The 57671-nt window shown below is 70.2% G+C and carries 53 protein-coding genes (2 of these 53 running past the window's edge); 34 read left to right on the top strand and 19 right to left on the bottom strand.

Annotation, left to right across the window (positions count from 1 at the left end; all coding sequences use genetic code 11):
• A protein-coding gene (locus ACWEOW_RS12635; protein WP_452269554.1) for a DUF3068 domain-containing protein crosses the window boundary here: on the top strand, window positions 1-910 show its 3' portion. It extends 131 nt beyond the left edge of the window; 910 of the gene's 1041 nt are visible here — the last part of the coding sequence; the start codon falls outside the window, past its left edge; it ends in the stop codon at window positions 908-910.
• Between the two features lie 43 nt (window positions 911-953).
• Here the strand turns inward: ACWEOW_RS12635 and ACWEOW_RS12630 are convergent, their stop codons facing one another.
• Complete coding sequence (locus ACWEOW_RS12630; protein WP_452269553.1) at window positions 954-1760, bottom strand: class I SAM-dependent methyltransferase; 807 nt, start codon at window positions 1758-1760, stop codon at window positions 954-956.
• A gap of 183 nt (window positions 1761-1943) precedes the next feature.
• Here ACWEOW_RS12630 and rpsA point away from each other — a divergent pair, with 183 nt between their 5' ends.
• The 8 genes from rpsA (at window position 1944) to ACWEOW_RS12590 (ending at window position 11714) form a co-directional block, all read left to right on the top strand.
• Window positions 1944-3437 (top strand): 30S ribosomal protein S1, encoded by a 1494-nt coding sequence (gene rpsA, locus ACWEOW_RS12625; protein ID WP_452269552.1) that lies wholly within the window; start codon window positions 1944-1946, stop codon window positions 3435-3437.
• Window positions 3438-3502: 65 nt separating this feature from the next.
• Window positions 3503-4414 carry a glycerophosphodiester phosphodiesterase family protein gene (locus ACWEOW_RS12620; protein WP_452269551.1) on the top strand — a complete coding sequence of 304 codons (912 nt, stop codon included), beginning with the start codon at window positions 3503-3505 and terminating at the stop codon, window positions 4412-4414.
• A 274-nt stretch (window positions 4415-4688) separates the two neighbouring features.
• A complete protein-coding gene (locus tag ACWEOW_RS12615) occupies window positions 4689-5351 on the top strand; it encodes a TetR/AcrR family transcriptional regulator (RefSeq protein WP_452269550.1) in 663 nt (220 codons plus the stop codon).
• A 10-nt stretch (window positions 5352-5361) separates the two neighbouring features.
• On the top strand, window positions 5362-6567 hold the full coding sequence (coaE, locus tag ACWEOW_RS12610; protein ID WP_452269549.1) for a dephospho-CoA kinase: 1206 nt from the start codon (window positions 5362-5364) through the stop codon (window positions 6565-6567).
• Window positions 6568-6684: 117 nt separating this feature from the next.
• Window positions 6685-7734: a lipoate--protein ligase family protein gene (locus tag ACWEOW_RS12605; RefSeq protein ID WP_452269548.1), complete on the top strand. Its 1050-nt coding sequence runs from the start codon at window positions 6685-6687 to the stop codon at window positions 7732-7734.
• A gap of 162 nt (window positions 7735-7896) precedes the next feature.
• Window positions 7897-8304 carry a YciI family protein gene (locus ACWEOW_RS12600; RefSeq protein ID WP_452269547.1) on the top strand — a complete coding sequence of 136 codons (408 nt, stop codon included), beginning with the start codon at window positions 7897-7899 and terminating at the stop codon, window positions 8302-8304.
• A gap of 40 nt (window positions 8305-8344) precedes the next feature.
• On the top strand, window positions 8345-10459 hold the full coding sequence (uvrB, locus tag ACWEOW_RS12595; protein WP_452269546.1) for an excinuclease ABC subunit UvrB: 2115 nt from the start codon (window positions 8345-8347) through the stop codon (window positions 10457-10459).
• A gap of 235 nt (window positions 10460-10694) precedes the next feature.
• Window positions 10695-11714 carry a TerC family protein gene (locus tag ACWEOW_RS12590; RefSeq protein ID WP_452269545.1) on the top strand — a complete coding sequence of 340 codons (1020 nt, stop codon included), beginning with the start codon at window positions 10695-10697 and terminating at the stop codon, window positions 11712-11714.
• A gap of 98 nt (window positions 11715-11812) precedes the next feature.
• Here the strand turns inward: ACWEOW_RS12590 and ACWEOW_RS12585 are convergent, their stop codons facing one another.
• Genes ACWEOW_RS12585 through ACWEOW_RS12575 form a run of 3 tightly spaced genes read right to left on the bottom strand, consistent with a single transcriptional unit; the run spans window position 11813 to window position 14925 of the window.
• Window positions 11813-13204, bottom strand: coding sequence for an MFS transporter (locus tag ACWEOW_RS12585; RefSeq protein ID WP_452269544.1), 1392 nt, complete (start codon window positions 13202-13204; stop codon window positions 11813-11815).
• Window positions 13205-13249: 45 nt separating this feature from the next.
• Window positions 13250-14125, bottom strand: coding sequence for an EamA family transporter (locus ACWEOW_RS12580; protein WP_452269543.1), 876 nt, complete (start codon window positions 14123-14125; stop codon window positions 13250-13252).
• Window positions 14122-14925 carry an NlpC/P60 family protein gene (locus ACWEOW_RS12575; RefSeq protein ID WP_452269542.1) on the bottom strand — a complete coding sequence of 268 codons (804 nt, stop codon included), beginning with the start codon at window positions 14923-14925 and terminating at the stop codon, window positions 14122-14124. Before ACWEOW_RS12575 ends, ACWEOW_RS12580 begins: the two co-directional genes overlap by 4 nt.
• Before the next feature lie 178 nt (window positions 14926-15103).
• Here ACWEOW_RS12575 and ACWEOW_RS12570 point away from each other — a divergent pair, with 178 nt between their 5' ends.
• The 3 genes from ACWEOW_RS12570 to ACWEOW_RS12560 all read left to right on the top strand — a co-directional run bounded on the left by ACWEOW_RS12570 (window position 15104) and on the right by ACWEOW_RS12560 (window position 18655).
• Window positions 15104-15421, top strand: a complete 318-nt coding sequence (locus ACWEOW_RS12570; RefSeq protein ID WP_452269541.1) for a hypothetical protein — start codon at window positions 15104-15106, stop codon at window positions 15419-15421.
• Between the two features lie 110 nt (window positions 15422-15531).
• A complete protein-coding gene (locus ACWEOW_RS12565; protein ID WP_452269540.1) occupies window positions 15532-17190 on the top strand; it encodes an FAD-dependent oxidoreductase in 1659 nt (552 codons plus the stop codon).
• A 55-nt stretch (window positions 17191-17245) separates the two neighbouring features.
• On the top strand, window positions 17246-18655 hold the full coding sequence (locus ACWEOW_RS12560; protein WP_452269539.1) for a sensor histidine kinase: 1410 nt from the start codon (window positions 17246-17248) through the stop codon (window positions 18653-18655).
• 46 nt (window positions 18656-18701) lie between these two features.
• Here ACWEOW_RS12560 and ACWEOW_RS12555 read toward each other — a convergent pair whose 3' ends face one another.
• Both ACWEOW_RS12555 and ACWEOW_RS12550 read right to left on the bottom strand, forming a co-directional pair.
• Window positions 18702-19364 (bottom strand): MBL fold metallo-hydrolase, encoded by a 663-nt coding sequence (locus ACWEOW_RS12555; RefSeq protein ID WP_452269538.1) that lies wholly within the window; start codon window positions 19362-19364, stop codon window positions 18702-18704.
• Between the two features lie 3 nt (window positions 19365-19367).
• Window positions 19368-20072 (bottom strand): maleylpyruvate isomerase family mycothiol-dependent enzyme, encoded by a 705-nt coding sequence (locus ACWEOW_RS12550; RefSeq protein ID WP_452269537.1) that lies wholly within the window; start codon window positions 20070-20072, stop codon window positions 19368-19370.
• A gap of 87 nt (window positions 20073-20159) precedes the next feature.
• Here ACWEOW_RS12550 and uvrA point away from each other — a divergent pair, with 87 nt between their 5' ends.
• The 11 genes from uvrA (at window position 20160) to ACWEOW_RS12495 (ending at window position 32776) form a co-directional block, all read left to right on the top strand.
• Window positions 20160-23252 (top strand): excinuclease ABC subunit UvrA, encoded by a 3093-nt coding sequence (uvrA, locus tag ACWEOW_RS12545; protein WP_452269536.1) that lies wholly within the window; start codon window positions 20160-20162, stop codon window positions 23250-23252.
• A complete protein-coding gene (locus ACWEOW_RS12540) occupies window positions 23249-23815 on the top strand; it encodes a Rieske (2Fe-2S) protein (RefSeq protein WP_452269535.1) in 567 nt (188 codons plus the stop codon). The genes uvrA and ACWEOW_RS12540 overlap by 4 nt, the downstream gene beginning before the upstream one ends.
• A gap of 110 nt (window positions 23816-23925) precedes the next feature.
• Window positions 23926-25983, top strand: coding sequence for an excinuclease ABC subunit UvrC (uvrC, locus tag ACWEOW_RS12535; RefSeq protein ID WP_452269534.1), 2058 nt, complete (start codon window positions 23926-23928; stop codon window positions 25981-25983).
• Window positions 25980-26897 carry an RNase adapter RapZ gene (rapZ, locus tag ACWEOW_RS12530; protein WP_452269533.1) on the top strand — a complete coding sequence of 306 codons (918 nt, stop codon included), beginning with the start codon at window positions 25980-25982 and terminating at the stop codon, window positions 26895-26897. The genes uvrC and rapZ overlap by 4 nt, the downstream gene beginning before the upstream one ends.
• Window positions 26894-27862, top strand: a complete 969-nt coding sequence (locus tag ACWEOW_RS12525) for a gluconeogenesis factor YvcK family protein (RefSeq protein ID WP_452269532.1) — start codon at window positions 26894-26896, stop codon at window positions 27860-27862. The genes rapZ and ACWEOW_RS12525 overlap by 4 nt, the downstream gene beginning before the upstream one ends.
• A gap of 40 nt (window positions 27863-27902) precedes the next feature.
• Complete coding sequence (gene whiA, locus ACWEOW_RS12520; protein ID WP_452269531.1) at window positions 27903-28883, top strand: DNA-binding protein WhiA; 981 nt, start codon at window positions 27903-27905, stop codon at window positions 28881-28883.
• 153 nt (window positions 28884-29036) lie between these two features.
• Window positions 29037-30041 (top strand): type I glyceraldehyde-3-phosphate dehydrogenase, encoded by a 1005-nt coding sequence (gene gap / locus ACWEOW_RS12515; protein WP_452269530.1) that lies wholly within the window; start codon window positions 29037-29039, stop codon window positions 30039-30041.
• 8 nt (window positions 30042-30049) lie between these two features.
• Window positions 30050-31258: a phosphoglycerate kinase gene (locus ACWEOW_RS12510; RefSeq protein ID WP_452269529.1), complete on the top strand. Its 1209-nt coding sequence runs from the start codon at window positions 30050-30052 to the stop codon at window positions 31256-31258.
• Complete coding sequence (tpiA, locus tag ACWEOW_RS12505) at window positions 31258-32070, top strand: triose-phosphate isomerase (RefSeq protein ID WP_452269528.1); 813 nt, start codon at window positions 31258-31260, stop codon at window positions 32068-32070. The genes ACWEOW_RS12510 and tpiA overlap by 1 nt, the downstream gene beginning before the upstream one ends.
• A 97-nt stretch (window positions 32071-32167) precedes the next feature.
• Window positions 32168-32413 (top strand): preprotein translocase subunit SecG, encoded by a 246-nt coding sequence (gene secG / locus ACWEOW_RS12500; protein WP_452269527.1) that lies wholly within the window; start codon window positions 32168-32170, stop codon window positions 32411-32413.
• A gap of 12 nt (window positions 32414-32425) precedes the next feature.
• Entirely contained in the window at window positions 32426-32776 is a 351-nt protein-coding gene (locus tag ACWEOW_RS12495; RefSeq protein ID WP_452269526.1) for an RNA polymerase-binding protein RbpA, read from the top strand.
• Between the two features lie 80 nt (window positions 32777-32856).
• On the opposite strand, the gene pgl is transcribed toward ACWEOW_RS12495, so the two are convergent.
• The 6 genes from pgl to tkt all read right to left on the bottom strand — a co-directional run bounded on the left by pgl (window position 32857) and on the right by tkt (window position 41674).
• Window positions 32857-33606 carry a 6-phosphogluconolactonase gene (pgl, locus tag ACWEOW_RS12490; protein ID WP_452269525.1) on the bottom strand — a complete coding sequence of 250 codons (750 nt, stop codon included), beginning with the start codon at window positions 33604-33606 and terminating at the stop codon, window positions 32857-32859.
• Window positions 33603-34883: a glucose-6-phosphate dehydrogenase assembly protein OpcA gene (locus ACWEOW_RS12485; RefSeq protein ID WP_452269524.1), complete on the bottom strand. Its 1281-nt coding sequence runs from the start codon at window positions 34881-34883 to the stop codon at window positions 33603-33605. Before ACWEOW_RS12485 ends, pgl begins: the two co-directional genes overlap by 4 nt.
• A complete protein-coding gene (gene zwf, locus ACWEOW_RS12480) occupies window positions 34880-36421 on the bottom strand; it encodes a glucose-6-phosphate dehydrogenase (RefSeq protein WP_452269523.1) in 1542 nt (513 codons plus the stop codon). The genes ACWEOW_RS12485 and zwf overlap by 4 nt, the downstream gene beginning before the upstream one ends.
• Window positions 36418-38064 carry a glucose-6-phosphate isomerase gene (locus tag ACWEOW_RS12475; RefSeq protein ID WP_452269522.1) on the bottom strand — a complete coding sequence of 549 codons (1647 nt, stop codon included), beginning with the start codon at window positions 38062-38064 and terminating at the stop codon, window positions 36418-36420. The genes zwf and ACWEOW_RS12475 overlap by 4 nt, the downstream gene beginning before the upstream one ends.
• A gap of 142 nt (window positions 38065-38206) precedes the next feature.
• The gene (gene tal, locus ACWEOW_RS12470) at window positions 38207-39319 is read right to left on the bottom strand and encodes a transaldolase (RefSeq protein ID WP_452269521.1); all 1113 of its coding nucleotides are present in this window, start codon (window positions 39317-39319) and stop codon (window positions 38207-38209) included.
• A gap of 24 nt (window positions 39320-39343) precedes the next feature.
• A complete protein-coding gene (gene tkt / locus ACWEOW_RS12465; protein ID WP_452269520.1) occupies window positions 39344-41674 on the bottom strand; it encodes a transketolase in 2331 nt (776 codons plus the stop codon).
• 176 nt (window positions 41675-41850) lie between these two features.
• Between tkt and ACWEOW_RS12460 the strand changes: the two genes are divergently transcribed.
• Window positions 41851-42825 (top strand): heme o synthase, encoded by a 975-nt coding sequence (locus ACWEOW_RS12460; RefSeq protein ID WP_452269519.1) that lies wholly within the window; start codon window positions 41851-41853, stop codon window positions 42823-42825.
• A gap of 119 nt (window positions 42826-42944) precedes the next feature.
• On the opposite strand, the gene ACWEOW_RS12455 is transcribed toward ACWEOW_RS12460, so the two are convergent.
• From ACWEOW_RS12455 to ACWEOW_RS12435, 5 genes are all read right to left on the bottom strand, one after another.
• A complete protein-coding gene (locus ACWEOW_RS12455) occupies window positions 42945-43958 on the bottom strand; it encodes an NUDIX hydrolase (protein ID WP_452269518.1) in 1014 nt (337 codons plus the stop codon).
• A 35-nt stretch (window positions 43959-43993) separates the two neighbouring features.
• Window positions 43994-44914, bottom strand: a complete 921-nt coding sequence (locus tag ACWEOW_RS12450; RefSeq protein ID WP_452269517.1) for a COX15/CtaA family protein — start codon at window positions 44912-44914, stop codon at window positions 43994-43996.
• A gap of 68 nt (window positions 44915-44982) precedes the next feature.
• Window positions 44983-45465: a DUF2231 domain-containing protein gene (locus tag ACWEOW_RS12445; protein ID WP_452269516.1), complete on the bottom strand. Its 483-nt coding sequence runs from the start codon at window positions 45463-45465 to the stop codon at window positions 44983-44985.
• 45 nt (window positions 45466-45510) lie between these two features.
• Complete coding sequence (locus ACWEOW_RS12440) at window positions 45511-46254, bottom strand: ABC transporter permease (protein WP_452269515.1); 744 nt, start codon at window positions 46252-46254, stop codon at window positions 45511-45513.
• Window positions 46251-46961 (bottom strand): ABC transporter ATP-binding protein, encoded by a 711-nt coding sequence (locus ACWEOW_RS12435; protein WP_452269514.1) that lies wholly within the window; start codon window positions 46959-46961, stop codon window positions 46251-46253. The genes ACWEOW_RS12440 and ACWEOW_RS12435 overlap by 4 nt, the downstream gene beginning before the upstream one ends.
• A 99-nt stretch (window positions 46962-47060) precedes the next feature.
• On the opposite strand from ACWEOW_RS12435, the gene ACWEOW_RS12430 reads away from it, so the two are divergent.
• Genes ACWEOW_RS12430 through ACWEOW_RS12385 form a run of 10 tightly spaced genes read left to right on the top strand, consistent with a single transcriptional unit; the run spans window position 47061 to window position 55942 of the window.
• Window positions 47061-47735, top strand: coding sequence for a phosphatidylserine decarboxylase (locus ACWEOW_RS12430; RefSeq protein ID WP_452269513.1), 675 nt, complete (start codon window positions 47061-47063; stop codon window positions 47733-47735).
• Window positions 47732-48763 carry a CDP-alcohol phosphatidyltransferase family protein gene (locus ACWEOW_RS12425; protein ID WP_452269512.1) on the top strand — a complete coding sequence of 344 codons (1032 nt, stop codon included), beginning with the start codon at window positions 47732-47734 and terminating at the stop codon, window positions 48761-48763. The genes ACWEOW_RS12430 and ACWEOW_RS12425 overlap by 4 nt, the downstream gene beginning before the upstream one ends.
• A 47-nt stretch (window positions 48764-48810) precedes the next feature.
• Window positions 48811-49677 (top strand): helix-turn-helix transcriptional regulator, encoded by an 867-nt coding sequence (locus ACWEOW_RS12420; protein ID WP_452269511.1) that lies wholly within the window; start codon window positions 48811-48813, stop codon window positions 49675-49677.
• Complete coding sequence (gene sufB, locus ACWEOW_RS12415; RefSeq protein WP_452269510.1) at window positions 49674-51095, top strand: Fe-S cluster assembly protein SufB; 1422 nt, start codon at window positions 49674-49676, stop codon at window positions 51093-51095. Before ACWEOW_RS12420 ends, sufB begins: the two co-directional genes overlap by 4 nt.
• Window positions 51095-52354, top strand: coding sequence for a Fe-S cluster assembly protein SufD (gene sufD / locus ACWEOW_RS12410; protein WP_452269509.1), 1260 nt, complete (start codon window positions 51095-51097; stop codon window positions 52352-52354). The genes sufB and sufD overlap by 1 nt, the downstream gene beginning before the upstream one ends.
• Window positions 52355-52357: 3 nt before the next feature.
• Window positions 52358-53134, top strand: a complete 777-nt coding sequence (sufC, locus tag ACWEOW_RS12405; RefSeq protein WP_452269508.1) for a Fe-S cluster assembly ATPase SufC — start codon at window positions 52358-52360, stop codon at window positions 53132-53134.
• Between the two features lie 5 nt (window positions 53135-53139).
• Window positions 53140-54510, top strand: a complete 1371-nt coding sequence (locus tag ACWEOW_RS12400; protein ID WP_452269507.1) for a SufS family cysteine desulfurase — start codon at window positions 53140-53142, stop codon at window positions 54508-54510.
• A gap of 1 nt (window position 54511) precedes the next feature.
• A complete protein-coding gene (sufU, locus tag ACWEOW_RS12395) occupies window positions 54512-54994 on the top strand; it encodes a Fe-S cluster assembly sulfur transfer protein SufU (protein ID WP_452269506.1) in 483 nt (160 codons plus the stop codon).
• Window positions 54991-55326: a metal-sulfur cluster assembly factor gene (locus ACWEOW_RS12390; RefSeq protein WP_452269505.1), complete on the top strand. Its 336-nt coding sequence runs from the start codon at window positions 54991-54993 to the stop codon at window positions 55324-55326. Before sufU ends, ACWEOW_RS12390 begins: the two co-directional genes overlap by 4 nt.
• Window position 55327: 1 nt before the next feature.
• Window positions 55328-55942, top strand: a complete 615-nt coding sequence (locus ACWEOW_RS12385; RefSeq protein ID WP_452269504.1) for an acVLRF1 family peptidyl-tRNA hydrolase — start codon at window positions 55328-55330, stop codon at window positions 55940-55942.
• A gap of 10 nt (window positions 55943-55952) precedes the next feature.
• Here ACWEOW_RS12385 and ypfJ read toward each other — a convergent pair whose 3' ends face one another.
• Window positions 55953-56930: a KPN_02809 family neutral zinc metallopeptidase gene (ypfJ, locus tag ACWEOW_RS12380; RefSeq protein ID WP_452269503.1), complete on the bottom strand. Its 978-nt coding sequence runs from the start codon at window positions 56928-56930 to the stop codon at window positions 55953-55955.
• Between the two features lie 76 nt (window positions 56931-57006).
• Window positions 57007-57671 carry the 3' portion of an alanine racemase gene (locus ACWEOW_RS12375; protein ID WP_452269502.1) on the bottom strand. 352 nt of this gene lie beyond the right edge of the window, so only the last 665 of its 1017 coding nucleotides appear in the window; its start codon lies beyond the right edge, outside the window — the gene reads right to left on this strand; its stop codon occupies window positions 57007-57009.

Genomic DNA, 57671 nt, shown 5'->3' with positions numbered 1-57671 from the left:
GCAGGGCGAGGGCATGTCCGTGCTCCGGCTGTGGTCCGAGGGCGACACCGCTCATTACGACAAGCTGACCGATGCCAGCGTGCGCAGCACCCGCATGGTCGTCGGCATCCCGGGCGCCGTGCCGGCGGACCAGCGTGACACGACCGCGGTCTGGCAGACCGGCGTGAAGTCGGAGGCGGTCGGGGTCGGTCCGTTGACCTTCAGCAACGAGATCGTCACGTTCGACCGGACGACTGGGCTCACCACCGGGTCCACGACCGACGTGCGCTCGGCCGGCGACCTGGAGGATCCCGAGAAGATGGTGCCGGTCAAGCACGAGGGCCTGTTCTTCAAGTTCCCGTTCGCGGTCGAGAAGAAGACCTACCCCTGGTGGGACGGTGACCTCGGACGGGCGGTCGACATCAACTTCGTCCGCGAGGAGAACATCGCAGGCGTCAACACGTATGTCTTCGAGCAGGTCATCCCGCGCGCCGAGGTGGCCACCCGCCCGGTCCCCGCGGGCATCTTCGACCGGACCGGGGACGACATCGTGGCCAAGGTGATGTACGGCAACACACGGACCCTCTGGGTCGAGCCGAACACCGGCGTGCTCATCAAGGGACAGGAGGTCCTGGACAAGGCCCTGGTCAGCGACGTCGGGGAGATCGCCACGACCAAGGGCACGATCGGATACACCGACCAGACGGTCCAGGACAACGCGAAGGCCTGGGGCACCAAGGGCAAGCTGCTCGGCTTCGTCGGCGGTGCTCTTCGCCCCGTGGGCATCGTGCTGGGCCTGGTCCTCATCGGCGTCGGGGTCCTCCTGCTGATCTCGTCTCGCGGGTCCGGCCCGTCCAGCCGTGATGACGACGCGGAGGGCCTGGAGGCGCTCGACGGCCTCACCCGTTCGCAGCGTCGCGCCGTCGCCTGACCCCTCACCGGGAGGCCCGGCGGGCGGGACGGGTGGGCCCTGCTCAGGCCTTGGTGCAGACGTAGATCGCGGTGCCGGGGATGACGCGGCCGCGCAGCGGCGACCATCCGCCCCACGGCTCGTCGTGGCCGCTCGGCCACTCCGGCTCGACGACGTCGACGAGCGTGAGACCGGCAGCGGCGATCTCGCGGACCCGGTCGCCGAACGTGCGGTGGTGCTCCACGTAGGTCGCGCGGCCCGCCGAGTCCTGCTCGACGTACGGGGTGCGGTCGAAGTACGAGTGCCGTGCCGTCAGGCCGTCCGGGCCGGGGTCGTCCGGGAAGGCCCACCGGACCGGGTGCGTCGTCGAGAAGACGAACCGCCCACCGGGGCGCAGCACGCGCGCCACCTCGGCCATGACCACGTCGGAGTCGGCCACGAACGGCACCACGCCGTATGCCGTGAAGACGGTGTCGAAGACAGCCTCGGCGAACGGCAGGGACCGTCCGTCGCACTGCACGAACGGCACGCGGGCTCCCTCGTCGACCGCTGCGTTGACCGCGACCCCGGTCGCCACCATGCCGGCGGACAGGTCGGTGGCCACGACCGTCGCGCCGCGTCCGGCGAGCCAGCGGGAGCACTGCCCGGACCCGGCTCCGATCTCGAGGACGACCTGACCCTTGGCGTCGCCGAGCAGATGCGCGTCCTCCTCCCGTAGCCGCTCGGGTCCCCACACGAAGTCGGTGTCACCGAGGAAGGCGCCGTGCTCCACGTAGTAGGGCGTGGCCTCGGCGTCCCACCAGGCCCGGTTCGCCGCGACCGTCTCGTCCGGGGGAGCCGGCCTGCGAGTCGCATCGCTCGGCGTGGTCATGGCATATCCACGGCATACTCAGCGTTCTTTTGACCGGGTGCTGACAGCGTCGATAGGATTGCCGAGCACATTCGTGTGCGCACGATCAGGGATGCACCTGTCCACAAGACGTCGGGTCGATGAGCCACGTGCTCAGGATCCGGGGTCCCCAACCTAACTGTCCACAATCGGAGTTCCTACTACATGACTGCCAACACGGTCGAGAAGACCGCGCCTGAGGTCGCCATCAACGACATCGGCTCTCAGGAAGACATCCTTGCCGCCATCGACGCGACCATCAAGGACTTCAACGACGGCGACATCGTCGAGGGTCGCATCGTCAAGGTCGACCGGGACGAGGTCCTGCTCGACATCGGCTACAAGACCGAGGGCGTCATTCCCTCGCGTGAGCTGTCCATCAAGCACGACGTCGACCCGTCCGAGGTCGTCGGTGTCGGCGACGAGGTCGAGGCCCTCGTTCTCCAGAAGGAGGACAAGGAGGGCCGGCTGATCCTGTCCAAGAAGCGCGCCCAGTACGAGCGCGCCTGGGGCACGATCGAGAAGGTCAAGGAGGAGGACGGCGTCGTCACCGGCACCGTCATCGAGGTCGTCAAGGGTGGTCTCATCCTCGACATCGGCCTGCGCGGCTTCCTTCCTGCGTCGCTCGTCGAGATGCGTCGCGTCCGTGACCTCCAGCCGTACGTCGGCAAGGAGATCGAGGCCAAGATCATCGAGCTCGACAAGAACCGCAACAACGTGGTCCTGTCGCGTCGTGCCTGGCTCGAGCAGACGCAGTCGGAGGTCCGCACGACCTTCCTCAAGGAGCTCCAGAAGGGCCAGGTCCGCCAGGGCGTCGTGAGCAGCATCGTCAACTTCGGTGCGTTCGTCGACCTCGGCGGCGTCGACGGTCTCGTCCACGTCTCCGAGCTGTCCTGGAAGCACATCGACCACCCGTCCGAGGTCGTCGAGGTCGGCACCGAGGTCACCGTCGAGGTGCTCGACGTCGACATGGACCGCGAGCGGGTCTCCCTGTCGCTGAAGGCGACCCAGGAGGACCCCTGGCAGCACTTCGCCCGGACCCACGCCATCGGCCAGGTCGTCCCGGGCAAGGTCACCAAGCTCGTCCCGTTCGGTGCGTTCGTGCGCGTCGAGGACGGCATCGAGGGCCTCGTGCACATCTCCGAGCTGGCCGAGCGCCACGTGGAGCTGCCGGAGCAGGTCGTCAACGTCGGCGACGAGATCTTCGTCAAGGTCATCGACATCGACCTCGAGCGTCGTCGTATCTCCCTGTCGCTCAAGCAGGCCAACGACGACTCCGTCCCGGTGTCCGAGTTCGACCCGACGCTCTACGGCATGGCCGCGGAGTACGACGAGCAGGGCAACTACAAGTACCCCGAGGGCTTCGACCCCGAGACCAACGAGTGGCTCGAGGGCTTCGAGGCCCAGCGCGAGCGCTGGGAGCGGCAGTACGCCGAGGCCCACGCCCGCTGGGAGGCGCACAAGGCGCAGGTCGACGCGGCGCACAAGGCCGACGCCGAGGCTGCGTCCAGCGCCGGCACGGCGACCTCCTACTCGTCGGCGACCGGCGACTCGTCCGACTCCGAGGGCCCGCGCAGCGGCTCGCCGGCTCCGGCCGAGGGCACCCTCGCGTCCGACGAGGCGCTCGCCGCGCTTCGGGAGAAGCTGACCGGCAACTGAGCCTGACCGCTCTTCGAGAGCCCCGGATCCGACACGGGTCCGGGGCTCTCGTCTACGGTCGTCCCGTGAGCCAAGCAGACCGGCGGGTCGGCCCCTGGGCCTCGGGACGTTTCGACATCGAGGGACATCGCGGTGCCAAGGGCCTCGTGGTGGAGAACACCCTCTCGAGCTTCCGGGCCGCCTTCGACGCGGGTGTGACCGGGGTCGAGCTCGACGTCCGGCTGACCGCCGACCGGCAGCTCGTCGTGTGGCACGACCCGATGCTGCTGCCCCTGAAGTGCCTGCCCACCGGCCCCGACCTCATCGGGGCCCACATCGCCGACCTCACCCTGGCGCAGCTGCGAACCGTCGACGTGGGCAGCCAGGTCCTGCCCGGCTTCCCCGGCCAGGCCCCGGCTCCGGGCGCGTGGATCTCGACCCTGCGCGAGGTGCTCACGTTCGGCCTGGAACGGGCGCCGGACGTGTGGTGGACCATCGAGCTCAAGGTCAACCCGCTCGACGCGCGTGAGGTCGCGGGGCGCGAGGTGCTGCTCGACGGCGTGCTGGACACCGTGCACGACCTCGGTCTCCAGTGGCAGTGCTTCGTCCACTCCTTCGACTGGTCGGTGCTGGAGCTGTCGGCCCGCGTGGCGCCACACGTCGCCAGGTCGGCGCTGGTCGAGGCGGACGTGACGTGGGTGCAGGGGAGCCCGTGGACGGGCGGCGTGCGGTTCGAGGACCACGGCGACGACGTCTGCGGGGCCGTGGCCGAGCTCGGCGCTCACGTCATCTCGCCCGAGCACATCATCGTGGACCGGGCACTGGTGGACCAGGCGCACGACCTCGGGCTCTCCGTGCTGCCGTGGACCGTCAACGACCCGGCGCGCATGCGCGCGATGGTCGACGCGGGCGTCGACGGGCTCGTCTCGGACTATCCCGACCGGGCCATCGCGCTGATCGGCGCGGTGGCTCCCGCCTCGCCGAGCGACCCCGGCTGAGCGTCGCTGCAGCACCTGCGAGCGGGACTGCCGGCGCCGGAGCAGGACCCTGACGGCAGCGAGGGACCGGGCCCTGCGACCCGATCCCTCGCTCCCCCTCCGTCTCCCCGCGCGGCGGGGGCCGGGGCGTTCGTGGCACACTCGGTGCGGCAACAGGTCGCCGCTGTTGGCTCCCGTTGCACCGCGAGGTGCAGCAGCGGGATGGGGACCCCTGACCCCACCCATTCGCTAGAACGCCGTTCCAGCGAACATATGATCCATTCGAAGGACCGCAATGTCAACAGACCGGGCGTACGACAACAGCTCGCGGGCTGAGGCGGCGCAGGCGACCCGCCGCCGGATCATCGACGCCGCTCGCGAGATGCTGCTGCGCCACGGCTACCACGCGATGTCGGTCAGCCAGCTCGCGGCGTCGGCCGACGTGAGTGCCCAGACGGTGTACAACGCCATCGGCGGCAAGGCGGACGTTGTCAAAGCGGTCTACGACGTCATGCTCGTCGGCGACGACGAGCCGATCGCGATGCAGGAGCGTCCCGAGTTCCGGGCCATGTCCCAGGCTCCGGACCGCGAGGGCTTCGTGCGCGCCTATGCCGCTCTCTGCGCGACCATCTACGAGCGCGTCGGCCCGCTGCTCGGGGTGATTCTCGCCCAGGGGGCCGGGGGAGACGCCGGCCTGCAGGCCTTCGTGGCCACCATCGACGCTGAGCGTCGCGCGGGCAACACCAACGCACTCAACGCGCTCGAGAAGGCACACGGGCTGCCTCCCCGGCTGGACCGCGAGCGGTTCATCGACATGGTCTGGGTCGTCTCGGCACCGGAGATCTACGACCGGTTCGTGCGGCGTTGCGGCTGGACCCACGAGATGTATGCCGGCTGGCTGGCCGAGGGACTCCTGGCGATCTTCGACCGCGCGAGCGATGGCGAGGACCGCCACTAGGCTGGCCCGCGTGCTGCGCATAGGGGTCACCGGTGGGATCGGCTCGGGCAAGTCGACGGTGTCCGGGCGGCTGGCCCACCTGGGCGCCCACGTCGTCGACGCCGACCAGGTTGCGCGCGAGGTGGTGGAGCCGGGCACCCCGGCGTTGGCGCGGATCCGCGAGCGGTTCGGCGAGCAGGTGATCCGTGACGACGGCACACTGGACCGGGCCGGGCTCGCGGCGATCGTCTTTCCGGACCCCGAGGCGCTGGCCGAGCTCGAGGACATCACCACTCCGGCCATCGCGGCACGTGTCGCGCAGCTGAGGTCGACCGCACCGGACGGGAGCGTCTCGGTGTTCGACATGCCGCTCCTCGTCGAGCGAGGGCTCTGGGTGCACGAGCACCTCACAGTCGTCGTGGCTGCCGACGTCGAGACGAGGGTCCGGCGGCTGGTCGAGCAGCGGGGCCTGGTCGAGCAGGATGCCCGGCATCGCATCGCCACCCAGGCGAGCGACGAGCAGCGCCGGCTGGTGGCCGATGTGGTCCTCGAGAACACCGGGACCCCGACGGAGCTCGAAGAGGCCGTCGACCGGTTGTGGCATGAGCGGATCGAGCCGTATGCCGCGAACCTGCGAGACGGCATACGGACCAAGCGTCCGGAGCGGGGGGCGGTCGTCGAGCCGCGCGCCGACTGGGGAGCACGTGGTCAGCGAGTCGTGGCCAAGATCGGCGCAGCCCTGGCAGCGAGCGGCGTGGCCACCGAGGTGTCACACGTCGGGTCGACCGCGGTGCCGGGGCTGCTGGCGAAGGACGTCATCGACGTCCAGGTCGGGGTACGTCACCTCGCCGACGCCGACCGCGACGAGGTCGAGACGTCCCTCCGGGACGCCGGCTACGTCCTCGTCGAGGGCAACACCCAGGACACTCCGCATCCCTCCGGCGCCGACCCGGCCGGGTGGACGAAGCGGTTCTGGGGCGGCTGCGACCCCTGCGAGCACGTCCACGTCCACGTCCGCGAGCACGGGAGCCCCGGGTGGCGGTTCGCGCTGCTCTTCCGGGACTGGCTGGTGCACGACCCTGCCGAGCGCGCCTCGTACGCCGGCGAGAAACGCCGGCTCCTGGCGGCGGACGGCTCCACCGAGGCATACGTCGAGGCCAAGGAGCCGTGGTTCGAGGGTGCGTTCGAGCGCGCCCGGGCCTGGGCGGCCCGGACCGGCTGGCGTCCCGAGCCCTGACCGAGCCGGTGCGTCCGGCGTGCGACTTCGCGGATCTCGGGGCCGGCCGCACGACATCCGACGGCAGGCAACGGCAAGCGGCGGCATACGGCGGCGTGATCGCGTGTTGTGCGTGTCATGCGCGGTGAGTACAAGGTTCCCGGTGGCAAGCTCGTTGCGGTCGACCTCGAGATCGTTGACGGACGGCTGACCGACGTCAGCGTGTCCGGCGACTTCTTCCTCGAGCCCGACGACGCCCTCGGCGACATCAACGCCGCCCTCACGGGCATGCCCGTCGACGCGGGTGTCGAGCAGCTCGCGTCTGCGGTGACCGGGGCGCTGGCCGACGACGTATCGCTCATCGGCTTCACGGCCGAGTCGGTCGGGATCGCCGTACGGCGCGCCCTGGGCAAGGCGACCGGCTGGGATGACCATGTCTTCGACGTCATCCCCGCCACAGTGCTCCACCCGGCCATGCACGTCGCGCTCGACGAGGTCATCGCCCGGGAGGTGGCAGCCGGTGTGCGGCCGCCGACCCTTCGCTTCTGGGACTGGGACAGCCCGCTCGTCGTGATCGGCTCGTTCCAGTCCGTCCGCAACGAGGTCGACCCCGACGGCGCTGCCAGGCATCACATCGACGTCGTGCGCCGGGTCTCCGGCGGCGGCGCCATGTTCATGGAGCCGGGCAACACCATCACCTACTCGCTCGTCGTCCCGACCTCGCTGGTGGAGGGCCTCAGCTTCGAGCGCTCCTACGCGTTCCTCGACGAGTGGGTCATCGGTGCCCTCTCCGACGTTGGGGTCTCGGCACACTTCGTGCCCCTCAACGACATCGCGAGCGACAAGGGCAAGATCGGCGGGGCGGCACAGAAGCGCTTCGCTGCGGGCGCTGTGCTCCACCACGTGACGATGGCCTACGACATCGACGCCGACAAGATGCTCGAGGTGCTCCGCATCGGGCGCGAGAAGCTCTCGGACAAGGGGACGAAGTCCGCGAACAAGCGGGTCGACCCGATGCGGTCGCAGACCGGCCTGAGCCGGGACGGCATCCTCGAGTCGTTCGCCGCGTCGTTCGCGCGCCGCTACCGCACCAAGGACGCTGACTACACGCCGGAGGAGCTGGCCGAGGCCCAGCAGCTGGTCGACACGAAGTTCGCCACGCCCGAGTGGACCTACCGCGTGCCGTGACGGTGCCGTGCTGAGGTGGGGACCGAGCACACCCGCTCGGCGTCGGGGCGTGTCCTGGTGGCCGGACTCGGTCCCGGGCGGGCGTCGAGAACGACGATGCGGCTCCGACGTCTCTGCTGTGGGCGGTCGACCGGCCGCACACCCCCCGAAAGGAGCACGACCGTGAAGTACGTCATCCTGATCCACTCCAACCCGCAGCCGTGGGGTCACCCCACGGGGGAGTTCGTCGCCGAGCACCAGGCGCTGCCGGCGTCGGAGCGCGAGCGGCTCAACGCCGACTTCGAGGCGCTGCTCACCGAGCTGTCGAGCAGCGGCGAGCTCACGGGTGGTGAGGCGCTCGGCGCCCCCTCCGACGCCCGACTGTTCCGCTGGGACGGTGGTACTCCGGTGGCGACCGACGGGCCGTACGCCGAGTCCAAGGAGCACCTGGCCGGCTTCTTCCTCGTCGACGTCGCCTCGAGAGAGCGCGCCGAGCAGATCGCGACCACGTTCACCGGTCCTGGAGAGACGGTCGAGCTGCGACCCTGCTGGACCGACGAGGACGAGGAGCGCCTTGCCCGCCGGCGCTAGCGCGATGAGCGCTGTCGGTCGTGAGACGTACGGTTGACCCATGCGTCCCACGACCGACCTCCAGCGCACCGTGGCCCCTTTCCGGGTCATCTCGGAGTACCAGCCGAGCGGCGACCAGCCGCAGGCCATCACCGAGCTCACCCGGCGCGTCAAGCAGGGAGAGCAGGACACCGTGCTGCTCGGCGCCACGGGCACAGGTAAGTCGGCGACGACGGCGTGGCTCATCGAGCAGGTCCAGCGGCCGACGCTCGTCATGGCCCCGAACAAGACGCTCGCGGCCCAGCTGGCCAACGAGTTCCGGGAGCTGCTGCCCAACAACGCCGTCGAGTACTTCGTGTCGTACTACGACTACTACCAGCCTGAGGCGTACATCCCGCAGACGGACACCTACATCGAGAAGGACTCGTCGGTCAACGACGAGGTCGAGCGGCTGCGCCACTCGGCGACCAACTCGCTGCTGACCCGCCGCGATGTCATCGTCGTCGCCTCGGTGTCATGCATCTACGGCCTCGGTACGCCGCAGGAGTATGTCGACCGCATGACGAGCGTCCGGGTCGGGATGGAGATCGAGCGCGACCTGCTCCTGCGCCGGTTCGTCGAGATGCAGTACACCCGCAACGACCTGGCTTTCACCCGGGGCACCTTCCGGGTGCGCGGCGACACGGTCGAGATCATCCCGGTCTACGAGGAGCTGGCGGTCCGCATCGAGTTCTTCGGCGACGAGATCGAGCGGATCTACACGCTGCACCCCGTGACCGGAGAGGTGGTCAACGAGGAGCAGGAGATGTACGTCTTCCCGGCCTCCCACTACGTCGCCGGCCCGGAGCGGATGGATCGTGCGATCCGCGGGATCGAGCTCGAGCTGGAGGACCAGCTGGCGCTCTTCGAGAAGCAGGGCAAGCTGCTCGAGGCGCAGCGACTCCGGATGCGCACGACGTACGACATCGAGATGATGCGCCAGGTCGGGTTCTGCAACGGCATCGAGAACTACAGCCGCCACATCGACGGCCGCACGGCCGGCTCCGCGCCGAACTGCCTGCTCGACTACTTCCCGGATGACTTCCTGCTCGTCATCGACGAGTCGCACCAGACGGTCCCGCAGATCGGGTCGATGTACGAAGGCGACATGTCGCGCAAGCGCATGCTGGTCGAGCACGGGTTCCGCCTGCCGAGCGCGATGGACAACCGCCCGCTGAAGTGGGAGGAGTTCCTCGAGCGCATCGGCCAGACCATCTACCTGTCGGCGACGCCGGGCGAGTACGAGCTGGCCCGCTCCGGCCGACCCGTCGAGCAGATCATCCGCCCGACCGGGCTGGTCGACCCCGAGGTCGTGCTCAAGCCGACGAAGGGCCAGATCGACGACCTCATCCACGAGATCCAGGAGCGCACCAAGCGCAACGAGCGTGTGCTCGTGACGACCCTGACCAAGAAGATGGCGGAGGACCTCACCGACTACCTGCTCGACAAGGGTGTCCGCGTCCGGTACCTGCACAGCGAGGTCGACACCTTGCGCCGCGTGGAGCTGCTGCGCGAGCTGCGCACCGGGATCTTCGACGTCCTCGTCGGCATCAACCTGCTCCGCGAGGGCCTTGACCTCCCGGAGGTCTCTCTCGTGTCGATCCTCGACGCGGACAAGGAAGGCTTTCTCCGCTCGACCAGGTCCCTCATCCAGACCATCGGCCGCGCCGCCCGCAACGTGTCGGGCCAGGTGCACATGTACGCAGACAAGATCACGCCGTCGATGCAGGACGCCCTCGACGAGACCAACCGTCGCCGCGAGAAGCAGATCGCCTACAACACCGAGCACGGCATCGACCCGACGCCGCTGCGCAAGAAGATCGCCGACATCACCGACCTGCTCCAGCGTGAGGACGCCGACACCGCGGAGCTCATCGGCTCGGGCCGCATGCAGTCGCGCGGCAAGACCGGCGCGGGCAGGGGCGCGATGACAGCCGACCTCGGGGTCTCTGCCGGTGGTGTCTCCAACCGCCCGGCGGACCTGGCGGCGGCCGACCTCGCCTCGCTGATCCAGGAGCTGACCACGCAGATGCACCAGGCCGCCGCCGAGCTGCACTTCGAGCTCGCCGCCCGCCTGCGTGACGAGATCGGTGAGCTCAAGAAGGAGCTCCGTCAGATGAGCGCCGCGACCCGTTGACGGCACCGCCCGCTGACATGCTCCGAGGCAGCTCGCCCAGTGGGCGGACCGATTTGAGCTCCCCTGGCCGGGGATGAGAGGATCAGGCGTTCACGGAGGGGAGTATCCCCCACGCGACGGGCTCGTCATCACGGAGCGCCAGCACTCGGCTCCCGGTCCCGTCGGTCCGCCGCAGGGCACTGTCGGGCGGGAGAGACCTCCGGTTACTGTCTGGTGACCGGAAGGGTTTGCATCCATGAACGTTCCCGTCTGGGGTTGGTTCCTCACCATCGGGTTGATGTCGGCGTTCCTGATCGTCGACGTGTTCGTCATCGCGCGACGGCCTCACGTGCCGACGATGGCCGAGGCCGGCAGGCACTTGGCCTTCTACATCGGCGCAGCGGTCGTGTTCGGCCTCTTCGTGTGGTTCGAGTGGGGCGGCCAGTTCGCCGGCGAGTTCTATGCCGGCTGGCTGACCGAGTACTCCTTGTCCGTCGACAACCTCTTCGTGTTCCTGCTGATCATGGCCAGCTTCAAGGTGCCACCGAAGCTGCAACAGTCCGCCCTGATGATCGGCATCGTCATCGCCATCGTGCTCCGAGGCATCTTCATCGGGCTCGGGGCCGTGGTGATCAACAGCTATGCCTGGGTGTTCTACATCTTCGGGGCGTTCCTCATCTACACGGCGGTCAAGCTCGCGAGTGGAGGGGAGAGCGACGACGAGGAGTACCACGAGAACCGCTTCCTGCTGTGGGTCGAGCGGCGTTTCCCCGCGACCAAGCGGTGGAACGGCGCGCACCTCACCGTCGTCGAGAAGGGCAAGCGCCTCGTCACCCCGATGTTCATCGTCATCCTGGCGCTCGGCACGACCGACCTGCTCTTCGCCCTCGACTCGATCCCGGCGATCTACGGTCTCACCAAGGAGCCGTTCCTCGTCCTGACGGCGAACATCTTCGCCCTGATGGGCCTGCGGCAGCTGTACTTCCTCATCGGTGGGCTGCTCAAGAAGCTGGTCTACCTCAGCATCGGCCTGGCCGTGCTGCTCGGCTTCATCGGCGTGAAGCTCGTCATGCACGCGCTGCACGAGAACAACCTGCCGTTCCTCAACGGCGGCCAGAAGTTCGACAACATCCCGGACATCCCGATCGTCGTGTCGCTGGGCGCCATCGTGCTCATCCTCGGCGTCACGACCATCGCGAGCCTCTGGAAGTCTCGTCGCGACGCCGCGCTCGAGGCTGGTGCCGACCACCACCCGACGGACTCCGTGCACCACTGACAGGCGACGTGGGGGGCCGAGCGACATGATCGCTCGGCCCCTTCGTCCTGCTGGTTGGCGTGCGGTCGCTCGGGCGTACGCCGGGGTGACGTCGGTGGTCAGCGGACCCGGTGCGCCACGATCCATCCGACGAGAGCCGGCACGGCCATGGCGCCGAAGACGGCGACGTAGGCGCCTGGGACGACGGACCCCGCAGCCGCGAACACGACGGCCGAGAGGGCGATCGCCGTCGCGCCACCGGAGGAGTCGCCGATCTGCAGGGCGGAGCTGACGAACCCCTGCTGCGTCGCCTCGGCCCGAGCCAGGGCCTGGGCCGTCACGCGCGGATACTGCGTCCCGATGCCCAGGCCGACGACCGGGAAGATGACGATGACGACCCAAGCCGGCGCACCGGCGGCCACGGCAACGGCGAGTCCCGCCAGGGCGAGGGTGATCGTGGCCATCGACACGGCCGCGGTTCGGCCGATCTCGAACCGATCCTCCCAGCGGCCCTGGACCCAGGAGCCGAGGAACCAGGTCACGCCGGTGAGGGTGAGCGAGAGGCCGGCGAGGCTGGGGCTCAGGTGGTCGCGCTCCGTGAGGAACCGTGGCAGGTAGATCTCCGTGCCGCTGAACGCCGCGAAGGCGAGGGCTCGCAGCAGGATGTCGGTCGGCAGCCCGCGCGCTGCCCACAGGGTGCCCCGTGGCGTCAGGGGCGCGAGCATGAGCCCGATGGTCACGAGGCCGACGACCACGACGACGACCGCCAGGGCGTCGAGGCTGCCCGCGACCGAGTTCAGCGCGAGGACGGCGACAGCAAGAACGACCGAGGCGCCCAGCGCCCGCCAGCGCCACGGCAGGTCGACGGCCTCCTGGCGAAGGCCACGGACGATGCGCGCGAGCAGGGCCGCAGCGACGATGAGCACGAGGATGGCGAGCCCGAAGACCCAGCGCCATCCGAGAGCCTGGGTGATGACGCCGGCGACGAACGGACCCGCGACGGAGGGGACGACCCAGGCCGCCGAGAAGCCGGCCAGGATCGCGGTGTGCAGCCGCTGCGGGTAGACGCGCGTGACGAGGACGTAGAGCGCCGTGCTGGTCATCCCCGCGCCGAGTCCTTGCACGACCCGAGCGCCGACGAGCACCACCATCGACGGTGCGAGGCCCGCGACGACCAGCCCGGCACAGAAGAGCACGAGGCCCAGGACCAGTGGCGGTCGCGGGCCGTGCCGGTCGGCCAGGTTGCCCGACCAGACGATGCTGACGATCCCGCTCGCGAGCGTCGCGGTGAAGGCCATCGCGTAGAGGGACTCGCCGTGCAGCTCGGCAGCGATCGTCGGCATGACGGTGGTCAGGGCGAGAGCCTCGAAGGCGTGCAGGGAGACGAGGGCCAGCACGCCGATCGTGGTTGCGCGCAGGGCCGGCGAGAGCAGACCGCCGCTGGTCTCGCCACGTCGTGAGTCCGTGCGCGAGTCACTCACGGTTGCGTCGGCATTCGGGCTGATCGGCATGGCGCGACGGTAGGACTTCACGTCGACTTGAGGTCAAGTCGAGCATCAGCCCGGCCCGACCGACGCGTCCGGGGAGGCCGGCCGCTCCTGCGAGCCCAGGACGATGGCGGAGGCGACGACGACCAGGCCCATTCCGACGAGCTGTGGGGCGTCGAGGACCTGGCCCAGCACCACGAAGCCGGCGAAGGCGGCGACGACGGGCTCGAGGCTGAGCAGGATCCCGAAGACGTGTTGCGCGAGATGACGCAACGCGACCAGCTCGAGTGAGTAGGGCAGCACCGAGGACAGCACCGCGATCGCGAGACCGAGGGCGACGTCGCGCGGCGTCCAGGTGTGGATGGTCGTCAGCCCGAGCGGCGCCACGACGATGCTCGACACGATGAGGGCGAGCGCGAGCCCGTCGAGTCCATGGAACGCCTTGCCGGTTCGCTGGCTCATCACGATGTATGCCGCCCACATCACTCCCGCGATCGCCGCGAAGAGGATGCCGATCCGGTCGAACCGGTTCCACGAGCTGTCGAAGGCGCCCGAGACGAGGGCGACGCCGAGAGCCGCAGCGGCCACGGCGAGGAAGTCCCGAGGTCGGCGGCTCAGGATGGCGGCCAGTCCGAGCGGTCCGAGGAACTCGATGGTCACCGCGACGCCGATCGGCAGATGTGCGAGCGAGGCGTAGAACGCGGTGTTCATCGCCGCCAGGGCGAGGCCGAAAAGGATGACCGTGACCCAGTCCGACCGGGAGCGGCGTCGCCACGATGGCCGGGCGACGGCATACAGGATCAGCGTCGCGAAGACGAGGCGAAGGAAGACCGACCCGGCCGCGCCGATCCGCGGGACCAGGGTGGCAGCGAAGGCGCCGCCGAACTGGACAGAGACGACACCCCCGAGGACCAGCAGGGGCGCAGTGCGGTGGTCGACCTTCACGGGAGCGGGAGCCGCCCAGCGGCCACCAGCGTCGCGATCCGCTCGGTGGACAGGTCCTCCTCGACGAGGACGCCGCCCGTCTCCGAGGCATGGACCATCCGGCCCCGGTCCACGACGATGCCGACGTGATGCACGCGCTGGCCGGGTCGGGCGAAGAAGTAGAGGTCGCCCGGCTGGACCTCGCCCAGGGCGACGGGCGCTGCGAACTCAGCCTGCGCGTACGCGTCACGCGCGACGACCTGGCCCAACCGGCGCCACGTGTGCAGGACGAGGCCCGAGCAGTCGAACCCCAACGGAGACAGACCGGACCACAGGTAGGGGAGCCCGATGTGCTTGCGCGCCAAGGCGATCGCCGGGTGCTCTGCCTCAGAGCCGGAGCCGTCGAGGTCAGCGTCCGCGGCCGGCGTCCGGTTGAGGGCGACGTCCTCAGGGCTCACGGGGCGCAGGTGCGCAGCCGGCACCCAGCCCGGGTAGCCGCGGCCGTCTTTGGGAGACAGCTGCCAGGGTGCGACGACGTGTGCCCACCGACCGGTGCCGTCGAGCTCGGTGACGACGACGGGCTCCCCGTCCAGCAGCTGCGACTCCACGCGCCCGTGCAGGCCCAGGCGCCCGTCGCCGGACTCGTCGTCGCTCGCGTTCGCGTCGAGCGCAGCGAGCCAGGCCACCGCGTCGGGCGCGTCCCTCACCATCGGCTCGTCCACGCCGCGCGGGCTGTCCGGGCTCGACCACACCGTGGTGACGGGGACGGCGGCGACGTGCGTGGCGGCGACAGGCAAGGCGGAGAGGGTCACGTCGGACATCCTCGCATCCCGCTCTCAGGTGGCCCGACACCGTCCGCACGCGGCATTGCTGATGCTGGGCATTCCGTGTTCATTCCCTGGGAGCCACAGGATGGGTGTGTGTCGGTGCGGTGACGATGGGGACTCGCCGGTCGTCGTTCCGTTCTCGCAAACGGCTGTCAGGAGTACCGTCGAAAACATGGATGAACGAGTCACCCTCGAGGGATTCGATCCCCCGAAGAACCGGCGTCACGGACCTGATGGCGACCTCGTCGACGTCCAGGGCTGGCTGCACGCGCCCGTCGACTGGCAAGGCGGTCCCCAGCTCGAACGCGCCTGGCGCGACCGGCACGGCAGGTCCCGGCTCGGCATCGGGCTCTGTGTGGCCAACAACCCACGTCGCCACTTCATCCTCATCAACGTCCCCGATGACCTCGACTTCCTCCGGGTGGAGCTGGAGTCACTCATCGACGAGGTCGAGTCCAGCGACATCGAGGACACCCTCGAGTCCGCCTGACCGGGTTCCAGCCCAGGTCGAGTGACCGCCCCGTCCCACCCACCTCACATCGGCGGACGGACTTCGGCGAGTCAGCGGACGTGCGGGCGCGTCACTCGTACGCTGAGCCGGTGAGCAAGCCGACCATCCTCACGGTCGACGACGACCCACCCGTCTCGGCTGCCATCGCGCGCGACCTGCGCGCCCGTTATGGTGCGGCCCACCGCGTCGTGCGTGCCCAGTCCGGCGCAGAGGCCCTCGACATCATCAAGCGCCTCGCGCTCCGGGACCAGCCGCTCGCTCTCGTCGCATCCGACCAGCGGATGCCCGGGATGACCGGCATCGAGCTGCTGGCGCAGGTCCGCGAGCTGGCGCCCGACGCGAAGCTGCTGCTGCTGACGGCATATGCCGACACCGAGGTCGCGATCCAGGCGATCAACGACATCGGGCTCGACCACTACCTCCTCAAGCCGTGGGACCCACCCGAGGAGCGCCTCTACCCCGTCGTCGACGACCTGCTCGGCGACTGGCACAACGCTCACCCCGAGCACACGGGTGACGTCCGCGTCGTCGGCCACCGCTGGTCGGAGCACAGCCACGAGGTCAAGACGTTCCTCACCAGCAACCACGTCCCCTACGTCTGGTACGACGTCGAGCTGGACGCGGAGGGCACGCGGTTGCTCGACCTGTCCGGTGCCCCGCCGTCGGATCTGCCCCTGGTGCTCATCCCCGACCGGGACACACTGTGCGGGCCCTCGCTGGTCGACCTCGCGACCGCACTGGGGCTGCGCACCCGCGCGGAGCGCGACATCTACGACGTGTGCATCGTCGGAGGCGGACCGGCCGGTCTCGCCGCCGCGGTGTATGCCGCATCAGAAGGTCTCAGCACCGTCGTCGTCGAGCACGCCGCCCCCGGGGGACAGGCTGCGCAGAGCGCGGCCATCGAGAACTACCTCGGATTCCCACGGGGGCTCACCGGCTCTGATCTCGCCGCGCGGGCCATCGCGCAGGTCCAGCGGTTCGGGGCCGAGATGGTCCTGGCCCGGGACGTCGTCGCGCTCGAGTCGAGAGGCCCGGTGCGGGCCGTACGTGTCGAGGGAGGCGACGACATCGAGGCTCGAAGCGTCATCCTCGCCACCGGGGTCTCGTACCGCAGACTCGAGGCCGATGGCGTGGCCGCCCTCGTCGGCCGGGGTGTCTACTACGGCGCCAACGCGAGCGAGGCGTCCCAGTGCGCCGGCGACGAGGTCTACATCGTGGGCGCGGCCAACTCGGCCGGCCAGGCCGCGCTCAACATCGCGCGGTTCGCGAAGCGCGTCACGCTCGTGGTGCGCGGCGATTCGCTCGAGGCCTCGATGTCGCAGTATCTCGTGGAGCGGATCGTCGCGTCGGAGGTCATTGACGTCCGCACGCGTACGGAGGTGGTGGGAGCCGCGGGAGACGGACATCTGGAGTCGCTCACCCTGGCCGACCGCCACGACGGGAGTACGTTCCAGGTCCCCGCCTCCTGGCTGTTCGTCTTCATCGGCGCTTCGCCGCGGACCGACTGGCTCGGCGGTGACGTCGCACGTGACGAGCACGGCTTCATCGTCACCGGGCAGGACCTCGTCCGTGAGACGGCGGGAGCCTCGTGGTCCCTTCCCCGGCCTCCTTTCGCGTTGGAGACGAGCCTGCCCGGAGTCTTCGCAGCCGGTGACGTCCGGCTCGACTCGATGAAGCGGGTGGCGTCCGCGGTGGGGGAGGGTGCGATGTCCGTCTACTTCGTGCACCGCTATCTCGCCACGGTCTGACCTGTCGGACGAGCTTCGGATGAGAGCCGGATGAGAGCCGGATGAGGAGCGAGCAATGATCACCCGGGCAGACCTTCGAGCGATCGCCCTGTTCACCGGTCTCAGCGACGCCCAGCTCGACGAGCTGCTCGAGGCAGCCGACGAGTCGCCCATCGTCCCCGGCGAGGTCCAGTTCGTCGAGGGGCAGCACGCCGACTACTGGTGGGTCCTGCTCGACGGCGCTCTCGAGCTCGTCCGCCGGATCGGCCGCGAGGACGTGGTGGTCGGGCGGATGGACGTTCCCGGCCGCTGGGCCGGCGGCTTCCGCGCGTGGGACGAGAACGGTGTCTATCTCGCGACGGCACGGGGCGTGTCCCCCGGCCGCCTGCTCAAGCTCCCCGCGCCGCGTCTCCATGAGCTGATGAACGCGTGGTTCCCGCTCGGCGGGCATCTCGTCGCCGGGTTGTACGGGACGGCGCGCTCGATCGAGGCGACGGCCCGGCAGCGCAGCGCTCTCGTCACGCTCGGCACCCTGGCTGCCGGCCTCGCCCACGAGATCAACAACCCGGCTTCCGCGGCCAGCCGCTCCGCGGCGGAGCTCGAGGAAGCCCTCGCCGGCGCACTCGGCTCGCTGCAGCAGATGGCGGACGGAGACCTCTCGCCATACCAGTTCACGGCACTCGACGGCCTGCGGCACGAGCTCACGCCACCGGCGCTGCAGCCCGGCGCGCCACCCGACGCGCTCGAGCTCGCAGACCGGGAGGAGGAGCTCGGCGACTGGCTCGAGGATCACGACGTGCCGCGCTCCTGGGCCCTGGCCCCGACGCTCGCCGCCGCAGGCGCCCGGGTCGACTGGTGCGAGAAGGTGGCGAGCGCGGTTCCCCCCGCCGCCCTCGTCGCGGCAGTCTCCTGGGTGGCGAGCACCGTGGCGGCGACATCCCTGCTCGCCGAGGTCAGAGAGTCGACGCGTCGGGTCTCCGAGCTTGTCGGCGCGATCAAGTCCTACTCCCAGATGGACAAGGCCTCGTTCCAGCTCATCGAGGTGCGGGATGGCATCGAGAGCACGCTGCTGGTGCTCGGCCCGAAGCTGCGTGGCGGAGTGACCGTGGTGCGGGACTGGGGCACCGACGTGCCGTCGATCGAGGCGATGCCCGGGGAGCTCAACCAAGTGTGGACGAACCTGATCGACAACGCCGTCGACGCCATGGAGGGCTCCGGCACGCTGACGGTGACGACGCGGCGCGACGGACACGGCGTATGTGTCGAGATCGGTGACACCGGCCCCGGGCTGAGCCGGGAGGCGAAGGAGCGGGCCTTCGAGGCCTTCTTCACGACCAAGGGCGTGGGCAAGGGCACCGGTCTGGGACTCGACATCGCGCGGCGGATCGTGGTCGAGCGGCACGGCGGAACCATCGAGATCGAGTCGGAGCCGGGCGACACGCGCTTCCGGGTCCGGCTGCCGGGCGGGGGCACCCGGGGTTCGTGACAAGCCGAGGGGCGCGACGGCATACGCCGTCGGGGTCTCCTGAGTCTCACCAGCGCCGGGCGCGCCACTCCTCGAGATGGGGCCGCTCGGCGCCGAGCGTCGAGTCGTTGCCGTGGCCGGGGTAGAACCACGTGTCGTCGTCGTAGACGTCGAAGACGCGCGTCGTGACGTCCTCGATGAGGGCGTCGAAGCTCTGCCCGGGGTTCTTGGTGTTGCCGATGCCGCCGGGGAACAGGCTGTCTCCGGTGAACAGGTGCGTGTGCCCGTGCGGGTCGTCGTACGCGAGCGCGATCGAGCCCGGGGTGTGACCTCTGAGATGGATGACGTCCAGCGTCACGTCACCGAAGGTGAGGGTGTCGGCCTGGCCCACGCGCTGGTCGACGACGATCGGCAGGTCGTCGGCGTCGTCCGCGCCGGCGACCGTTCGAGCGCCGGTCGCCGTGGCCACCTCGGCCAGCGCGCGCGCGTGGTCGCCGTGCCGGTGTGTCGTCACCAGCACGTCGAGGCCGGCACCCCCTGAAGCGATGAGCTCGAGGATCCGACGTGCCTCGTCGGCGGCGTCGACGAGCAGCTGGGCACCGGTGGCCCGGCAGGTCAGCAGGTACACGTTGTTGTCGAAGGAGGACACCGACAGCTTGCGGATCGTCAGGTCTTCGAGCTCCCGCACGTCGACCGGCCCGCCAGGAGACACCTTGCCCGTATAGCCCATCGGTCAGCCCCCGAACGGCAGGACCGGCACCGGGCCGTCGAAGGTCACGCCGTCGGTCCTGCTCCGAGCGATCCAGGTCAGGACCGCCGCCTGCGGGCCCGCGACCTGGGTCGTCCCGGCGCCGATCACGAAGTGGCCGCCCTCGTCGGTGGTCACCGTGATCGCCGGTGGCTCGTCCTCGTTGCCGAGCCGTGCGACCGCGTCGGCAAGGAGCATCGCCACGACGTCGGCGGGCGCGTCGGCGAAGGTGTAGCCGGCATCGAGGTCCACATGGTGGTAGACGAGCTCGCGAAGGCGCAGGTAGGGCACACCGCCGACGGCGATGAGACGCTCGCCGCCCGGCGTGCGCGGGACGGTCAGCTCAGCATGCTCGGGCTGGAGGCTCTCGAGCCGGCCGGCGAGCCGAGCGGCCGACTCACGGACGTCGGCCGTCTGGTCGGCCGCCGGGCGTCCGGCTCCCGCCTCGATCTCGGTGTCGCGTGACTCGTTGCTGTCGTACATCGACCCGGAGACGCCGTCGGTGGCGACGGCGCAGACCCGGGCGAGGGCGTCGGCGTTTCGCGCGATGTGGGTCAGGACGTGACCGCGCGACCAGCCCTCGCAGATCGAGGGCGCCGAGACGGCGAGGTCGTCGAAGGAGGCTGCGGTCGCGACGACGCGCTCGGTCTCGGCGGCCACCAGGGCCGGGGTCACGTCAGCTGGCTGCATGGTCCGAGTATGCCGCCTGGCAGGCGGGGGCGGTCGTGGCTCCCTCCGGACAGATCGCATTCGGCGTTGTCGGTGGCCGCACCTAGCATGTTGCGCGTGACTGTAATGCCCACCGGCAACCCCCACTCCCTGGTCGTCCGCGGAGCCCGCGAGCACAACCTCCGCGACATCTCCGTCGACCTTCCCCGAGACAGTCTCATCGTCTTCACCGGGCTCTCCGGGTCGGGCAAGTCGAGCCTCGCGTTCGACACGATCTTCGCCGAGGGCCAGCGACGCTACGTCGAGTCGCTGTCGGCCTACGCCCGGCAGTTCCTCGGGCAGATGGACAAGCCGGACGTCGACTTCATCGAGGGCCTCTCGCCGGCGGTGTCGATCGACCAGAAGTCGACCAACCGCAACCCGCGGTCGACCGTCGGCACCATCACCGAGGTCTATGACTATCTCCGGCTCTTGTTCGCGCGCGCCGGGCGTCCGCACTGCCCCGTGTGTGGTGAGCCGGTCACCCGCCAGTCCCCGCAGCAGATCGTCGACCAGCTGCTCACCCTCGAGGACCGCACCCGGTTCCAGGTGCTCGCGCCGGTCGTGCAGGGTCGCAAGGGTGAGTTCGTCGACCTCTTCGGCGAGCTCCAGACCAAGGGCTTCTCACGCGCCCGGGTCGATGGCGAGGTCATCTCGCTGACCGAGCCTCCGGCCCTCGAGAAGCAGAAGAAGCACACCATCGAGGTCGTCGTCGACCGGCTCGTGGCCAAGGGCGACGACGCCGGCGCCAAGCGGCGCCTGACGGACTCGGTCGAGACCGCCCTGGGCCTCGCCGGTGGGATCGTGCTCGTCGACTTCGTGGACCGCGACCCGAAGGACAAGGACCGCGAGCGTCGCTTCTCCGAGAAGATGGCCTGCCCCAACAACCACCCGCTCGGCATGGACGAGATCCAGCCGCGGTCGTTCTCGTTCAACTCGCCCTTCGGCGCGTGCACCACCTGCACCGGCATCGGCACCGAGCTCGAGGTCGACCCGGAGCTCGTCGTGCCCGACGACGAGCTGACCCTCGCCGAGGGCGCCATCCAGCCGTGGGCCCAGGGCTCCGGTTCCGCGGAGTACTTCCAGCGCGTCCTGTCCGCCCTCGCCGAGGACATGAAGTTCTCGATGGACGTCCCCTGGCGTGCGCTGCCGGCGCGGGCCAAGGAGGCCGTGCTCCACGGGCAGAACTACAAGGTCCACGTGCGCTACAAGAACCGCTACGGCCGGGACCGGTCCTACACGACGGGCTTCGAGGGCGCGGTGCCGTTCATCAAGCGTCGCCACGCCGAGACCGACAGCGAGTGGAGCCGCGAGCGCTACGAGGGGTACATGCGCGAGGTGCCGTGCCCGGCCTGCAAGGGCGCCCGGCTCAAGCCCGAGTCGCTCGCGGTGCTCGTCGGCGGGAAGAACATCTCGGACGTCTGCGGGCTCGCGATCAGCGAGGCTGCCGGGTTCCTCGACAACGTCGACTTCACCGTGCGGGAGCAGCAGATCGCCGAGCGCGTCATCAAGGAGATCGACGCGCGGCTCGGCTTCCTGCTCGACGTCGGGCTCGACTACCTGTCGCTCGACCGGCCGGCGGGCACGCTCTCCGGCGGCGAGGCGCAGCGGATCCGGCTGGCCACCCAGATCGGCTCTGGCCTCGTCGGAGTCCTCTATGTCCTCGACGAGCCCTCGATCGGCCTGCACCAGCGCGACAACCACCGGCTCATCGAGACGCTGACGCGGCTGCGCGACCTCGGCAACACCCTCATCGTCGTCGAGCACGACGAGGACACGATCGCGACCGCCGACTGGGTCGTCGACATCGGTCCCGGCGCAGGCGAGCACGGCGGCAAGGTGGTGCACTCCGGCACCGTCCAAGGGCTCCTCGAGCACGCCGACTCGCTGACCGGGATGTACCTCTCCGGGCGGCGCGAGATCCCGACGCCGCCGGTGCGCCGGGGACACGACGGACGCATCCTCACGGTCACCGGGGCACGCGAGAACAACCTTCGCGACATCGACGTCAGCTTCCCGCTCGGCAACCTCGTCGCGGTCACCGGGGTGTCCGGTTCCGGCAAGTCGACGCTCGTCAACGACATCCTCTTCAACGTCCTCGCCAACAAGCTCAACGGCGCTCGCCACGTGCCGGGACGGCACAAGTCCGTCGCCGGCCTCGACCAGCTCGACAAGGTCGTGCACGTCGACCAGAGCCCGATCGGGCGCACCCCGCGGTCGAACCCTGCCACGTACACCGGCGTCTTCGACAACATGCGCAAGCTCTTCGCCGAGACGACGGAGGCCAAGATCCGCGGCTACCAGCCCGGGCGGTTCTCCTTCAACGTCAAGGGCGGTCGCTGCGACGCGTGCTCGGGGGACGGCACGATCAAGATCGAGATGAACTTCCTGCCTGACGTCTACGTCCCGTGCGAGGTGTGCCACGGGGCCCGGTACAACCGTGAGACGCTCGAGGTGCACTTCAAGGGCAAGACGATCGCCGACGTCCTCGACATGCCGATCGAGGAGGCCGCGACCTTCTTCGAGGCGGTGCCCGCGATCTCGCGTCACCTCAAGACCCTCAACGACGTCGGGCTCGGCTACGTGCGCCTCGGCCAGCCCGCACCCACCCTCTCCGGCGGGGAGGCCCAGCGGGTCAAGCTCGCCAGCGAGCTGCAGAAGCGCTCCACCGGACGCACCATCTACGTCCTCGACGAGCCGACCACCGGCCTGCACTTCGAGGACATCCGCAAGCTCCTCGACGTGCTGCAGGGCCTGGTCGACAAGGGCAACACCGTCATCGTCATCGAGCACAACCTCGACGTCATCAAGAATGCCGACTGGATCATCGACCTCGGCCCAGAGGGCGGTTCCGGAGGTGGTCTGGTCATCGCCGAAGGCACGCCGGAGGACGTCGCCCAGGTCGAGGCGAGCCACACCGGCCGGTTCCTGCGCCCGATCCTCGAGCGCACTGCCCGCACGACGTCGCGGGAGAAGGCGCCTGCGGGTTCACAGCCCGGTGGCGGCAAACGCACAGCGGCCACGCGCACGATGTCGAGCAAGGCGAGCGGTCGCACCCGAGGAGGTGCCACCACCGCCGCTGCGAAGAAGAGCTCCTCGGGCACCACCGTGAGCAAGGCCCGGGCTACGAGGAGCACGACGACCCGGAAGAGGAACGCATGACACAGCGCCCCCAGCGCACGCCGTCCGACCCCACCGAGCCGATCCTCAGCACTTCTGTCCAGCAAGGCGTCGCCCCCGCGCGCCGCGACCGCGCGGCGGGCGCGTCCGTGCTCATGGACCGCCGCGGCATGCTCGCGGCGACGGTCGTGGTCGGGAGCGCCGGCGCGCTCGCCGCCTGCAGCAGCCCACCCGTGGTAGCCGAGCCCGCGCCGCCGGCGTCGGGGAGCTCCGCCACGCCGACGGACGGGGCGTCGGGCCAGCCGCAGACCCCCGCGCCTGCCGGCACCCCGACCTCCGACATCCCCGTCGGCGGAGGCAAGATCTTCCCCGACGAGCAGGTGGTCGTGACCCAGCCGACGGCCGGCCAGTTCAAGGCCTTCTCGGCGGTCTGCACGCACCAGGGCTGCATCGTGGGGGAGATCAGCGGCGGGCAGATCATCTGTCCCTGCCACGCGAGCCACTTCGACATCAGCACCGGCGCGCCGACGCCCGACAGCCTGGCTCAGAGCCCGCTCCCGGCCAAGAACGTCACCGTCACCGGCACCACGTTCACCGTGAGCTGACCCGCCCGCGACGCTCCGAGCCGGTGCCGTCGAGGTATGCCGTCCGGGCATGCCGTCCGGTGGTAGACCGCCGTGCCGGTGCCGTCGGTGCCGCGACATAGGGTGGAGTCGTGCCGGACCCGACGACCTACCGACCTAAGCCGGGGGAGATCCCGACCGACCCGGGCGTCTACCGGTTCCGTGACACCCACGGCCGCGTCATCTACGTCGGCAAGGCCAAGTCGTTGCGCCCTCGGCTGTCGTCCTACTTCCAGGACATCACCGCGCTGCACGCGCGCACCGCCACGATGGTGACCACGGCGGCGTCGGTGGAGTGGACCGTCGTGCGCACGGAGGTCGAGGCGCTGCAGCTCGAGTACTCCTGGATCAAGGAGTTCGACCCGCGCTTCAACGTCAAGTACCGCGACGACAAGTCGTACCCGTTCCTCGCGGTGACGATGGGAGAGGAGTTCCCTCGGGCCCAGGTCATGCGCGGTGCCAAGCGCAAGGGCACCCGGTACTTCGGGCCGTACGGCCACGCCTGGGCGATTCGCGAGACCCTCGACCTGCTCCTCAGGGTTTTCCCTCTGCGTACCTGCTCCTCAGGGGTGTTCAAGCGGGCGGCGGCGAGTGGACGCCCGTGCCTGCTCGGCTATATCGACAAGTGCTCGGCGCCCTGTGTCGGGCGCGTCACAGCCGACGAGCACCGAGCCATCGCCGAGGACTTCTGCGACTTCATGGCAGGCAACACGACGCGGTTCGTCAGGCGGCTCGAGCGGCGGATGCACGACGCGGCCTCCGAGCTCGAGTTCGAGGAGGCGGCCCGGCTGCGCGACGACATCGCTGCGCTGACCAAAGCCCTCGAGAAGCAGGCGGTCGTGCTCGGCGACGCGACCGACGCCGACGTGTTCGCTCTGGCCGACGACGAGCTCGAGGCGGCCGTCCAGGTGTTCCACGTCCGCGGTGGGCGGATCCGGGGCCAGCGCGGGTGGGTCGTCGAGAAGGAGAGCGAGGACCTCCCACTGCTCGTCGAGCACCTCCTTCAGCAGGTCTACGGCGACGCCGACCGCGACTCGATCCCGCGGGAGGTGCTGGTGCCCGTGATGCCTCCCGACGCGGACGCCGTCTCGGAGTGGCTCGGCTCGGTGCGCGGATCCGCCGTGAGCGTCCGAGTGCCCCAGCGCGGTGACAAGCGCACGCTCATGGAGACCGTCCGCCGCAACGCCGAGCAGTCACTTGCGCGGCACAAGGTGGCCCGTGCCGGCGACCTCACCCTGCGCAGCCAGGCGCTTCAGGAGCTGCAGGACTTCCTCGGCCTCGACGAGGCACCACTGCGCATCGAGTGTTACGACGTGAGCCACGTCCAGGGCACCAATGTCGTCGCCTCGATGGTCGTCTTCGAGGACGGCGTCGCCCGCAAGAGCGAGTACCGCCGCTTCATCGTGCGCGGCGCGGCAACCGACGACGGCGTCGCGACGGTCGACGACACCGCGGCGATGCGCGAGGTGCTCACCCGGCGCTTCCGGCGGTACCTCGAGGAGGCGGAAGGAGCCGGGGACCTCGACCTGTCCACCGGCGTCGTCGGCGCCTCCGACCCGGCCGACCAAGCCGATGGGCGCGCCGGTGACGACGACGGCGGCGATCTCGACAGCGGCACTGCCTCGGGCCCGATCGACCCCGAGACCGGCCGGCCCCGGCGTTTCGCGTACCCACCGAGCCTCGTCGTCGTCGACGGCGGCCTACCCCAGGTGAACGCCGCCCAGGCGGTCCTCGACGAGCTCGGCATCGAGGAGGTCGCGCTGGTCGGACTCGCCAAGCGGCTCGAGGAGGTGTGGCTGCCCCGCACCGAGCACCCGGTGATCCTGCCGCGCACGAGCGAGGGCCTCTACCTGCTGCAGCGGCTTCGTGACGAGGCGCACCGGTTCGCGATCACCTTCCACCGCCAGCGCCGGTCGAAGGCGATGACGACCTCCCAGCTCGACGGCATACCCGGGCTCGGCGAGAGCCGGCAGAAGGCGCTGCTCAGGCACTTCGGGTCCGTCAAGCGACTCCGCGCCGCCGATGCGAACGACATCATGGCGGTGCCGGGCATCGGCAAGTCGCTTGCCTCGGCCATCGTGACCCACTTGGCTGAAGGGGCACCACCGGAGCCAGCCGTGAACCTCACGACGGGAGAAGTGCTCGAATGACAGCTGACCTCAGTCCGAGCCAGCCGGCATCCTTGGCCGACGCTCCGATCGTGATCGTCACGGGCATGAGCGGCGCCGGTCGCAGCACGACGGCGAACGTCCTCGAGGACCTCGGGTGGCTGGTCGTCGACAACCTCCCTCCACAGCTGCTGACCCACCTCGCCGAGCTGCGCGACCAGGCCCGAGCACAGAACCCCGACGCCACGCTCCAGCAGGTCGCGGTCGTCGTGGACGTCAGGGCGCGCGGCTGGTTCGCCCAGCTCGAGGGTGCCATCGCCGCGGCCCGCGAGCGCGGTGAGCGGCCGAGTCTGGTCTTCCTCGACGCGACCGACGAGGCGTTGGTCCGTCGTTTCGAGAGTGTCCGGCGGCCGCACCCGCTGCAGGGCGACGGGCGGCTGCTCGATGGCATCCAGCGCGAGCGGCAGATGCTGCTTGACCTCCGCTCGTCTGCCGACGTCGTCATCGACAGCTCCGGGCTCAACGTGCACCAGCTGAGCGCCAAGCTGTCGTCGCTGTTCGCCGGGGACCGCAAGGTGCAGCTGCGGATCGCCGTCATGTCGTTCGGATTCAAGTACGGCCTGCCGCTGGATGCCGATGTCGTGTTCGACATGCGTTTCCTGCCCAACCCGTACTGGGTGCCCGAGCTGCGACCCCTGACCGGGCGGGACGCACCGGTCGCCGAGTTCGTCATGAAGCAGCCCGGGGCCGAGGAGTTCCTCGACAAGGCCCACGACCTGCTGACCACGATGGTCGACGGCTACGTCCGCGAAGGTCGGCGCTACGTCACCGTCGCTGTCGGCTGCACCGGTGGCAAGCACCGGTCGGTCGCCGTGTCCGAAGCGCTCAGCGCTCGTCTCGGCGACCGCAAGAGCGTCGACACCTTCGTCGTGCACCGAGACCTCGGACGCGAGTGACGCCGCCGAGGGGACCGTTCGTCCCGCCGCACCAGCGTCGCATCGTCGCCCTCGGCGGCGGGCACGGCCTCGCGGCCGCGCTCACCGCGCTTCGCCTGCTCACCGACCACGTCACCGCCGTCGTCACGGTCGCCGATGACGGCGGCTCCAGCGGGCGGCTCCGCAAGGAGTTCGACGTGCTGCCGCCCGGCGACCTGCGGATGGCGCTGTCCGCGCTCTGCGACGACAGCGACTGGGGCCACACCTGGCGCGATGTCCTGCAGCACCGCTTCGCCGGCACGGGCGAGCTGAACGGCCACGCGCTCGGCAACCTCATGATCGTGTCGATCTGGGAGCTGCTGGGCGATCCGGTCCGTGGGCTCGACCTCGTCGGCCGGCTGCTGGGAGCCCGCGGACGCGTGCTGCCGATGGCGGCCGAGCCGCTGGAGATCGTTGCCGAGATCGTCGGTCACGACCCGGACCGACCCGGACAGGCTGTCGAGGTCCGCGGCCAGCATCTCGTCGCCTCGTCGCCCGGCAGCGTCAGGTCGATCGGGATCCTCCCGACCTGCCCAGCACCCTGCCCCGAGGCACTCGCTGCCGTCACCGACGCGGACTGGGTCATGCTCGGCCCTGGCTCCTGGTTCACCTCGGTCATGCCACACCTGCTGGTGCCCGACCTCGCCGATGCGCTCGTAGCGACGCCGGCCAAGCGCCTGCTCAACCTCAACCTCGAGGTGCACAAGGGGGAGACCCGGGACTTCCGCGCCGAGGACCATCTGGCCTCGCTGGCGGCCAACGCCCCTGACCTTCGGCTCGACGTGGTCCTTGCCGACCCGAGTGCGGTCGCGGACGACTCGTCGCTGCGTGCCGCGGCGGCCGAGGTGGGGGCCGAGCTGGTCGTCGCGCCGGTAGCCGCTCGCCGCGAGCCGGGGGTCCACGACCCGCTGCGGCTGGCGGCCGCGCTGCGCGACGTCATCTCCTGACCGGCCGAAGGTGCTTGATCGGGGTGGCAGGATGTCCCGCATGGCGATGACAGCGAAGGTGAAGGACGAGCTCTCGCGTCTCGAGGTCACCAAGCCCTGTTGTCGCAAGGCCGAGGTGTCCACGATGCTGCGGTTCGCCGGCGGCCTGCACATCATCGGCGGACAGATCGTCGTCGAGGCCGAGCTCGACACCGCGAACGCCGCACGCCGCCTCCGGCGAAACATCACCGAGGTCTACGGCCACAAGAGTGACGTCCTTGTCCTGGCGGCGGGCGGTCTGCGCCGCGGCTCGCGCTACGTGGTCCGCGTCGTCGAGGAGGGCGCCACGCTGGCGCGCCAGACCGGCCTGGTCGACACGCGCGGCCGACCCGTCCGCGGTCTCCCGCCGAAGGTCGTCAGCGCGGCGACGTGCGACTCCGAGGCGGCCTGGCGCGGCGCGTTCCTCGCCCACGGCTCGCTGACCGAGCCCGGCCGGTCGTCGGCCCTCGAGATCACCTGCCCCGGCCCCGAGGCGGCCCTCGCCCTCGTCGGAGCGGCCCGTCGCCTCGGCATCCAGGCCAAGGCCCGCGAGGTGCGGGGGGTGGACCGTGTGGTCATCCGCGACGGCGACGCCATCGGGGCGATGCTGACCCGGCTCGGCGCCCACGACGCCGTGCTGGCCTGGGAGGAGCGACGCATGCGCCGCGAGGTGCGAGCCACCGCCAACCGCCTGGCCAACTTCGACGACGCGAACCTTCGCCGCTCCGCGCGGGCCGCCGTCGCGGCGGGGGCACGGGTAGAGCGCGCCATGGAGCTGCTCGGTGACGACATCCCGGACCACCTGCGCGAGGCGGGTGTGCTGCGCCTGGAGCACAAGCAGGCGAGCCTGGAGGAGCTGGGACAGCTGGCCAAGCCGCCGATGACCAAGGACGCGGTCGCCGGCCGGATCCGCCGGCTTCTTGCCATGGCGGACAAGCGGGCCGAGGAGCTCGGCGTCCCAGGCACGGATGCGAACCTCACTCCGGAGATGCTCGAGGGCTGAGCGCCTGCTCACCAAGGCCTGAGACTGGCGCCTCGGGCGTAGACCGTACCGACTAGGGTGGGCGGTGATCGCGGTCGCAACGGCGCGGCCCATGGTCTGACATCCCGTCCGACAACCAGTCCGACACAGTCTTACCGAAGAGGTGCTTGAGCAGTGACCGTTCGCGTTGGTATCAACGGCTTTGGCCGCATCGGCCGCAACTTCTTCCGCGCCGCCCTGGCGTCCGGCGCCGACATCGAGGTCGTGGCGACCAACGACCTCATGGACAACAAGACGCTGGCCCACCTTCTCAAGTACGACTCGATCCTCGGCCGCTTCCCTGGTGAGGTGACCTACGACGAGTCGTCGATCAGCGTGGACGGCAAGGCGATTCGCGTCTTCGAGGAGCGCGACCCGGCCGCGATCGACTGGGCGGGCGTGGGTGCTGACGTCGTCGTCGAGTCGACCGGCTTCTTCACCGACGCCACCAAGGCCAAGGCGCACGTCGACGCCGGCGCCAAGAAGGTCATCATCTCCGCGCCGGCCAAGAACGAGGACATCACCATCGTCATGGGCGTCAATGACGACCTGTACGACCCGGCCGCCCACACGGTGATCTCGAACGCCTCGTGCACGACGAACTGTCTTGCTCCGATGGCCAAGGCTCTGCACGACGAGTTCACGATCGTCAAGGGCCTCATGACGACGATCCACGCGTACACGCAGGACCAGAACCTCCAGGACGCACCGCACCGCGACCTGCGCCGCGCCCGCGCCGCTGCGCTCAACATCGTCCCCACCTCGACGGGCGCGGCCAAGGCGATCGGCCTCGTGCTGCCCGACCTCAAGGGCAAGCTGGACGGCTTCGCGCTGCGCGTCCCCGTGCCCACCGGCTCGGCGACCGACCTGACCTTCGAGGCGGGCCGCGAGACGACCGTCGAGGAGGTCAACGCCGCGGTCAAGGCCGCTGCCGAGGGCCCGCTCAAGGGCTACCTCACCTACACCGAGGACGAGATCGTGTCCAAGGACATCGAGACCGACCCCTCCTCGTGCATCTTCGACGCCGGCCTGACCAAGGTCATCGGCAACCAGGTCAAGGTCGTCGGCTGGTACGACAACGAGTGGGGCTACTCCAACCGCCTCGTCGACATCGTCAAGCTCGTCGGTTCCTCGCTCTGAGGGCGCCGGTGAAGACGATCAAGGACCTCGGCGACCTGCGCGGCAAGCGCGTTCTCGTCCGGTCCGACCTCAACGTGCCCTTGGACGGCACCACGATCACCGACGACGGCCGCATCCGCGCGTCCGCACCGACGATCAAGGCCCTCACCGAGGCCGGCGCCCGCGTGATCGTGTGCGCCCACCTGGGACGGCCGAAGGGGGCCCCCGAGGCCAAGTACTCCCTGGCACCCGTCGCCCAGCGTCTCGGTGAGGTGCTCGGGCAGCCGGTCGCTTTCGCCGAGGACACCGTCGGCGAGGCGGCCCAGGCCAAGGTGGGGGCGCTCGAGGACGGCCAGGTCCTGCTGCTCGAGAACCTCCGGTTCAACCCGGGGGAGACCGCCAAGACCGATGAGGAGCGCGCTGGCTTCGCGGCCGAGCTGGCTTCTCTGGCAGACGCGTTCGTCTCGGATGGTTTCGGCGTGGTGCACCGCAAGCAGGCGTCCGTCTACGACGTCGCCCGGCTCCTTCCGCACGCCACGGGCGGGCTGGTGCAGACCGAGGTCGACGTCCTGCGTCGGCTGACGCACGACCCCGAGCGTCCGTATGCCGTCGTGCTCGGTGGCGCCAAGGTCTCCGACAAGCTCGGCGTGATCGGCAACCTGCTCGGCACGGCCGACCGCCTCCTCATCGGGGGCGGCATGGTCTTCACCTTCCTCGCGGCCAAGGGGCTCGAGGTGGGCAAGAGCCTGCTCGAGGCCGACCAGATCGACACGGTCAAGGGCTACCTCGACCGTGCCGAGCGCGAGGGCATCGAGATCGTCCTGCCGGTCGACATCGTGGTGGCCGACGCGTTCAGCGCCGACGCCGCGCACGAGGTCGTCGGGGTCGACGCGATCCCGGCCGACCGGATGGGCCTGGACATCGGCCCGGCGTCGAGCGCCCTGTTCGCCGAGAAGCTCGCCGACTGCCGCACGGTCTTCTGGAACGGCCCGATGGGCGCGTTCGAGATGGCGCCGTATGCCGCCGGCACCGAGGCCGTGGCGCGCACCCTCGTCGAGGTGACCAAGGGCGGCGCCCTGACGGTCGTGGGTGGCGGTGACTCCGCCGCTGCCGTCCGCCAGCTCGGCTTCGCCGACTCGGACTTCGGACACATCTCGACCGGCGGCGGGGCCAGCCTCGAGTACCTCGAGGGCAAGGAGCTGCCCGGGCTCACGGTTCTCGAGGAGGGCGACGCCTGATGGCGAGCGACACCTCACCGGTCGGGCGCGTCCCGCTGATGGCCGGAAACTGGAAGATGAACCTCGACCACCTGCAGGCGACCCACCTCGTGCAGAAGCTCGACTGGACGCTACGGGACGCCAAGCACGACCACACGGCGGTCGAGGTGGCGGTGCTCCCTCCGTTCACCGACCTGCGGTCGGTCCAGACGCTCATCGAGGGCGACAAGCTGGACCTCAAGTACGGCGCCCAGGACCTCTCCCCGCACTCCTCGGGGGCCTACACCGGTGACATCTCGGGGGCGTTCCTGGCCAAGCTGGGCTGCACCTACGTCGTCATCGGGCACAGCGAGCGCCGCGAGGGTCACGACGAGACCGACGCCGTGGTCGCCGCGAAGGTCAAGGCGGCATACGCCCACGGCCTGACTCCGATCCTGTGCTGCGGCGAGCCGCTCGCCATCCGCAAGGAGAACGGCCAGGTCGAGCACGTCGTCACGCAGCTGCGAGCCGCGCTCGACGGCATCACCAAGGACCAGGCTGCCTCGGTCGTCATCGCCTACGAGCCGATCTGGGCGATCGGCACCGGCGAGGTCGCGACGCCTGAGGACGCCCAGGAGGTGTGTGCGGCGATCCGCACGCTCCTGGCCGAGCTGTACAGCGGCGACGTCGCCGACGGCATTCGCATCCTCTACGGCGGCAGCGTCAAAGCCTCCAACGTGGCCGCGATCATGGCCCAGGAGGACGTCGACGGCGCCCTCGTCGGTGGTGCGTCCATCGATCCGGCCGAGTTCGCGTCCATCTGCCGGTACCGCGATCACGTGACGGCCGGCTGACCGGCGTTCGGCCGATGGGGCTCGGGGCAGGTATCCTGTCCCGAGCCCCCGAAATCGTGGCCGACTGGCCCGAAACCCGACGATTTGGAGTGACCACGTGGATGCCGTGCGCATCGTGCTGCAGGTCCTGCTGGTGCTGACCAGCCTGGTCCTGACCCTGTTCATCCTGCTGCACAAGGGCAAGGGTGGTGGCCTGTCCGACATGTTCGGCGGGGGCATGTCGACGTCCCTCGGTGGCTCGTCCGTCGCCGAGCGCAACCTCGACCGCTTCACCGTGGCCGTGGCGCTCGTGTGGTCCACCGCAATCATCGGCCTGGGTATCCTGGCCCGCTTCCAGAGCTGAGGGGACGGCTAGATGGCCAGCGGAAACGCCATTCGCGGAAGCCGGGTCGGCGCGGGTCCGATGGGTGAGGCCGAGCGCGGCGACGCCGCGCCCAGGGTCTTCGTGTCGTACTGGTGCGCCAACGGGCACGAGACCCGGCCGAGCTTCGCAGAGGAGCCCGGCATGGTGCTCCCCGAGAACTGGGACTGCCCGCGCTGCGGCTTCCCGGCGGGCCAGGACAAGGACAACCCGCCCGCACCGCCGAAGGTCGAGCCGTACAAGACCCACCTGGCCTACGTGAAGGAGCGCCGCAGCGACGCCGACGGCGCCGCCATCCTCGACGAAGCCCTCGCGTCCCTGCGCGAACGCGGCCTCATCCAGTAGCCGACCGTCTCCCGGTGCCGGCCAGCCGCCTCAGTCGAGTTCTCGACTGACGTGGCCGGTCGGTTTCGTGGCGTTCGGCCCTAGTCGGCGATCCGGTCCGGCACCTTCGCGGCCGCGTCGGTGTCGAGCAGCCAGAGCGTCGTCGTCTCACCGCGCAGCCCGCAGGCTGGGATGTCCCAGCGCTGGGTCCCGGGCGTCAGCGCCGCCGCGACCGCGTCGGCCTTGTCCGAGCCCGAGACGAGGAACCACACCTCGTGGCTGCGTTCGAGGCATTCGAACGTCAGGGACACCCGGTCCGCGGGTGGCTTGGGGGAGTCGTGCACCGCGACCGCGAGGGTGCCCATGACCTCACATGCGGGATGGTGAGGGAACAGCGACGCGATGTGCCCGTCGGGCCCCACGCCGAGCAGCACGACGTCGAACTCGCCCTGACCGTGCTCACGCACCGTCTCGCCGTATGCCGCAGCGCTGGCCTCGGCGCTCTCCGATGTGTCGGGCCCGGCGACCCGATGCACTTTGGCCGGGTCCAGGCCTAGTGACATCAGGCCCGCGTCGTCATTCTGGCGGTCGTTGCGCTGCGGGTCGCCTGAGGGCAGGTAGCGCTCGTCTCCCCACCAGACCCGCACCCGTGACCAGTCCACCGCGGAGCGGGCCGGGATCCGGGTCAGGGACGCGATGATCGCCGAACCCATCGACCCGCCGGTCAGCGCGAGCTGCGCCTCCGGCTTCTGGCTCTGGGCATCGATGATCGCGGTGACCAGTCGCGCCGCCGCAGCGTCGGCGAGCGGCTGCTTGCCGGGATGGACGACGACCCGGGGGCCGGCGCTCACGAGCTCGCCTTCTTGGCGGTGGTAGCGCGCCGCGCCCGCGTCGTGCTCTTCGCTGTGCTCTGGGCGGGCGCCTCAGAACCCGAGGAGTCGCTGCTCACAGCCTTGGCATCGGTCGTCGTCGCGCTGGACTTGCGGGCCTTGGCGGTCTCCTTCTCGCGCGGAGTGCGCTTGCCGGCCAGCTTGCGAACCGTTGCGGCACGCACCTGCTCCGTGCCGGCCGTCTCGGGCGCCGGTGGCGCGGTGATCATCGCGCTGGCGTCCTGAGCGGTCTCGTCGCGGCTGAGCCGTGCGGCGAGCCGGCGCGACGCGGCGGGGTCGGGGGCCTTGCCGGACTTCGCGGCCGCAGCCGCCGTGAGCCGCGCCGGTGCGAGGCCCTCGAGCCCGTGGAGCAGGGCGTCCTCGTACGTCTCGTCGGGGTCGAGGCGGCGCAGCTCGTCCGCGAGGATCTCCGGCATCTCCCGCCGCGGGAGGCTGATCCGGCGGGCGGGCTGGCCGAACTGTGACAGCGTCGCCACGACATCCCCGGGCCGGACGAGGTCGATCGGTCCGCTCTTGCGCTCGAGCCGCACGGAGCTGATGCCCGACCCACGCGGGGTGGAGACCCGGCTCACCGGAACCTTGAGCCGTCGAGAGAGCCAGGCCGCAAGGAGGTCGGTCGACGGAGAGTCCGGGGCGCCCGCGACGACGGCGCCGCTGATCGGCTCGTAGGGCGGCTGGTCCATGGCGGCAGCAAGCAGGCCGCGCCACCGGGTCAGCCTGGTCCACGACAGGTCCGTGTCGCCGGGCGAGTAGTTGGTCGCTCGCTTCTTGAGCATGAACCGCGGGTTCCGGTGCTCCGCGGCGTCGGTGATGCGACGCTGTGCCATGGCGCCGATCGGGTCAGCCGCGACGTCGTCGGGGGCCTTGCCCGGCCACCAGGCGACGATGGGGGAGTCGGCGAGCAGCAGCGGCACGACGACGCTCGGGCCGTGGTTCGCCAGCGGCCCGTAGAGGCGCAGGACGACGATCTCGCTGGCGCCGGCGTCGCCCCCGAGGCGGATCTGGGCATCGAGCCGGTTCTTGCCGCGACGGTCGCCCGGGATGACGACGATGATGCGGCAGGGATGCTGGCGGCTCGCGTGGTTCGCCACGTCGATGGCCACACTCGCGTCGGTTTCGTCGATGACGACGACCAACGTGAGCACCCGGCCCAGCGCCATGGCGCCGACCTCGTTGCGCAGCCGGACGAGCGTCTTGCTGACGGCGGTCGTGGTGGTGTCGGTGAGGTCCCTGATCACGGCATCCTCCACGTGCGTCCGTCTTTGGCGAGCATGTCGTCCGCGCACGGCGGCCCCCACGTGCCAGCGGCATACTGCTGCGGCTTGCCGTTCTTGGCCCAGTGCCGGATGAGCGGGTCGAGGATCTGCCAGGACAGCTCGACCTCCTCGTGGCGGGGAAACAGCGGCGGGTCGCCGAGCAGCACGTCGAGGATGAGGCGTTCGTACGCCTCGGGCGACGCCTCGGTGAACGCCGAGCCGTAGCCGAAGTCCATCGTCACGTCGCGCACCTCCATCTGCGCCCCCGGCACCTTGGAGCCGAACCTGATGGTGACACCCTCGTCGGGCTGGACGCGGATGACGATCGCGTTCTGGCCGAGCTCGTCGGTGGCCGTGTGCTCGAAGGGCAGGTGCGGAGCGCGTTTGAAGACGACGGCGATCTCGGTGACGCGCTTGCCGAGGCGCTTGCCGGCTCGCAGGTAGAACGGCACCCCGGCCCAGCGGCGGGTGTCGACCTCGAGGGTCACGGCCGCGAACGTCTCGGTCGTGGACGTCGGCTTGACACCGTCCTCCTGGAGGTAGCCGACGACCTCCTCGGCGCCCTGCCAGCCCGCGGCATACTGCCCCCGGGCCGCGCCCTTGTCGAGGTCACGGGGCAACCGCACCGCCGAGAGCACCTTCTCCTTCTCCGCGCGCAGGTCGCGCGCGTCGAACGAGACCGGCTCCTCCATGGCGGTCAGCGCCAACAGCTGGAGCAGGTGGTTCTGGATCACGTCGCGAGCCGCGCCGATGCCGTCGTAGTAGCCTGCGCGCCCGGCGATGCCGATGTCCTCGGCCATCGTGATCTGCACGTGGTCGACGTAGTTGGCGTTCCACACGGGCTCGAAGAGCTGGTTCGCGAAGCGCAGCGCCAGCAGGTTCTGGACCGTCTCCTTGCCCAGGTAGTGGTCGATGCGGAAGACCGCGTCGGGCGGGAAGACGCCTTCGACGATCTCGTTGAGCTGCTGCGCGCTCTTGAGGTCGTGGCCGAACGGCTTCTCGATGATGACCCGGCGCCAGCTGTCGCCCTCGGCGTGGGTGAGCCCGCAGCGCTTCAGCTGCTCGCAGACCTGGGCGAAGAACCCCGGCGGGATCGACAGGTAGAACGCGTGGTTGCCGCCGGTGCCTCTGTCGCGGTCCAGCTCGTCGACCGTCTTGGCGAGCAGGTCGAAGGCAGCCGGGTCGTCGAACGTCCCCGGGACGAACCGGAAACCCTCGGAGAGGTTGCGCCAGACGTCCTCGCTGAACGGCGTGCGGGCGTACTGCTTGACCGCGTCGTGCACGACCTGCCCGAAGTCCTGCGTGGCCCAGTCACGACGGGCGAAGCCGATGAGGGAGAACCCGGGAGGCAGCAGGCCCCGGTTGGCGAGGTCGTAGATCGCCGGCATGAGCTTCTTGCGGGCGAGGTCGCCGGTCACACCGAAGAGCACGAGGCCACACGGTCCGGCGATCCGGGGGAGCCGTTTGTCTCTGGGGTCGCGAAGAGGGTTGAGGCCGTGGGCGACTCGCGCCGGACTCATCCACGGTCCCCTGTGGCGAGGGCGGCCCGCAGCTGGGCCAGCCCGGCGTCGTGGTCAGTGAGGTGCAGCTGCAGGACCGGCCGCCCGTGGTCGGCCAGCACCGCCGCGTCGCCTCCCGCCTGCGCGGCGATGAAGTCGCCGAACGAGAAGTCGCGCCCGGGGATGGGGAGGTCCTGCTTCGGAGCCGCCGTCACCTGGAGGTAGACGCCGACGGCGGGCCCGCCCTTGTGGAACTGGCCGGTCGAGTGGAGGAAGCGCGGTCCCCATCCGAACGTCGTCGGGCGCTCGGTGCGGCGGGCGAGCTCGCTGCGGCACTGCGCCAGGTCGGCGTCGCCGAGGCGGTCGAGGTACGCCATGACGGCGACGTACCCGTGCTGGGGGTCGAGCTGGGCGAACAGCGCGTCGAGGGCAGCGGCGACCGTGTCGGCGTCGCCGAGCCACCCGCTCGGGCCGCCCAGCGTCCGGATCTCGATGGCGCCGTCCGTGGCGGCGGGCGCTGCGCCAGAGCCGATCCCCTTGTCGAGCAGCTCGCGAGCGGCCTTCTTGGCGCTCTCGACGTCGGGCTGGTCGAAGGGGTTGATGCCAAGGAGGCGCCCCGCGACGGCGGTGGCGACCTCCCACAGCAGCAGCTGGGCACCGAGCGCGCCGCCGACGCGCACCTGGGAGACCGAGGCGTCGGCATCGGATCCGGTGGGGCCGTCGTCGTCGCCGACCAGCCGGGCCACGGTCACGTCGGCCGCAGGCCACCGCACCTCGGGGTCGTCATCGCGGGCGACGACCACCGGGAGTATGCCGGTGCCGTCCTTGCCGGTGGACTCGGCGATGAGCTGCTCGGCCCAGTCGGCGAACCCGATGATGCCGGAACCGTCGTCGACGAGGACCAGCTTGTCCCGCAACGGGGTCGTGCCACCGATCGCGGCACCGAGACGCAGGCCAGGGTTGGCGTCGTCGTCGGCTGCGAGAAGGTCGGCGACCGCCTCGGCCTCGTCGAGGAGGGCCTCGATGTCCACTCCCGCAAGGCCGCTCGGCACGAGGCCGAAAGCGGTCAGGGCAGAGTACCGGCCGCCGACGTCGGGGTCCGCGTTGACGACGCGGTATCCCTTGTCCCGGGACTCCTTGTCGAGCGGGCTGCCGGGGTCGGTGACGATGACGATCCGGCCGGCAGGGTCGATGCCGGCGTCGCTGAACGCCTGCTCGTAGGCGCGTCGCTGTGAGTCGGTCTCGACGGTCGAACCGGACTTGCTGGACACGACGACCACCGTGTGCTCGAGATCGTCGTCGAGCGCGCGCCGGACGTACTCGGGGTCCGAGGAGTCGAGCACGACGAGGTCCTTGCCGGCTGTCGCGCAGATGACCTCGGGGGCCAGCGACGACCCACCCATGCCGCAGAGCACGACGTGGGTCAGGCCTTGCTCAGCGAAGGTGTCGCGAAGCGCGGCCACCTCGCCCACGAGCGGTCGGGACGACCGGGGGAGACCCACCCAGGAGAGGCGGATCCGAGACTCGGCTTCGGCCTCCGGGCCCCAGAGGGTCGCGTCCTGCGAGAAGAGCCGGCTCGCGACGGCGTCGCCGACGAGGGCCGGCACGTGCGCCGCGATCGCGTCCGCCGCAGCCCCTGACGCGCTGACGGACAAGGAACTCATGAGCGACGACCTTCCTGAGAATGCCGCGGCGCCGGCGTGGCCTGGACGCAGCGCAGCGAGTGAGGAACGAGCGAGCGGAGCGGAGGAAGGGCACGCCCTGGAGGCGTCGCGGCGCGCGCCGCAGCGAAGCGAGGCGCCAATGTCATGCCCGCACCTTCTCCATCTCGATGGTCACGCCATCCATCAGCTCGCCCCATGCCTTCTCGAACTTCTCGACGCCCTCGTCCTCGAGCAGGTCGACGACCTCGGTGTAGGAGACGCCGATCGCGTCGAGGTCGTCGAGCACGGTGCTGGCCTCGGCGTACGTGCCGGTGATGGTGTCGCCGGTGATGTGGCCGTGGTCGGCGGTCGCCTCGAGCGTCTTCTCGGGCATGGTGTTGACGATGCCCGGCGCGACGAGCTCGGTGACGTACATCGTGTCGGGGTAGGCCGGGTCCTTGACGCCCGTCGAGGCCCAGAGCGGCCGCTGTGCGTTGGCGCCCTCGTCGGCCAGGCTCGTCCATCGGGGCGTGGAGAAGACCTCCTCGTACGCCTGGTAGGCGAGCCGGGCGTTGGCCACGCCCGCCTTGCCGCGCAGCGCCTTTGCCTCGTCGGTGCCGATCGCGTCGAGGCGCTTGTCGATCTCGGTGTCGACACGCGAGACGAAGAACGAGGCGACCGAGTGGATCTTCGACAGGTCCTTGCCGTCCGCGTGGGCCTTCTCGAGGCCCTCGAGGTAGGCGTTCATGACGGCGCGGTAGCGGTCGAGCGAGAAGATGAGCGTCACGTTGACGCTGATCCCCTCGGCGATCGTCGCGGTGATGGCGGGCAGGCCGGCCTTGGTCGCCGGGATCTTGATGAAGGCGTTCGCGCGGTCGACGGCGCCCGCCAGCTGTTTGGCCTGCGCGACGGTCTCGTCGGACTCGTGTGCGAGGTTCGGGTCGACCTCGATCGACACGCGACCGTCGACGCCGTCGGTCGCCTCGTAGACCGGCATGAAGAGGTCGCACGCGTCGCGCACGTCGCTCGTGGTCAGCTCGAACACGACCTCGGCGGCGCTCTTGCCCTGCGCCGTCAGCGCGGCCAGGTCGTCGTTGTAGCGGTCGCCCTTGGACAGCGCCGCCTGGAAGATCGACGGGTTGGACGTGACGCCGACGACGTTGCGCTCCTTGATGAGGTCGGTGATCCGCCCCGTCTCGAGGAGGTCGCGGGACAGGTCGTCGAGCCAGATCGAGACTCCCGCGTCGGACAGGGCCTGGGTGTTCGGGTTGGTCATGGTGTCACTTCCCCTTGGTGGTGGTCAGTTGGCGGACTCGGCGGCCTTGGCACTCGGGACCAGCTCGTCGCCCATGACGTCCGTGGCAGCGCTCTGGGCGGCACGCATGGGGCTGGTCTCGGTCACCCGGGGCGCCGTCGTCGCGGCGTGGTCGGCGGCCTTGAGCGTGTCCTTGGCCGCCTTGACCACGGTCTCGGTCGTGATGCCGAACTCGCGGTAAAGGGTCTGGTAGTCGGCGGAGGCGCCGAAGTGCTCGATGCTGACGCTGCGGCCGGCGTCGCCGACGAGGTCGTGCCAGCCCATCGACACGCCGGCTTCGACGCTGACCCGGGCGCGCACCGATGGGGGCAGCACCTTGTCCTGGTAGGCGCGCGTCTGGCGCTCGAACCACTCGCGGCACGGCATCGACACGACGCGGGTTGCGATCTTCGACTTCTCCAAGCGCTCGGCGGCGGCGACCGCGAGCTGCACCTCGGACCCAGTGGCGATGATGATGACGTCCGGCTGGCCGGGGCGTGACTCCTCGACGAGGACGTAGGCGCCCTTGGCGACGCCGCTGGCCTTGCCGAGCTTCTTCCGGTCGAACGTCGGAACCGCTTGGCGGGTCAGGCACAGCGCGGCCGGGCCGTTGTTGCGAGTGAGGATCTGAGCCCACGCGGCGGCCGTCTCGTTGGCGTCGGCGGGCCGCACGACGTCCAGCCCGGGGATCGAACGCAGGGCGGCGAGGTGCTCGATCGGCTGATGCGTCGGGCCGTCCTCGCCGAGGCCGATCGAGTCGTGGGTCCACACGTACGTGACCGGGACCTGCTGGATCGCGGCGAGCCGGACGGCGGGGCGCATGTAGTCGGAGAAGACGAGGAAGGTCCCGCCGTAGGGGCGGGTCAGCCCTTCGAGCGCGATGCCGTTGAGGATCATCCCCATGCCGTTCTCGCGGATGCCGAAGTGGAGCGTCCGGCCGTAGGGGCCGCCCTTCCACTCCCTGGTCTGCTTGCCGGTCGGGACGAACGACGGCTGCCCCTCCATCGTCGTGTTGTTGGACTCCGCGAGGTCGGCCGAGCCGCCCCACAGCTCGGGCATCACGTCGGCGAGGGCGCCGAGCACCTTGCCCGACGCGGCGCGCGTGGCCAGGCCCTTCTCGTCGGCCGGGAAGGTCGGCAGGGCCCTGGCGAGGCCGGCGGGCGCCTCACCGGCGAGGACGCGGTCGAGCAGCTCCGCCCGGTCGGGGTTCGCCTTGCGCCAGGCCTTGAAGCTCTTCTCCCACTCGCGGCGCGCGGCCTTGCCGCGCTTGCCGACCTCGCGAGCGTGACGCAGGACAGCGGGCTCGACGGTGAAGGACTTGGCCGGGTCGAAGCCGAGCAGCTCTTTGGTCGCCGACACCTCAGCGTCGCCGAGTGCGGAGCCGTGCGACTTGCCGGTGTTCTGCTTGGTGGGGGCCGGCCACGCGATGATCGTGTGCAGGACGACGAGTGTCGGCTTGTCGGCGACCTTCTCTCCGGAGCGGATCGCTGCGAGGAGCGCGTCGACGTCCTCGACGTAGGTGGCGCCGTTGGCGTCCTGGCGCCAGTCGACCTCGACGACGTGCCAGCCGTATGCCGTGAAGCGGGCGGCCACGTCCTCGCTGAACGCGATATCGGTGTCGTCCTCGATGGAGATCTGGTTGGCGTCGTAGACGACGGTGAGGTTGCCGAGCTCCTGGTGGCCCGCGAGCGCGCAGGCCTCGTGGCTGACACCCTCCTGCATGTCACCGTCCGAGGCGATGACGTAGATGCGGTGGTCGAACGGGCTCGTGCCCGGCTTGGCGTCAGGGTCGAAGAGCCCCCGCTGGCGCCGCTGGGCCATCGCCATGCCGACGGCGGAGGCGAGGCCGGAGCCGAGCGGGCCGGTCGTGATCTCGACGCCCTTGGTGTGGTGCACCTCGGGGTGGCCCGGGGTCAGCGATCCCCACGTGCGCAGCGACTTGAGGTCGTCGAGACCCAGGCCGTAGCCCGACAGGTACAGCTGGATGTACTGGGTGAGGCTGGAGTGACCCGCCGACAGGACGAACCGGTCGCGACCGAGCCAGGTGGGGTCGGACGGGTCGTGCGTCATGACGTTCTGGTAGAGCAGGTACGCCAGCGGGGCGAGGGACATGGCCGTGCCAGGGTGACCGTTGCCGACCTTCTGCACGGCGTCCGCAGCGAGCAGGCGCACCGTGTCGACGGCACGCACGTCGAGGTCGCTCCAACCGGCCTTCTTGGCGACCGGCAGTGCGAGACCGGCGTCGCGCTGTGCCAGCAGGGCCTTCGTCGTCTTCGTGGTGGAACGCGAGCGGGTGGGCTTCTTCGCCTCGGCGGTGCTGGACGCAGCGGTGAGCACGGACGGGTCTCCTTAAGGCAGGGTCAATCTCGTACGGACACGAGCCTAGCCCTCGCCCTGTGAGCGACGACACTTCGACCGAGTGCCGGTCACGGGGGGTGCGCCGACCGCCAGCGCGACGGTCTAGACTTGCGTCGCAATGCTCCGTACCCGAGGGTGCGAGCGACGAACCAGCGGTGAGGATCTCAGTGACAACGGTGGACCCCCGCGCCGACCTGTCGGCGCTGCACGGTCCGGACGGCAGTGGACTGAGGTTCCTCGTCGGGCAGTACGTCTCGCTGATGAAGCCGCGGATCATCGAGCTGCTTCTCATCACGACGATCCCGGTGATGTTCCTCGCCGAGGGCGGGGTGCCCCAGCTCTGGCTCATCGTGGCGACGGTCGTGGGAGGCACGCTCTCGGCGGGCGCCGCCAACACGCTCAACTGCTACATCGACCGCGACATCGACGCGGTCATGCACCGCACGAGCCGGCGTCCGCTCGTCACCGGCACGGTGAGCCCAGCGGGAGCGCTCACCTTCGGCGTGGCCCTCACGGTCGCATCGACGCTGTGGCTCGGGTTCCTCGTGAACTGGCTGAGCGCGGGGCTCGCCCTGGCGGCGCTGCTCTTCTACGTCTTCGGCTACACCCTGCTGCTCAAGCGCCGGACCGCACAGAACATCGTGTGGGGCGGGGCGGCCGGCTGCATGCCGGTGCTGATCGGATGGTCGGCGGTGACCAACACCGTCAGCTGGTCGGCGTTCATCCTCTTCATGGTGATCTTCTTCTGGACACCGCCGCACTACTGGCCGCTGTCGATGCGGTACAAGGACGACTACGCCACGGCGCACGTGCCGATGCTGCCGGTCGTCGAGCGTTTCGTCGTCGTCGCGAGGCAGATCGTCTTCTACTCCTGGGCGATGGTGCTCACGTCGCTCGCGCTGATCCCGGTCCAGCGGATGGGCTGGCTGTATGCCGTCGCGGCCGTCGTCTCCGGCGTGCTGTTCCTCGCTGAAGCACACCGCCTGCTGGCCAAGGCGAAGTCGGGCGCGGCCGAGAGCGCGCTGAAGCCGATGCGGCTGTTCCACTTCTCGATCACGTACCTCACGATCCTGTTCGTCGGCGTCGCCCTCGACCCGATCTGGCACCTGCCGCTTCCCGGCCTCTCCTGACGGCCGGGTCCCACGGACCGCAACCAACGCCGCCGGGCGTCACTCGGCTGCCGGCGGTCCGCCCTGGTGGCAGTCTGCCTGGCCCCCAGGGTGCGGCGACACTGCGTCAGGTCGCCGGGTCAGATCGCCGGACGGCCGTCCTCGAGGTAGAGCGTTCCCTCGTGGTTCGTGGCCAGCACCGTGAGCAGACGCTGGTTGTACGGCGCGACGTGCAGGGCCCAGTCCTGCGGTCCGGTCCAGTGGACGGCAGCGATCTCACGCCTCTCCAGGCTCGCGTTCAGGACGACGTCCCGGTCGAGCACTCCGAGGTCGAAGACGAACACGGTGGCGTCGGCCCAGCCGTAGAGAGCCGGCAGCCAGTTCACTGCACGCAGCGCGCGGACGGACACCTGCAGGTCGAGCTCCTCCCGCAGCTCACGGACGACGCAGGCAGCCGGGGACTCGTGCCGGTCGACGACACCTCCCGGCAGGTCCCACTCGCGCTTGTAGACCAGCTCGCAGAGGAGCACCTCGCCATCCGGCGACCGCAGCACCCCTTGGGCGATGGCGCGCTTCGTCGGCAGCGTGGAGTCGAGCATCGCGGTGAAACCGTCGCGGGTGTCCGGCTGTGGGTCGTCGCGGCGCCGCCCGAACACGACGGTGTCCTGACGAAGCCCGCCTAGGACAGCATTGCCGCGCAGCAGACCTTCACGCCGCAGGCCGGCGCGTAGCGCGGTCCGCACGGAGGCGCGGTTCTCCGGGTTGACGTGCGCCTCGACCCGCTCGATCGACAGAGCCTCGAACGCCCACTCGACCAGGAGGCGGACGGCCCGCCAGGCGAGCCCCTGCCCGCGGAACGGTGCGTACACGGCCCACGAGAGGACGCCGACACCCGCGTCCGCTCGCCGCACGTCGACCGAGCCGGCCGGCATACCCCGCCACTGCACGAGGAAGGTCGCCTTCGACCCCGCCGCCCACTCCGCCTGGGTCTGGTCGATCCAGGCGCGGTGCTGGTCGGCCGGGGGCACGACCGCCGGGAAGTCGAACCACCGCGCGATCTCCGCGTCGTGCAACAGCCTCGTCGGCTCGCTGTCGTCGCCGGTCCAGGGACGGAGCACGAGCTCGCCGTCGCGCAGGGTCGGCTGGTCCGTCACGCGACCAAGACTAGGCAGAGGTGGCGGTCGGTCGGTCAGACGGGGTTTCGCCGAGTCGACAGGACGCCCCAGGTGAGCGCCGCGACCAGGAGGCTCGCGCCGATCATGTGCATGAGGACGAGCATCTCGGGGAGCTTGGTGAAGTACTGGACGTAGCCGATGATCCCCTGGATCACGGTGACCACGAGCACGATGTCCCACGATCGCCTGGCCTCGTCGGTGGTCGCCGTGATGCGCACGGCGACGAGGGTGGCGATGACCAGGCCGCAGAAGAGCATCACCGTGTCGGCGTGCATCCACGAGACGAAACGCGGGTCGAAGTTGGTCCGGGCAGGACGGTCGGCGTCGCCCGAGTGTGGTCCGGATCCGGTGACGATCGTGCCGAGCACGAGCACGACCCCGCCGACGGCGGCCGTGCCGATGGCGAGCTTCCTCGCCAGCGGATGGACCACGAGCTCGCCCGGGCCCGAGTCCTCGTCCTGCGCCCCTCGCAGGAGTGCGGTGGACAGCGACACGAGCACCATCGACAGCAGGAAGTGCCCCATCACCGTCCACGGGTTGAGCCCGGTGAGCACGGTGATGCCGCCGAGCACGGCCTGCGCCGGGATCCCGGCGAGCACGGCGGCGGCCACGACGATCAGCCGGCGCCGCCCGGGCCACCGCATGAGCACGGCCACCAGGGACGCGACGGCGAGAAGGCCGACGACTCCCGTGAGCGTGCGGTTGCCGAACTCGACGAGGCCGTGGAAGGAGCTCTCCGGGGTGCGCACCGGGGTGAACGAGCCGGGCTGGCACTCGGGCCAGGTCGAACAGCCGAGCCCGCTGCCGGTGAGCCGCACGACGCCGCCGGTGGCGACGATGGCGATCTCGCCGACGAGGTTCGCGACAAGGATCGGGCGCACCCACCGCGACTGGGCGGCGGACAGGCGGGAGGTCGTGGTGGACACGCGTGACACGGTCAGAGCGTATGCCGCTGGCCCGGCATCCGAGGAACCGCCCCCGAGTGCGCCCCGACGGCGGCCGCTCAGGCCAGACCGCTCCAGACGGCCTCGGCTCCCGCGTGCCCGGCGAGGACCACCGTCGTGATCGCGGTCAGGGCTCCGAGGGCCACGAGGATTGACAGAAGCACCTCGAACGGTCGGCTGCGCGGGGTCTCCTGCTCGGGGGGTCTGACAAACCAGACTGCGACGAGCGTGAGCACCATGAAGAGGAGGCAGAAGAGCTTGGCCCGGTCGCCCCAGTCGACGTGCTCCTGTACGAGGTCGAAGTCGGTCGTGCTCGCGCGCGTCGCCGACACGCGCACGAGCAGCTGCTCCCCGCTCTCGGCCGCGACGAACGCCGAGACTCCCGACACGATGGCACCGACCGCCGTCGGCCAGCGCAGCACGGTGCGCCAGCCGGGCCGGGCGACGTAGGCGATGGCGCACAGTGCCGACAGCGGCACGAGCACGACGACCGCGTGGATGGCCAGGGCGTGCATCGGGAGCCCGAAGATGTAGTCGAACACGTCGCCTCCGTACGTGGGAGCTTGAGGGGTGAGCAGCGTGCGGTCTCAGTCGTCGAAGCGGAACCATCGTGCAGCGAGCACGGTGGCAACGGCTCCCCACAGCACAACGATGCCGAGCGCGGGTACGTTCAGGGAACCCTCGACGAGCGCCGAGCGGAGCCCGTCCGCCAGACCGGCTGAGGGCAGCAACGCCGCGACGTGGGCGGCGCCGTCGGGCAGCTCCGTGCGCGGGACCACGACGCCGCCGAGAGCGAGGAGCACGACCCAGACGAGGTTGGCCACGGCCAGCACCGCCTCGGCGCGCAGGGTGCCGGCGAGCAGGAGCGCCAGCGCCACGAACGCCCAGGTGCCGACGACGAGGAACAGGACGGCATACGGGATGCCGGAGGCGCGCGGTCGCCAGCCGAGCGCGAGACCGAGCCCGGCGATGACGACGACCTGGACCAGCTCGACGGCGAGCGTGGCGATCGCCTTCGCGGCGATGAGGCCGCCGCGGCCGAGCGGCGTCACGCCGAGGTAGCGGAGCACTGCATACCTGCGGTCGAAGCCCGTGGCGATCGCCTGCGAGGTGAACGCCGCGGAGATGACGCACAGAGCCAGGACCCCGGGGACCGCGACGTCGATGCGGTTGCCCGGCCCGAGCGAGGGGGTCGTCGTGTAGCTCAGGCCGACGAGGACCATCGCGGGCAGCAGCAGGGACACCAGCAGCTGCTCGCCGTTGCGCAGCAGGTTGCCCGCCTCGAACCTGGCCTGCGCGAGCACGCGTTGCCGCGGAGCCGCGGCCCTCACGCGGCCCCCTTCCGGGTAAGGCTGAAGTAGACGTCCTCGAGAGAGCGACCCGCGGTGACCACCTCGAGCGTGCCCTCGGCGACGGTGCGCCCGGCGTTCATGATGACGAGGTGGTCGGCGAGGCGCTCGGCCTCCTCGAACGAGTGGGTCGTCACGACCACGGTGACGCCGTTGTCTCGTTGGTCCCGGATCAGGTCCCAGACGTCGAGGCGTCCGTGCGGGTCGAGGCCGGCCACCGGCTCGTCGAGGAAGAGGACTTCGGGGCGGCCGAGCAGGGCAGCAGCGAAGGCCAGCCGCTGCTTCTGCCCGCCGGACAGGCGGCGCACGGTCGTGGACGCGAAGTCCGAGACGCCCAGACTGCGGGCGACGGCCTCGACATCGGCCGGGTCGTCGTACAGGCGGGCCAGATGATGCAGCAGCCGCATCGGCTTGGTGCCGTTGGGCAGGCCACCGGCCTGCAGCATCACGCCGACCCGTGCGCGATGGTCGGCCGAGGCGTTCCACGGCGCGACGCCGAGCACCTCCACGACACCAGAGTCCGGCCTGCCCAGGCCGACAGCGCACTCGACGGCGGTGGTCTTGCCGGCGCCGTTCGGGCCGAGGACCGCAGTGACCTTGCCGGTGGGTGCCGACCAGGTGAGACCGTCGAGGGCCCGGACCGATCCGAATGCGCGGTGCAGGTCGGACAGTGTCACCGCGGCGGTCATGTCGGATGAGTCTAGGCTCGTCCCGACGACCCCGATCAGGCGCCTCGACCACCGGTCCAGCGCCTGCTCCTCCCGACTCACGACGGAGACGCCCGACCCGTGAAGATCGACCCCGCCGCCAAGCCGTTCACCGTCATGGCCGCCGTGCCGACGGTGGTCGCCGCGCTCGCCCGCAAGCCGCGCACGACCGCAGCCCTGGGCCTGCTGACGGCGGGGGTGACCCTCTTCTTCCGCGACCCCGACCGCACGCCGGACACGACGCCCGTGACCGACCCAGACGTCGTGCTCGCCCCAGCGGACGGCATCGTCATGCATGTCGGCGAGCCGCAGCCCGGCGTGGCGCCGGACGGGCAGTGGCAGCAGGTGAGCATCTTCCTGTCGCTGCTCGACGTGCACATGAACCGCTCTCCCTACGGCGGGCGCATCGTCGACGTCACCCACACGCCCGGGCGGTTCCTCGCGGCGTACCGCGCCGAGAGCGCCACCAAGAACGAGCGAAGCGAGATCGTCGTCGAGCGGGTCGTCGGTGGGCGCACCCGCCGCGTCGTCTACCGGCAGCTGGTCGGGCAGCTCGCACGGCGCATCGTCACGCGGGTTCGGGCCGGCGACGAGGTCGCGACCGGGGAGCGGATCGGCCTGATGAAGTTCGGTTCGCGCATGGACGTGTTCCTGCCACCAGAGGTCGTCCTCGAGGTCTCCAAGGGCAAGCGGGCCGTCGGTGGCGAGACCGTGCTGGGCCGGTTCCCGGCCGTGCTGTCGAGCGACGCCTCATGAGTGACGACCCCGGCACCGACCGGTCGTCACGGCCTCTGCCCCGGGCCCGCCAGCGGGTGAGCCGCGGGATCCGCCTCGTCTCGCAGACCGGCGCGCGCGTCGTCCCGTGGAGCCGGCTGAACCCGAAGGTTCGGGCCCGTGCGGTGCTGCCGAGCCTGTTCACCCTCGGCAACATGCTCTGCGGCTTCTCGTCGGTGCTGCTGTCCTTCCAAGGGGAGTTCCGGGTCGCGGCGGTGCTCATCGGCATCTCCATCGTCCTCGACATCGCCGACGGTGCGGTGGCCCGCGCGGTCGGGGCGATCACCCCGTTCGGGCTGCAGTTCGACTCGCTGGCCGACCTCATCTCGTTCGGGATCGCCCCTGCGGTGCTGGTGTACACGTGGGCCTTCCCCGCGCACCCCGCGTGGGCATGGGTGGGCGCGATGTTCTGGCTGGCTTGCGCGGCCTACCGGCTGGCGCGCTTCAACGTGACCATCGACCCGCTGGCCGACAAGCGCTACTTCGTCGGGCTGGCCAGTCCTGGCGCGGCCGGGGTCGTCATCTCGACCGTCATGGCGATCGGTGACCCGCTCTACGACTGGGCGCCGCTGCTGCCGGTTGCGGCCGGGGTCCTGCCTGCCGCGCTCATGGCCTCGTCGTTCCGCTTCCGGTCCTTCCGCGACCTGCTGTCGCCGCGTCACCTGCGGATCTCGATCCCGCTCGCGGTCCTGCTCGTCCTCGGTCTGGTCCTCTACCCCGGGCCGACGGGGATGATCGTCGCGTACGGCTACGTGCTGACGTGCCCGCTCGGCTGGCTCACCGCGCCCCTGCGGCGCCGCTGGTTCGGGCCGAATGCCGTCGCGCCTCCTCGGCGCAAGCTGCCCTCGGTGATCATGCCTCCAGAGCCCGATGAGGCGGATGAGGCTGACGAGGCCGATGAGGTGGACGAGACCGATGCGGAGCTCACCGGGCCGGAGCTCGCGGCGGGCCCGTTGGGCGGCGCGGACGACCCCGACGGGAACGGCCGGACGGGTCGCTCGGCCGGTTAGGCGAGCCTAACTGGAAGTCCCCCGGCCAATTACGTCACAATGGTGTTGTGTTTATCGGTGAGCACGCTCCGCGTGACACGAAGGACGGCGAGCACGTCTCGCCGCTCGAGTCACGCACGCGCTCCCGAGTCCTGCACATGGTCTCCGTCGACGGGCCCATCACGGCCGCCGAGCTGGGGCGCCACCTCGACCTGACCCCCGCGGCCGTCCGACGTCACCTCGACGCTCTCGTCGAGCAGGGTGCGGTCGAGCCGCACGAGCCCGCCGGTGTCCGGCGCGGCCGTGGACGCCCAGCGCGCGCCTACGTCATCTCCGAGGCGGGCCACCGGGCCCTCGAGGCTGACTACGACTCGCTCGCCGTCGAGGTCCTGCGCTACCTCTCGGACCATGCCGGACCGGCTGCGGTCCGCGACTTCGCGCGCGGCCGGGTCGGCGAGCTCGAGAAGAAGTATGCCGCTCGGCTGGAGGTCGCGGGCGAGGACACCTCCGCCCGGGCTGACGTCCTCGTCGAGGCCCTGAGCGAGGACGGCTTCGCTGCCACCGCTCGACCCGTCGGCAGCGGTGCGCTCACCGGGGTCCAGCTCTGCCAGGGCCACTGTCCTGTGCAGCACGTCGCGGAGGAGTTCCCGGCGTTCTGCGAGGCAGAGACCGAGGCGTTCTCCCGCCTGCTCGGGGTCCACGTGCAGCGGCTCGCCACCCTGGCCGGTGGGCACCACGTGTGCACGACCTTCGTCCCGACCGGCGGACTCGCTCGGAAGACCACGCCGACCTCCGGTGTTGACGCCCCCGGGACCGCCAGGCAACCGGCGACCATCGAGACCACAGCACTGACCGCACCACAGAGCACAGCACAGACCACGCAACAGCTCACCCGGAACGACAGCCTCACGCACGTCAAGGAAGGTTCCTCATGACCACCCACATCGAAGAGCTCAACCCGGGCCTGAAGGACATCGGCCGTTACGAGTACGGCTGGGCCGACAGCGACGTGGCCGGCGCTTCCGCGCGCCGTGGGCTCAACGAGGATGTCGTGCGCGACATCTCGGGCCGCAAGAGCGAGCCGGAGTGGATGACCAAGCTCCGGCTCAAGGGCCTGTCACTCTTCTCGAAGAAGCCGATGCCGTCGTGGGGCTCGGACCTGACCGGCATCGACTTCCAGAACATCAAGTACTTCGTGAAGTCGACCGAGAAGCAGGCGGCGACCTGGGACGAGCTCCCCGAGGACATCAAGAACACCTACGACCGGCTCGGCATCCCGGAGGCGGAGAAGCAGCGCCTCGTTGCGGGTGTGGCCGCGCAGTACGAGTCCGAGGTGGTCTACCACCAGATCCGCGAGGACCTCGAGGCGCAGGGCGTCATCTTCCTCGACACCGACACGGCGCTCAAGCAGCACGAGGACATCTTCCGCGAGCACTTCGCGACGGTGATCCCGGCCGGTGACAACAAGTTCGCGGCGCTCAACACGGCCGTCTGGTCGGGTGGCTCGTTCATCTACGTCCCGCCGGGTGTGCACGTCGACATCCCGCTGCAGGCCTACTTCCGGATCAACACCGAGAACATGGGCCAGTTCGAGCGGACGCTGATCATCGCCGACGAGGGCTCGTACGTGCACTACGTCGAGGGCTGCACCGCGCCGATCTACAAGTCCGACTCGCTGCACTCGGCCGTCGTCGAGATCATCGTCAAGAAGAACGCCCGGGTGCGTTACACGACCATCCAGAACTGGTCGAACAACGTCTACAACCTCGTCACCAAGCGCGCCACCTGCGAGGAGGGCGCCACGATGGAGTGGATCGATGGCAACATCGGCTCCAAGGTGACGATGAAGTACCCCGCGGTCTTCCTGCTCGGCGAGCACGCCAAGGGCGAGACCCTGTCGATCGCCTTCGCCGGCGAGGGCCAGCACCAGGACACCGGCTCCAAGATGGTCCACGCTGCCCCGAACACGAAGAGCTCGATCATCAGCAAGTCCGTCGCGCGCGGTGGTGGGCGCGCGTCGTACCGCGGCCTCGTGCAGGTGCTCGAGGGCGCCTCGCACTCGGCCTCGACCGTTCGCTGCGACGCCCTGCTCGTCGACACCATCAGCCGGTCGGACACGTACCCCTACGTCGACATCCGCGAGGACGACGTGTCGATGGGGCACGAAGCGACCGTCTCGAAGGTGTCCGAGGACCAGCTGTTCTACCTCATGTCCCGCGGCATGGCCGAGGACGAGGCCATGGCGATGATCGTGCGCGGCTTCATCGAGCCGATCGCGCGTGAGCTGCCGATGGAGTACGCCCTCGAGCTCAACCGCCTCATCGAACTCCAGATGGAAGGAGCCGTCGGCTGATGTTAGTTGCCGACACGCTTGTGGACACCGCGAACCGGTCCCACACCGATCCCCAGTCCGCGTCGGCGACGGGCTTCGTGCCGTCCCAGTCCCGGGCCGAGCGCCCGACGTCGTTCGACGTCGCGGCGTTCCCGGTGCCGACGGGCCGCGAGGAGGAGTGGCGCTTCACTCCGGTGAAGAAGCTCGCCCGCCTGCTCGCCGACGAGGCGACCGGTGCCCGGCTCGGCAGGTCTGCCGCGCTGCCCGACGGGGTCACCTTCACCGAGATCGACCTCGCGGCAGCTCGCGAGCTCGGTGCGCCGGCCCCCGGCGACCGCGCCGCGGTGCTTGCCGCCGCCCGGACACCTGCAGTCGGACACCTCGACATCCCGGCGGAGCTCGAGCTGGCGGAGCCGGTCCGGCTGCGTCTGGCCGGCGAAGGTCAGACGGTCTTCGGCCACGACGTCATCACGGTCGGTGCGTTCGCGCGCGCCACGATCGTGCTGGAGCACACCGGTTCGGCGCAGCTGTCCGAGCTCGTGTCGGTCGTCGTCGGCGACGGTGCGGACGTCACCGTGGTGTCGATCCAGCGCTGGGCCGACGACGCTCTGCACCTGGCACAGCATGATGCCGTGGTCGGCCGCGACGCGACCTACCGGCATATCTCGGTCTCCCTCGGCGGTGAGGTCGTGCGTCTCAACAGCAACGTCCGCTACGCCGGCCCCGGCGGCGACGCGACCCTGCTCGGCGTCTACTTCGCCGACGCGGGCCAGCACCTCGAGCACCGCTCGTTCGTCGACCACAACACTGCGCACTGCAAGAGCCACGTGACGTACAAGGGCGCCCTGCAGGGCGCCACCGCACGCACCGTATGGGTCGGCGACGCGCTGATCCGGGCCGAGGCCGAGGGCACCGACACCTACGAGCTCAACCGCAACCTCATCCTCACCGACGGCGCCCGCGCCGACTCGGTCCCCAACCTCGAGATCGAGACGGGTGAGATCGTGGGCGCCGGGCATGCCTCGGCCACGGGCCGGTTCGACGACCTGCAGCTGTTCTACCTACAGGCGCGCGGCATCCCCGAGGACGAGGCGAAGCGGCTCGTCGTCCGCGGGTTCTTCGCCGACATCATCCGCGACATCCCGGTCGCCGACCTGCGTGACGAGATCACCGCCTCGATCGAGGAGGAGCTCGCCACGACCGCGTATGCCGCCTCCCAGAGCACCCCCAGCACCACCCCGACCAGCACCACCCCGACCAGCACCACCAAGGAGAACTGACCCATGAGCACGCTCGAGATCAAGGGACTGACGGTCTCGGTCGAGACCGAGGACGGCCCCAAGGAGATCCTGCGCGGGGTCGACCTCACCGTGAGGTCGGGGGAGACGCACGCGCTGATGGGGCCGAACGGCTCCGGCAAGTCGACGCTCGCGTACAGCATCGCCGGCCACCCCAAGTACACCGTCACGGGCGGCACCGTCGCGCTCGACGGCCAGGATGTCCTCGCGATGAAGGTCGACGAGCGTGCTCGGGCCGGACTCTTCCTCGCGATGCAGTACCCCGTCGAGGTGCCCGGAGTCACCGTGAGCAACTTCCTGCGCACGGCCAAGACTGCCATCGACGGCGAGGCCCCCAAGCTGCGTACGTGGGTCAAGGACGTCAAGGAGGCCATGACCAACCTCCGCATGGACCCGGTGTTCGCCGACCGTAACGTCAACGAGGGTTTCTCCGGTGGCGAGAAGAAGCGCCACGAGATCCTCCAGATGGAGCTGCTCAAGCCCAAGATGGCGATCCTCGACGAGACCGACTCCGGCCTCGACGTCGACGCCCTCAAGGTCGTCTCCGAGGGTGTCAACCGCGCGAAGGACGCCAGCAACGTCGGCGTCCTGCTCATCACGCACTACACGCGGATCCTGCGCTACATCAAGCCCGACTTCGTGCACGTCTTCGTCGACGGTCGCATCGTCGAGGAGGGCGGCCCTGAGCTCGCGGACCGTCTCGAGGACGAGGGCTACGACCGGTACGCCACCACCGGCGCGACGGTGACGACGGAGGCCTGAGCCGGATGTCGGGTGACCTGCCGCTCACGGACGGGGAGCTTGCCGCGATCCGCGGCGACTTCCCGATCCTGGCGCGCACCGTGCGCGACGGCCGGCCCCTTGTCTACCTCGACTCGGGTGCGACCTCGCACAAGCCGAGGCAGGTCCTCGACGCCGAGCGCGCCTTCTACGAGCACCACAACGCAGCCGTGCACCGTGGCGCACACCAGCTCGCGGAGGAGGCCACCGACGACTTCGAGTCGGCACGAGCAACCATCGCGGCATTCATCGGCGCTCCGGCCGACGAGGTGGTCTTCACCAAGAACGCCACCGAGGCTCTCAACCTCGTCGCCTACGCGTTCTCCAACGCGGCGCCGACGAGCGGGCCCAAGGACGCCCGGTTCGTGCTCGGGCCAGGAGACGAGATCCTCGTCACCGAGATGGAGCACCACGCCAACCTCGTCCCGTGGCAGGAGCTCGCGCGCCGCACGGGTGCCACCCTGCGCTGGGTGCCGCTGGCCGCCGACGGGTCGCTCGACCTCACGGACCTGGACGAGCTGCTGACGGCGCGCACCAAGGTCTTCGCGTTCACCCACGTGTCCAACGTGCTCGGCACGGTCAACCCCGTGACCGACCTCGCCGCGCGAGCGCACGCCGTGGGGGCGCTCGCGGTCGTCGACGCGTGTCAGTCGGTCCCGCACCTGGCGGTCGACGTGGCGCGCCTCGGCGCCGACTTCATCGCCTTCAGCGGGCACAAGATGTACGGCCCGATGGGGGTCGGAGTGCTGTGGGGACGCGCCGAGCTGCTCGACGTCATGCCCCCGTTCCTCACCGGCGGCTCGATGATCGAGCTCGTGACCATGGAGCGCTCCACCTACGCGCCGGCTCCCCAGAAGTTCGAGGCCGGGGTGCCGAACGCCGCCCAGGCGGTCGGCCTCGCGGCCGCTGTCCGGTGGGTCGAGTCGATCGGCATCGACCGGATCAATGCCCATGAAGCCCGCCTCGTGGAGCGGCTGCAGCGCGGTCTGGCGGAGCGGCCCTGGGTCCGCGTCGTCGGCCCACCGGTCGGCGTCCCGCGGGGCGGTGCCGTCGCCTTCGTCGTGGACGGCGTGCACGCCCACGACGTGGGCCAGGTTCTTGACGACCAGGGGGTTGCCGTCCGCGTCGGCCATCACTGTGCGTGGCCTCTGCATCGCGCCCTCGGCGCGACCGCGACGACCCGAGCGTCGGTCGCGGTCCACAACACCGACTCCGACATCGACGCCCTGCTCGCAGCGCTCGACAAAGTGCCGGCGATCTTCGGCGTCGACGTGGCAGACCTCGACCCCGACGTAGGCCTGGAGCCGGCACACGACGCACGGGCACTGCGCGGCGAGCCCGCCAGGGAGGCAAGCTGACATGGACCTCTACCAGGAGCTCATCCTCGAGCACTCCAAGCGGCCGCACCACGCCGGCCTCCGAGAGCCGTTCGACGCCGAGGTGCACCACATCAACCCGACGTGCGGCGACGAGGTGACCATGCGCGTCGACGTCAGCGGGACTGGTCCAGACGCCGTCGTCAGCGACGTGTCCTACCACGCCCAAGGCTGCTCCATCTCGGTCGCGTCGTCCTCGGTGCTCGCCGACGAGGTGATCGGACACCCGGTCCACGAGGCCCTCGCCACCTACGAGGCGATGCGCGCGATGCTCACCTCCAAGGGCGCGATCGCCGGTGACGAGGACACCATCGGCGACGGCGTCGCCTTCGCCGGCGTCGCGAAGTACCCCGCACGAGTCAAGTGCGCCCTGCTCGGCTGGGCGGCCTTCACCGACGCCCTGGCCCGGGCCGGCGTCGATATCACCACCACGAGTTCCGTTTCACCGCAAGGAGTTTCGTCATGAGCGAGACCAGCCAGGCCACCACTCCGACCAACGTCGCGGACGTCGAGGAGGCGCTGCGTGACGTGGTCGACCCCGAGCTGGGCATCAACGTCGTCGACCTCGGCCTGGTCTACGGCATCACCGTCGACTCGCAGTCGCATGCGGTCATCGACATGACGCTGACGTCCGCGGCCTGCCCGCTGACGGACGTGATCGAGGACCAGGCCGCACAGGCCCTCGAGGGCCTCGTGGTGTCGCACCGGATCAACTGGGTCTGGATGCCGCCGTGGGGTCCCGACAAGATCACCGAGGACGGCCGCGACCAGCTGCGCGCCCTGGGCTTCAACCTCTGACGTGACGACGCGGGTCATCGAGGTCGACCCGGAGCGGTACGACCGGTGGATGGCCGGCTTCGCCGAGCGTCATGGAGCGTACGACGCCGTCGAGGAGACCTCTCCCGACGGCGTCGTCGTGTCAGCGCGGGCGGCCGACGGTGCGACCGTGGTGGCGCGCCCGTTCAGTCACGACCCCCTCGGGGTCGTCCTCGTCCGCCGCGGCGGGTATGCCGTGGGGCTGGCTCGTGCAGGCCGGTTCACCGAGTCGAAGGTCGGGAGCCGCCACGTGCAGTCGCGGACCGCGGCCGGAGGCTGGTCGCAGCAGCGGTTCGCCCGGCGTCGCGACAAGCAGGCCGACGAGCTCGTCCATGCCGTCGTCGGGCACACGAAGCGGGTGCTGCTGCGGGACGACGAGTCACCACCCGAGGGGGCGGACGGCATACCTGCAGGGCTCGTCGTCGGCGGCGACCGTGCACTGGTGCGCGAGGTGCTCGCAGCGTCGGCGCTGCGGGCGCTGAAGGGGCTCCCGGTGCGCGAGCTCTACGACCTGCCCGACCCGCGACGAGACGTGCTCGAGGCGGCATTGCGGCGGGGGAGGGCCATCCGGGTCGAGCTGACCGAGCCCCTGCGCTGACGTCCCGGTCTCAGCTCACGGTGCTGACGCCGAAGGTGTTGCACTGGTTGATGTCGCCGGTCCGGTAGCCCTGCGTGAACCAGTCCATCCGCGCCTTGGCCGACCCGTGGGTCCACGTCTCCGGGGTGACCCTGCCCTGCATCTTCTCCTGGATGCGGTCGTCTCCGACGGCGGCCGCCGCGCTGAGCGCGGACTGGATGTCCTCCTCGGTGATCGGCTTGAGCAGGGGCGTGCCGCTCGCATCGGTGGTCTCGGTGGCGTGCTTGACCCACGTGCCCGCGAGGCAGTCGGCCATGAGCTCGGTGCGCACGGAGCCGGAGTTGGGGCCCTGGGGGTCCTGCTGTGCGCGGTTGAGCAGGCCGAGGAGATCCTGGATGTGGTGGCCGTACTCGTGCGCGACGACGTACTCCTTGGCCAGCTGCCCGCCGTTGGCGCCGAACTTGCTCTGGAGCTCCTCGAAGAAGCTCGCGTCGATGTACACCTTCCTGTCGAGCGGGCAGTAGAACGGGCCGACCTGCGCGTTGGCCGTCCCGCAGCCCGACGGCGTCTGCCCCTGGTAGATCACGGTCTTCGCCGGCTCGTAGTTGACCTGGTACTTCGGCAAGGTGTCCGCCCAGTAGTCCTGCACGCTGTTGACCGTGGCGATGATGAGGCAGACGTCGTTGCGGTTGGCGTCCGCGCCGGTCTTGCACTGGGAGAACTCGCTCTGGTCGACCTGGCCGCCCGCAGCGACCTGCGCGGGCTGGAGCTGCTGCGAGGGCAGCCCGCCGGCCCCGGTGTCGGCGGAGTCGCCGATGCCGCCCCCGCCGAGCAGCGCCTTTCCGCCGAAGATGAGCACCAGGACGAGCATGATCAGCCCGCCTATGCCACCGCCGACCTGGATGCCGCCAGGGAAACCGCCGCCCCCACCGCCGAAGCCACCACCGCCACCGCCGCGGCCGCTCTCCACCTGCGAGGTGTCGAGCTGCGCGTTGTCGTTGAAGGTCATGCGGGCTCCTCGTGGGCTTCGGCCGACTGATCCGTTGGCTTCACCCTAGCCAACTGCCTCTGGCTGGCGGGCAGCGTCAGTGGACGACGACGGCGTCAGGCGTCGTCGTGGTCAGCCGCATCCGCACGGCGACCTCCTCACCGACCCGCGGGGGAGCAAGGCCGGCCGGAAGGGCCAGCAGGCTGCACTGCATGTGGGGCGGCTCGACGAAGCGTGGCATCGTCCCGGCGATCGTGAACGGCGACCGCACCCGGTGGACCGCCTCGAGCGCACCTTCCGCGACCGCGATGGCGCGGGTGCGGACGGTCGCCGCCGAGGACGGGCTCTCCATCGCGACCCCGTGCGAGGTCCCCCCGCTGACGACGACAAGATGTCCGGCGGGGACCGGCCGCTGGCGGTATCCGGCGTGGGCGCCGCGTTCGACCGGACGGACGTCCAGGACGTGGGCGCGGACCTCGTAGGAGGCCGGGTCGGCGTACCAGAGGTCGGTGCCGACGCGGGGGCGGAACTCGTTGTCCGGGAAGCGGTTCGCCAGGGTCGCCAGCTCGTCGCGTGTGACGTGCGAGACGTACCAGTCGCGGACGTTCGGCACCGCGGCAACGAAGCGGCCGATCTCCTCGACGTGCCCGGAGCCGAGCGGGAGGTGCAGCGTCACGCCGACGGCGTCCGCGTCCGCTGCCAGACCTGCGACGTCGGGGGCGGGGGCACCGAAGCGGTTCATCGAGGTGAGCCCTTCGACCA

The sequence above is a fragment of the Monashia sp. NPDC004114 genome (assembly GCF_053603855.1).
Note: the sequence above shows the minus strand (reverse complement) of the source record. Positions and strands in the feature narration are given on the sequence as shown.

Coding starts and splice junctions, on each gene's coding strand:
- ACWEOW_RS12550 (WP_452269537.1), bottom strand. CDS start 20,072: ATGCAGCCAGCTGACGTGACCCCGGCCCTGGTGGCCGCCGAGACCGAG.
- ACWEOW_RS12605 (WP_452269548.1), top strand. CDS start 6,685: ATGCGCGGTGAGTACAAGGTTCCCGGTGGCAAGCTCGTTGCGGTCGAC.
- sufD (WP_452269509.1), top strand. CDS start 51,095: ATGTTAGTTGCCGACACGCTTGTGGACACCGCGAACCGGTCCCACACC.
- sufB (WP_452269510.1), top strand. CDS start 49,674: ATGACCACCCACATCGAAGAGCTCAACCCGGGCCTGAAGGACATCGGC.
- tpiA (WP_452269528.1), top strand. CDS start 31,258: ATGGCGAGCGACACCTCACCGGTCGGGCGCGTCCCGCTGATGGCCGGA.
- ACWEOW_RS12400 (WP_452269507.1), top strand. CDS start 53,140: ATGTCGGGTGACCTGCCGCTCACGGACGGGGAGCTTGCCGCGATCCGC.
- ACWEOW_RS12475 (WP_452269522.1), bottom strand. CDS start 38,064: ATGAGTTCCTTGTCCGTCAGCGCGTCAGGGGCTGCGGCGGACGCGATC.
- rpsA (WP_452269552.1), top strand. CDS start 1,944: ATGACTGCCAACACGGTCGAGAAGACCGCGCCTGAGGTCGCCATCAAC.
- zwf (WP_452269523.1), bottom strand. CDS start 36,421: ATGAGTCCGGCGCGAGTCGCCCACGGCCTCAACCCTCTTCGCGACCCC.
- ACWEOW_RS12540 (WP_452269535.1), top strand. CDS start 23,249: ATGACACAGCGCCCCCAGCGCACGCCGTCCGACCCCACCGAGCCGATC.
- uvrB (WP_452269546.1), top strand. CDS start 8,345: ATGCGTCCCACGACCGACCTCCAGCGCACCGTGGCCCCTTTCCGGGTC.
- sufU (WP_452269506.1), top strand. CDS start 54,512: ATGGACCTCTACCAGGAGCTCATCCTCGAGCACTCCAAGCGGCCGCAC.
- ACWEOW_RS12555 (WP_452269538.1), bottom strand. CDS start 19,364: ATGGGCTATACGGGCAAGGTGTCTCCTGGCGGGCCGGTCGACGTGCGG.
- ACWEOW_RS12495 (WP_452269526.1), top strand. CDS start 32,426: ATGGCCAGCGGAAACGCCATTCGCGGAAGCCGGGTCGGCGCGGGTCCG.
- ACWEOW_RS12560 (WP_452269539.1), top strand. CDS start 17,246: ATGATCACCCGGGCAGACCTTCGAGCGATCGCCCTGTTCACCGGTCTC.
- ACWEOW_RS12570 (WP_452269541.1), top strand. CDS start 15,104: ATGGATGAACGAGTCACCCTCGAGGGATTCGATCCCCCGAAGAACCGG.
- ACWEOW_RS12630 (WP_452269553.1), bottom strand. CDS start 1,760: ATGACCACGCCGAGCGATGCGACTCGCAGGCCGGCTCCCCCGGACGAG.
- ACWEOW_RS12590 (WP_452269545.1), top strand. CDS start 10,695: ATGAACGTTCCCGTCTGGGGTTGGTTCCTCACCATCGGGTTGATGTCG.
- ACWEOW_RS12615 (WP_452269550.1), top strand. CDS start 4,689: ATGTCAACAGACCGGGCGTACGACAACAGCTCGCGGGCTGAGGCGGCG.
- sufC (WP_452269508.1), top strand. CDS start 52,358: ATGAGCACGCTCGAGATCAAGGGACTGACGGTCTCGGTCGAGACCGAG.
- ACWEOW_RS12585 (WP_452269544.1), bottom strand. CDS start 13,204: ATGCCGATCAGCCCGAATGCCGACGCAACCGTGAGTGACTCGCGCACG.
- ACWEOW_RS12575 (WP_452269542.1), bottom strand. CDS start 14,925: ATGTCCGACGTGACCCTCTCCGCCTTGCCTGTCGCCGCCACGCACGTC.
- ACWEOW_RS12425 (WP_452269512.1), top strand. CDS start 47,732: ATGAGTGACGACCCCGGCACCGACCGGTCGTCACGGCCTCTGCCCCGG.
- ACWEOW_RS12390 (WP_452269505.1), top strand. CDS start 54,991: ATGAGCGAGACCAGCCAGGCCACCACTCCGACCAACGTCGCGGACGTC.
- tal (WP_452269521.1), bottom strand. CDS start 39,319: ATGACCAACCCGAACACCCAGGCCCTGTCCGACGCGGGAGTCTCGATC.
- rapZ (WP_452269533.1), top strand. CDS start 25,980: ATGACAGCTGACCTCAGTCCGAGCCAGCCGGCATCCTTGGCCGACGCT.
- ACWEOW_RS12435 (WP_452269514.1), bottom strand. CDS start 46,961: ATGACCGCCGCGGTGACACTGTCCGACCTGCACCGCGCATTCGGATCG.
- uvrA (WP_452269536.1), top strand. CDS start 20,160: ATGTTGCGCGTGACTGTAATGCCCACCGGCAACCCCCACTCCCTGGTC.
- ypfJ (WP_452269503.1), bottom strand. CDS start 56,930: ATGACCTTCAACGACAACGCGCAGCTCGACACCTCGCAGGTGGAGAGC.
- whiA (WP_452269531.1), top strand. CDS start 27,903: ATGGCGATGACAGCGAAGGTGAAGGACGAGCTCTCGCGTCTCGAGGTC.